46 protein-coding genes, 2 tRNA genes and 1 pseudogene are annotated in these 57,528 nt (G+C 72.2%); 21 read left to right on the top strand and 28 right to left on the bottom strand.

Annotated elements, in window-relative coordinates:
• Positions 1-279 precede the first annotated feature (279 nt).
• The gene (locus AB0C36_RS04960) at positions 280-882 is read right to left on the bottom strand and encodes a CGNR zinc finger domain-containing protein (protein ID WP_358349450.1); all 603 of its coding nucleotides are present in this window, start codon (positions 880-882) and stop codon (positions 280-282) included.
• A 109-nt stretch (positions 883-991) separates the two neighbouring features.
• Here AB0C36_RS04960 and AB0C36_RS04955 point away from each other — a divergent pair, with 109 nt between their 5' ends.
• Positions 992-1,450 carry a VOC family protein gene (locus tag AB0C36_RS04955; RefSeq protein ID WP_358349325.1) on the top strand — a complete coding sequence of 153 codons (459 nt, stop codon included), beginning with the start codon at positions 992-994 and terminating at the stop codon, positions 1,448-1,450.
• Between the two features lie 83 nt (positions 1,451-1,533).
• Positions 1,534-2,451 (top strand): pyridoxamine 5'-phosphate oxidase family protein, encoded by a 918-nt coding sequence (locus tag AB0C36_RS04950; protein WP_358349322.1) that lies wholly within the window; start codon positions 1,534-1,536, stop codon positions 2,449-2,451.
• A 670-nt stretch (positions 2,452-3,121) separates the two neighbouring features.
• On the opposite strand, the gene AB0C36_RS04945 is transcribed toward AB0C36_RS04950, so the two are convergent.
• The 3 genes from AB0C36_RS04945 to AB0C36_RS04935 all read right to left on the bottom strand — a co-directional run bounded on the left by AB0C36_RS04945 (position 3,122) and on the right by AB0C36_RS04935 (position 5,696).
• Positions 3,122-3,745 carry an NADPH-dependent F420 reductase gene (locus AB0C36_RS04945; protein ID WP_358349319.1) on the bottom strand — a complete coding sequence of 208 codons (624 nt, stop codon included), beginning with the start codon at positions 3,743-3,745 and terminating at the stop codon, positions 3,122-3,124.
• Between the two features lie 226 nt (positions 3,746-3,971).
• Positions 3,972-4,709: a hypothetical protein gene (locus AB0C36_RS04940; RefSeq protein WP_358349316.1), complete on the bottom strand. Its 738-nt coding sequence runs from the start codon at positions 4,707-4,709 to the stop codon at positions 3,972-3,974.
• 57 nt (positions 4,710-4,766) lie between these two features.
• Positions 4,767-5,696, bottom strand: a complete 930-nt coding sequence (locus tag AB0C36_RS04935; RefSeq protein WP_358349313.1) for a TIGR03564 family F420-dependent LLM class oxidoreductase — start codon at positions 5,694-5,696, stop codon at positions 4,767-4,769.
• 79 nt (positions 5,697-5,775) lie between these two features.
• Here AB0C36_RS04935 and AB0C36_RS04930 point away from each other — a divergent pair, with 79 nt between their 5' ends.
• On the top strand, positions 5,776-6,345 hold the full coding sequence (locus AB0C36_RS04930) for a 3'-5' exonuclease (protein ID WP_358349311.1): 570 nt from the start codon (positions 5,776-5,778) through the stop codon (positions 6,343-6,345).
• A gap of 57 nt (positions 6,346-6,402) precedes the next feature.
• Positions 6,403-8,055, top strand: a complete 1,653-nt coding sequence (locus AB0C36_RS04925) for an amidohydrolase (RefSeq protein ID WP_358349309.1) — start codon at positions 6,403-6,405, stop codon at positions 8,053-8,055.
• A gap of 37 nt (positions 8,056-8,092) precedes the next feature.
• Here the strand turns inward: AB0C36_RS04925 and ppgK are convergent, their stop codons facing one another.
• The 4 genes from ppgK to AB0C36_RS04905 form a co-directional block, all read right to left on the bottom strand.
• Entirely contained in the window at positions 8,093-8,869 is a 777-nt protein-coding gene (gene ppgK / locus AB0C36_RS04920) for a polyphosphate--glucose phosphotransferase (RefSeq protein WP_358349447.1), read from the bottom strand.
• Between the two features lie 151 nt (positions 8,870-9,020).
• Entirely contained in the window at positions 9,021-11,669 is a 2,649-nt protein-coding gene (locus AB0C36_RS04915) for a right-handed parallel beta-helix repeat-containing protein (protein WP_358349306.1), read from the bottom strand.
• Positions 11,670-11,970: 301 nt separating this feature from the next.
• Positions 11,971-13,140: an LCP family protein gene (locus AB0C36_RS04910; protein ID WP_358349304.1), complete on the bottom strand. Its 1,170-nt coding sequence runs from the start codon at positions 13,138-13,140 to the stop codon at positions 11,971-11,973.
• A gap of 359 nt (positions 13,141-13,499) precedes the next feature.
• Complete coding sequence (locus tag AB0C36_RS04905) at positions 13,500-14,168, bottom strand: ACT domain-containing protein (protein ID WP_358349301.1); 669 nt, start codon at positions 14,166-14,168, stop codon at positions 13,500-13,502.
• 332 nt (positions 14,169-14,500) lie between these two features.
• Between AB0C36_RS04905 and AB0C36_RS04900 the strand changes: the two genes are divergently transcribed.
• Together AB0C36_RS04900 and AB0C36_RS04895 are read left to right on the top strand one after the other, a co-directional pair.
• Positions 14,501-16,114, top strand: a complete 1,614-nt coding sequence (locus AB0C36_RS04900) for a flavin monoamine oxidase family protein (protein WP_358349299.1) — start codon at positions 14,501-14,503, stop codon at positions 16,112-16,114.
• 89 nt (positions 16,115-16,203) lie between these two features.
• Positions 16,204-16,851 (top strand): Rid family hydrolase, encoded by a 648-nt coding sequence (locus AB0C36_RS04895; protein ID WP_358349296.1) that lies wholly within the window; start codon positions 16,204-16,206, stop codon positions 16,849-16,851.
• Between the two features lie 311 nt (positions 16,852-17,162).
• On the opposite strand, the gene AB0C36_RS04890 is transcribed toward AB0C36_RS04895, so the two are convergent.
• From AB0C36_RS04890 to AB0C36_RS04870, 5 genes are all read right to left on the bottom strand, one after another.
• Complete coding sequence (locus AB0C36_RS04890) at positions 17,163-18,185, bottom strand: tetratricopeptide repeat protein (RefSeq protein WP_358349294.1); 1,023 nt, start codon at positions 18,183-18,185, stop codon at positions 17,163-17,165.
• Between the two features lie 97 nt (positions 18,186-18,282).
• Positions 18,283-19,641, bottom strand: coding sequence for a YhgE/Pip domain-containing protein (locus AB0C36_RS04885; protein ID WP_358349291.1), 1,359 nt, complete (start codon positions 19,639-19,641; stop codon positions 18,283-18,285).
• Positions 19,638-20,321: an ATP-binding cassette domain-containing protein gene (locus AB0C36_RS04880; RefSeq protein ID WP_358349288.1), complete on the bottom strand. Its 684-nt coding sequence runs from the start codon at positions 20,319-20,321 to the stop codon at positions 19,638-19,640. Before AB0C36_RS04880 ends, AB0C36_RS04885 begins: the two co-directional genes overlap by 4 nt.
• A gap of 154 nt (positions 20,322-20,475) precedes the next feature.
• Positions 20,476-20,754 carry a DUF397 domain-containing protein gene (locus AB0C36_RS04875; protein WP_358349285.1) on the bottom strand — a complete coding sequence of 93 codons (279 nt, stop codon included), beginning with the start codon at positions 20,752-20,754 and terminating at the stop codon, positions 20,476-20,478.
• Between the two features lie 244 nt (positions 20,755-20,998).
• Positions 20,999-23,476 (bottom strand): glycoside hydrolase family 3 C-terminal domain-containing protein, encoded by a 2,478-nt coding sequence (locus AB0C36_RS04870; RefSeq protein ID WP_358349283.1) that lies wholly within the window; start codon positions 23,474-23,476, stop codon positions 20,999-21,001.
• 206 nt (positions 23,477-23,682) lie between these two features.
• On the opposite strand from AB0C36_RS04870, the gene AB0C36_RS04865 reads away from it, so the two are divergent.
• The gene (locus tag AB0C36_RS04865) at positions 23,683-24,366 is read left to right on the top strand and encodes a TetR/AcrR family transcriptional regulator (protein WP_358349281.1); all 684 of its coding nucleotides are present in this window, start codon (positions 23,683-23,685) and stop codon (positions 24,364-24,366) included.
• Positions 24,367-24,396: 30 nt separating this feature from the next.
• Here the strand turns inward: AB0C36_RS04865 and AB0C36_RS04860 are convergent, their stop codons facing one another.
• Entirely contained in the window at positions 24,397-25,623 is a 1,227-nt protein-coding gene (locus AB0C36_RS04860; protein WP_358349278.1) for a MerR family transcriptional regulator, read from the bottom strand.
• 268 nt (positions 25,624-25,891) lie between these two features.
• Entirely contained in the window at positions 25,892-26,389 is a 498-nt protein-coding gene (locus AB0C36_RS04855; RefSeq protein WP_358349276.1) for a universal stress protein, read from the bottom strand.
• A 727-nt stretch (positions 26,390-27,116) separates the two neighbouring features.
• Here AB0C36_RS04855 and AB0C36_RS04850 point away from each other — a divergent pair.
• The 6 genes from AB0C36_RS04850 (at position 27,117) to AB0C36_RS04825 (ending at position 31,731) form a co-directional block, all read left to right on the top strand.
• Positions 27,117-27,425 (top strand): hypothetical protein, encoded by a 309-nt coding sequence (locus AB0C36_RS04850; protein WP_358349274.1) that lies wholly within the window; start codon positions 27,117-27,119, stop codon positions 27,423-27,425.
• Between the two features lie 637 nt (positions 27,426-28,062).
• Complete coding sequence (locus AB0C36_RS04845; protein ID WP_358349444.1) at positions 28,063-29,130, top strand: GlxA family transcriptional regulator; 1,068 nt, start codon at positions 28,063-28,065, stop codon at positions 29,128-29,130.
• Between the two features lie 54 nt (positions 29,131-29,184).
• Positions 29,185-29,796: an oligoribonuclease gene (gene orn, locus AB0C36_RS04840; protein ID WP_358349272.1), complete on the top strand. Its 612-nt coding sequence runs from the start codon at positions 29,185-29,187 to the stop codon at positions 29,794-29,796.
• 118 nt (positions 29,797-29,914) lie between these two features.
• Positions 29,915-29,990, top strand: a tRNA-His gene (locus AB0C36_RS04835).
• Positions 29,991-30,170: 180 nt separating this feature from the next.
• Complete coding sequence (gene hemC / locus AB0C36_RS04830; RefSeq protein WP_358349269.1) at positions 30,171-31,106, top strand: hydroxymethylbilane synthase; 936 nt, start codon at positions 30,171-30,173, stop codon at positions 31,104-31,106.
• Between the two features lie 34 nt (positions 31,107-31,140).
• Positions 31,141-31,731, top strand: coding sequence for a VanZ family protein (locus tag AB0C36_RS04825; protein ID WP_358349266.1), 591 nt, complete (start codon positions 31,141-31,143; stop codon positions 31,729-31,731).
• Here the strand turns inward: AB0C36_RS04825 and AB0C36_RS04820 are convergent.
• Positions 31,702-31,950, bottom strand: coding sequence for a hypothetical protein (locus AB0C36_RS04820; protein ID WP_358349264.1), 249 nt, complete (start codon positions 31,948-31,950; stop codon positions 31,702-31,704). The two genes, AB0C36_RS04825 and AB0C36_RS04820, sit on opposite strands and share 30 nt — an antisense overlap.
• A gap of 179 nt (positions 31,951-32,129) precedes the next feature.
• Between AB0C36_RS04820 and AB0C36_RS04815 the strand changes: the two genes are divergently transcribed.
• Positions 32,130-32,342 (top strand): hypothetical protein, encoded by a 213-nt coding sequence (locus AB0C36_RS04815; protein WP_358349262.1) that lies wholly within the window; start codon positions 32,130-32,132, stop codon positions 32,340-32,342.
• Here AB0C36_RS04815 and AB0C36_RS04810 read toward each other — a convergent pair.
• Both AB0C36_RS04810 and AB0C36_RS04805 read right to left on the bottom strand, forming a co-directional pair.
• A complete protein-coding gene (locus AB0C36_RS04810) occupies positions 32,336-33,547 on the bottom strand; it encodes an NUDIX hydrolase (RefSeq protein ID WP_358349260.1) in 1,212 nt (403 codons plus the stop codon). The two genes, AB0C36_RS04815 and AB0C36_RS04810, sit on opposite strands and share 7 nt — an antisense overlap.
• Before the next feature lie 69 nt (positions 33,548-33,616).
• Entirely contained in the window at positions 33,617-35,653 is a 2,037-nt protein-coding gene (locus AB0C36_RS04805; RefSeq protein ID WP_358349257.1) for an FUSC family protein, read from the bottom strand.
• Between the two features lie 201 nt (positions 35,654-35,854).
• On the opposite strand from AB0C36_RS04805, the gene AB0C36_RS04800 reads away from it, so the two are divergent.
• Positions 35,855-37,378 (top strand): serine/threonine-protein kinase, encoded by a 1,524-nt coding sequence (locus AB0C36_RS04800; RefSeq protein ID WP_358349254.1) that lies wholly within the window; start codon positions 35,855-35,857, stop codon positions 37,376-37,378.
• 204 nt (positions 37,379-37,582) lie between these two features.
• Here AB0C36_RS04800 and AB0C36_RS04795 read toward each other — a convergent pair whose 3' ends face one another.
• Complete coding sequence (locus tag AB0C36_RS04795) at positions 37,583-39,349, bottom strand: class I adenylate-forming enzyme family protein (protein WP_358349252.1); 1,767 nt, start codon at positions 39,347-39,349, stop codon at positions 37,583-37,585.
• 210 nt (positions 39,350-39,559) lie between these two features.
• On the opposite strand from AB0C36_RS04795, the gene AB0C36_RS04790 reads away from it, so the two are divergent.
• Both AB0C36_RS04790 and AB0C36_RS04785 read left to right on the top strand, forming a co-directional pair.
• Complete coding sequence (locus AB0C36_RS04790) at positions 39,560-40,426, top strand: enoyl-CoA hydratase-related protein (protein ID WP_358349250.1); 867 nt, start codon at positions 39,560-39,562, stop codon at positions 40,424-40,426.
• Positions 40,427-40,669: 243 nt separating this feature from the next.
• Positions 40,670-41,092: a MarR family winged helix-turn-helix transcriptional regulator gene (locus AB0C36_RS04785; protein WP_358349247.1), complete on the top strand. Its 423-nt coding sequence runs from the start codon at positions 40,670-40,672 to the stop codon at positions 41,090-41,092.
• Between the two features lie 88 nt (positions 41,093-41,180).
• On the opposite strand, the gene AB0C36_RS04780 is transcribed toward AB0C36_RS04785, so the two are convergent.
• The 3 genes from AB0C36_RS04780 to AB0C36_RS04770 all read right to left on the bottom strand — a co-directional run bounded on the left by AB0C36_RS04780 (position 41,181) and on the right by AB0C36_RS04770 (position 46,050).
• The gene (locus AB0C36_RS04780) at positions 41,181-43,481 is read right to left on the bottom strand and encodes a RelA/SpoT family protein (RefSeq protein WP_358349244.1); all 2,301 of its coding nucleotides are present in this window, start codon (positions 43,479-43,481) and stop codon (positions 41,181-41,183) included.
• A gap of 242 nt (positions 43,482-43,723) precedes the next feature.
• Positions 43,724-44,878: an Rv3169 family protein gene (locus AB0C36_RS04775; RefSeq protein ID WP_358349241.1), complete on the bottom strand. Its 1,155-nt coding sequence runs from the start codon at positions 44,876-44,878 to the stop codon at positions 43,724-43,726.
• A complete protein-coding gene (locus AB0C36_RS04770; protein ID WP_358349238.1) occupies positions 44,875-46,050 on the bottom strand; it encodes a phosphotransferase family protein in 1,176 nt (391 codons plus the stop codon). The genes AB0C36_RS04775 and AB0C36_RS04770 overlap by 4 nt, the downstream gene beginning before the upstream one ends.
• 380 nt (positions 46,051-46,430) lie before the next feature.
• Between AB0C36_RS04770 and AB0C36_RS04765 the strand changes: the two are divergent.
• Positions 46,431-47,072, top strand: a pseudogene (locus AB0C36_RS04765) (HAD family hydrolase); the annotation flags it as partial.
• A gap of 379 nt (positions 47,073-47,451) precedes the next feature.
• Here the strand turns inward: AB0C36_RS04765 and AB0C36_RS04760 are convergent.
• On the bottom strand, positions 47,452-48,621 hold the full coding sequence (locus AB0C36_RS04760) for an NsdA family TPR-like regulatory protein (RefSeq protein ID WP_358349235.1): 1,170 nt from the start codon (positions 48,619-48,621) through the stop codon (positions 47,452-47,454).
• 521 nt (positions 48,622-49,142) lie between these two features.
• Between AB0C36_RS04760 and AB0C36_RS04755 the strand changes: the two genes are divergently transcribed.
• Both AB0C36_RS04755 and AB0C36_RS04750 read left to right on the top strand, forming a co-directional pair.
• Complete coding sequence (locus AB0C36_RS04755) at positions 49,143-49,586, top strand: hypothetical protein (protein ID WP_358349232.1); 444 nt, start codon at positions 49,143-49,145, stop codon at positions 49,584-49,586.
• Positions 49,587-50,533: 947 nt separating this feature from the next.
• Positions 50,534-50,869, top strand: a complete 336-nt coding sequence (locus tag AB0C36_RS04750; protein WP_358349229.1) for a DUF8844 domain-containing protein — start codon at positions 50,534-50,536, stop codon at positions 50,867-50,869.
• A 6-nt stretch (positions 50,870-50,875) separates the two neighbouring features.
• Here the strand turns inward: AB0C36_RS04750 and AB0C36_RS04745 are convergent, their stop codons facing one another.
• The 5 genes from AB0C36_RS04745 to AB0C36_RS04725 form a co-directional block, all read right to left on the bottom strand.
• Complete coding sequence (locus AB0C36_RS04745) at positions 50,876-52,207, bottom strand: AAA family ATPase (RefSeq protein WP_358349226.1); 1,332 nt, start codon at positions 52,205-52,207, stop codon at positions 50,876-50,878.
• On the bottom strand, positions 52,204-52,398 hold the full coding sequence (locus AB0C36_RS04740; RefSeq protein ID WP_358349224.1) for a hypothetical protein: 195 nt from the start codon (positions 52,396-52,398) through the stop codon (positions 52,204-52,206). Before AB0C36_RS04740 ends, AB0C36_RS04745 begins: the two co-directional genes overlap by 4 nt.
• Positions 52,395-53,936 carry a hypothetical protein gene (locus AB0C36_RS04735; RefSeq protein WP_358349221.1) on the bottom strand — a complete coding sequence of 514 codons (1,542 nt, stop codon included), beginning with the start codon at positions 53,934-53,936 and terminating at the stop codon, positions 52,395-52,397. Before AB0C36_RS04735 ends, AB0C36_RS04740 begins: the two co-directional genes overlap by 4 nt.
• Positions 53,933-55,324: a hypothetical protein gene (locus AB0C36_RS04730; protein WP_358349218.1), complete on the bottom strand. Its 1,392-nt coding sequence runs from the start codon at positions 55,322-55,324 to the stop codon at positions 53,933-53,935. The genes AB0C36_RS04735 and AB0C36_RS04730 overlap by 4 nt, the downstream gene beginning before the upstream one ends.
• A 108-nt stretch (positions 55,325-55,432) precedes the next feature.
• Positions 55,433-57,175, bottom strand: coding sequence for an NsdA family TPR-like regulatory protein (locus AB0C36_RS04725; RefSeq protein ID WP_358349215.1), 1,743 nt, complete (start codon positions 57,173-57,175; stop codon positions 55,433-55,435).
• 268 nt (positions 57,176-57,443) lie between these two features.
• Between AB0C36_RS04725 and AB0C36_RS04720 the strand changes: the two genes are divergently transcribed.
• Positions 57,444-57,520 (top strand) — tRNA-Lys (locus AB0C36_RS04720).
• Positions 57,521-57,528 lie beyond the last annotated feature (8 nt).

Genomic DNA, 57,528 nt, shown 5'->3' with positions numbered 1-57,528 from the left:
CGCGGCGTAGAGGTGGTCCCAACACGCGTGGGCGCGGGGACGCCGGGAGCGCCTCAGATCGGCGCGCGTGCTCTTCCGGATCGCGGGGGCGATGCCCCGCCCGCTCGCCGTCACGCGGACGAGGAGGCGGACCCCCTCGCGCGGCCGGTGCGGCCGTGGCCGCACTCCAGGGCTGACAAGTCGTCACTTCTTCTCATGCACAGGGCACTTCGCGGTGTGCCCGGACCTTCGCCGAGTGATACGGGACGTCCAGGATAGGCGATCGCGGACGCGGCGCGGTCAGCCTTTGTGCCGCTCGTGGTAGCGCGCGACGCGGGCGCGGTTGCCGCAGCCGGCCGAACACCAGCCCCGGCGCGGGTGGTTCTTGACATAGAAGAGCACGCAGCCGGGGCCCGCACAGGAACGCAGCGACTCGCGGTCGCCGCCGCCGAACAGGTCGATCGCGGACGCGGCGAGCGCGGACAGCGCGGCGAGCGGGTGGGGGTCCGCAACGTCGACGGCGATGAGTATGCCGTCGGCACCCATGGACAGGCGGGGTACGCGCGGAGCCGCGGCGGCCGATTCGTTGATGCTCGCGATCGCCGCCGCGTCGGGCGTCGCGCCGTCGACGAGCGCGCGGGAGACCGTACGGATCGCGTCCCGCAGCGCGGCGTACCGGGGGAGGTCGGCGGGTCGCAGCCCGGCGAGTGCGGCGTCCGCGACGCCGTCCGGGAACGCGTCGGCGTGCTCGGTGAGCCAGGCCGCGAGCGATTCGGGGGCGGCCAGGGCGTCGTGCACCCCGCCGCGCGTCCCGCGCACCGCGAAGCGCGTGTTGCCGAACTCGACCGCCAGCGGCTCCCCGAGTGCGGGGGCCCCGCTGCCCTCGGCCTTCGGGATGATCATCCTGTCCACCCCCTAATGGTAGTACGGCCTTGCATCCATGTGTGATTCCTGCCAGAGTATCTAATGTCAAGATCCAAGGTGAGACATTAGAAGATCTCGGAGGACCAGCATGTCGACGACCACCACCCCCGCCGGCCTGACGACCGGCCACATCGGGCTCAACGTGACCGACCTCGACCGGTCCGCGGACTTCTACACGAAGGTCTTCGGGCTCGACGTCGTCAGCCGCGACGACGAACAGGGCTGGGTGTTCCTCGGGGCCGGCGGCCGACTGGTGCTCACCCTGTGGCGGCAGAGCGAGGGCGCCTTCCGCACCGACGCCCCCGGGCTGCACCACCTGTCGTTCCAGGTGGCCGACGTCGCGGCGGTACGCGCCGCCGAGTCCGTCCTCAAGGAACTGGGCGCGGTGTTCGCCCACGACGGCGTCGTGCCGCACGGTGAGGGCGCCGCATCCGGCGGCATCTTCTTCACCGACCCGGACGGCATCCGGCTGGAGATCTACGCCCCCACCGGCGTCGAGGGCGTGGCCGCTCCGTCGGGCGAGGCTCCGACCTGCGGCTTCTTCTAGACCGCCGCAACCTGCGGCTGCCACATCCCGGGGCGGCCGCAACCTGGACCGCCGCAACACGGCCCGCATCCGGAGGAAGACCGATGGACCGCAGATACCACCGCGGCGAGATCGCGGTGCAGGAGCGCGCGGGGGTCGCCGACCGCGCGGCCCACGCCGAACGTGCGATCGGGACGACCGTCCCGGCCGTCGCGGCCGACTTCCTGGCCGCCCAACCGATGATCGTCGTGGGTGCGGCGGACGGCGACGGCCGCGTGTGGGCGACCGTACTGACCGGCCGGCCCGGGTTCGTCCGGGCTGTCGGCGACACGGCGGTGACCGTGGCCGCCCGGCCCCGGCCCGACGACCCGCTGGCCGACGTACTCGCCGACGCGTCCGGGACGGGAGTGCGTGTCGGCATGATCGCCATCGAACCCGGCACCCGGCGGCGCATGCGCATGAACGGGACGGCCCGTCCGACCGGCGGAGGCCTGCACGTGGACCTCGACCAGGTCTACGCCAACTGCCCGAAATACATCAGCAAGCGCACGCCGGGCCCCGCCGCCGTGGCCGGAAGAGACGCGGCGGCCGTACGCGGCACCGAACTCACCGCCCCGCAAAGGGCGGCCGTCACGTCCGCCGACGCGTTCTTCATCGCGACCGCCGACACGGAGGGCAACACCGACGCCTCGCACCGGGGTGGAAACCCGGGCTTCGTGCACGTGCCCGCGCCCGACCGCATCGTCTGGCCGGACTACCCCGGCAACTCGATGTTCATGACGGCGGGGAACCTCGCGGTCAACCCGGCGGCGGGCCTGGTGTTCCCGGACTGGCGTACCGGCGGCCTGCTGCACGTCACCGGCACCGCCCGCACGATCTGGGACGCGGACCGGGCCGCCGCGTACCCGGGGGCGCAGCGGCTGACGGAGTTCGCGGTGACCAGGGTCGTCGAGGTGCCGGGCTCCACCGGGCTGGTCTGGTCCGCGCCGGAGTACTCCCGGCACAGCCCCGAACTGTCCTGACGGGCACCGCCCGACGTACGGTCCGCGCCAACCGTCCGGCGCCCGTCGGGCACCGGGAATGCGCCAACCGCACGTCATGAAGGCCGGCCACCATTGCGGTGGCCGGCCTTCACGGCGCCCGCTCGCGGCAGTCCGCAAGGCCCCCGCTCCTCCGCCAGGACGAGACCCGCCTCCGCGAATACTCCATGCGCGGGATGCCCCGAGCGCCCGGCATCTGCCACTCTTGGAGGTGTGCTGCGGCGCGGTCCCGACGGACCGCGACTGCCCGGGGGGAGATCCATCGTGATCGTTGCTTTTGTACGCCGTGGGACCGGCGCCGCCGCGAAACCCGTCGGCGCCCGGTCGGAGGGTTGGCGGGAACCATCCCCCACGCGCGATACGTTGTGGGGGAAACGGGGGACGACCGAAACCTTCACGACTGCCACCACCGTGGTCCATCGCCGCAACGCGACTTGACCACGCCTCGCGCCCCGGGCGCACCGCACGCCTAACTCCCCCCTTGGCGTGCCGAGTGCCTGGCCGTTACGCCCTTCGCGGGCAGTACCGGGTCCCGGGCGGCGGCCACCCCCCCTGCCGCCGCCCGGGATGTGCACTTCGCGTAGTTGGTGGCGCGTACGCTGCCGTTGCCCCCGCGGGCCGGGTCCTCAGCTTCCGGACCAGGCCTCGCCGGTCAGCCGGCTGAGGCCGGCGGCACCACCTTGACGTTGAACTCGTGCGTGCCCAGCGCGCCGGCGATGCCGAGGAAGAGGAGCGCGAAGTGCTCCTGACCGCGCGCGGTCGCGATGCCGCCGAGGTCGAGCACACTCTCGCGCGGCCAGCCCAGGTCGACGAGGAGGCCCGTCACCTCGGCCTTGGCCGCGGCGTCGTCGCCGGACAGGAAAAGGGTGCCGGGCTCGCCCAGGCGGCCGGGATCGTCCATGACCGACGACGTGACGGTGGCAAGCGTCTTGACGACGGGGACACCGGGGAACGCCCGCTGGATCTCCTCGCCCAGCGACTCGCGCGGATGGGACAACCCCTCGGCGGTGAAGCCCACCGCGATGTCGAGGATCGTCCTGCCGGTGAACGCCTCGGCCCCGATGCCGGTCAGCAGCGCGACCGACTCCGTGCCCGGGGTCGCGTTGACGACGATGCGGCCGTGCACCACGGCTTCCTCGACGGTCACCACGGGAGCGGGCAGCCCGACACGGCCCTCCGGCACCCGCGAGCCCAGCACGACGTTGTGTCCGGCGGCGACCCAGCCGCGAGCGACCGCCTGCGCGACGTTTCCGGTTCCTACGATTCCAATGTCCATGATCGGGTCAACGGTCTCCCTCGCAGGAACATTTCTCCAACGGGCGCTTGTCCGGAAAGCGCGGCCGTGACGAGGTGACCGTAGCGCGCGGCTTCACCCGAACATGGGCTTCCCTGGTTCACCCGGTCCGGCCTGCCTGTCCGACCTGTCCTGCCTGTCCTGCCTGTCCGGCCGGTTCGTCCTGTCCGGCCCGTCCTGGGTTTTTCGGCTTGTTCGTCCTGTTCGCTCAGTCCCGGCTGTCCGCCTCGCCGGCTTCGGCCGTCTCGTGCACCTCGCGCGCCCCATGTACGGCGGCGCCGAGGCCGAAGTGTGCGGCCAGCTCGTCGGCGAGATCGTCGAGCGGGCGCGTGCCGTCCGTGACGATCGTGTGCAGCCCGAGGCGCGCCGCCTGGCGGCGGACCTTGCGGTCCCACAAGGCGTCGCGCATCAGGCGCTTGGCCAGCACCTCCGGGCACCCCGTGTCCACGTGCCGCTCGAACATGACCAGGGCACGGAACTCCGGTGTGGGCAGCAGGAAGACCGCCTGCCGGGGCGAGGTGAGCAGCGGCGCCAGGTGCTCGGGCAGGATGCCGAAGTAGTCGACCAGGAGCGGGCCTTCGTCCGGCCGGGCGAGCAGGTCCTCGGTCAGGTGCGCGAGCGTTTCGCCGTGCACGCTGGGCGTGGCCTTGAACGCCTGCTTGGGGGTCCGACCCGCCCAGAAGCTGCCCGGCGGCAGGCGGGACAGCGCGAACAGGTTCGGGTGGCCGGGACCCGAGCGGGCTATCCAGCCGAGTTCGGCGTCGTCTCCATGGCAGACCGGGAGGCCGTACCGCGCTCCCAGCAGGCGTGCCAGAGTGCTCTTTCCCGCTCCGGTGCCGCCCGCGATCCAGCGGATGCGGGACAGGCGGGCGGCGACCGTCGTGACCGGCGCGGCGGGGAGGGACTCCCGGGGCACCGGCTCAAGGCGTTCCGGCGTCAACGTCATAGCGGTGATTTTCCCGCTATGTCATGCCCTGTACCTCGGACCTTCCCCCGGCATTCGTCAAGTCAGCGAGGCGAGGAACTCCTCGGTGCGCAGCAGCGATTCGGCCCGGTCCGGGCCGAGGCCGAGCGGGGCCGCCATGAGGTCGGTGCCGCCCGCGTCGGCGTACGCGCGCACGCGCTCCGCGACCGCCTTCTCGTCGCCGATGAGCGCCACACTCGCCGGCGCACCGGCATCGCCGATCGCCAAAACCCGCTGGTACGCCGGGATTCCCTCGTACATCGCGAACATTCGCGCGGCCTTTTCGCGCCCCGCGTCGGCGTCGTCCACGATCGCGACGGGCAGCCCCACGATCACACGCGGCGCCGTACGGCCCGCCGCCTCCGCCGCCGCGTTGATGCGCGGGGCGATGTGCTCCCCCACCGCGCGCTCGTCGGCCCAATACGTGATCGTGCCGTCGCCGACCTCGCCGGCGAGCTTGAGCATGAGCGGGGCGAGCGCCGCGACCAGCACCGGGTAGGGCGAGCCGTCGGGCACGTCGAGCAGCGCGTCCACGCGGTACACCTCGCCCTCGTATGCGATGCGGTCCATGCCGCCCGCCTGGGCCGCCTTCAGCACCTCCACGTACTCGCGGACGTGGCGCGCCGGCCGGTCGTAGGACAGGCCGTGCATCCCCTCGATCACCCCGGGGTGCGACGGCCCGATCCCCAGCGCCAGGCGTCCCCCCGTCGCGGCCTGCGTCGACATGGCCTGCTGCGCCATGGCCAGCGGGTGCCTCGGGTACGTCGGCACGACCGCGGTGCCCAGCTCGATCCGCGACGTGACCGTGCCCGCCAGCGCGAGTCCGGTCAGCGCGTCCAGGCTCCACGGCATGTGCGGCAGCCAGGCGGACGCGAAGCCCGACTCCTCCGCCCGGCGGGCCCGTTCCAGCACTCCGTCGATACTCGTGCGCCCGCCGCTGACGTCGCCGATGAAAACGCCGATCCGCATGCCCGCCTCCGATGTGCGACCGCTGCCGCGGTGCGAAAACCTGTTCCGTACGTGGTACCAGGGCTGCTTGGATCACGCCATGGCGAAGCGACTGCTCGACCGGATCCTCGTGGTGGACATCGAGGCCACCTGCTGGGACGGCACCGTCCCGCCCGGCGAGACCAACGACATCATCGAGATCGGCGTGACCGAGTTGGACGTGGCGACCACCGAGCGCTCCGGCCGGCGCGGCATCCTGGTACGCCCCGAGCGCTCGACCGTCGGCGCGTTCTGCACCGAGCTGACCACGCTCACCCAGGCCGACGTCGAGGGCGGCGCCACGTTCGCCGAGGCGTGCGCGACCCTGCGCACGGAGTACCGCTCGCACGAACGGGTGTGGGCCAGTTGGGGCGACTACGACCGGCAGCAGTTCGAGCGCCAGTGCCGCGACCTGGGTGTGCCGTACCCCTTCGGAACCCGGCATGTGAACGTCAAGACGCTGTTCTCCCTCGTGCACGCACTGCCCCGGGAACTCGGCATGGCCGGCGCCCTGGCACACCTCGGCCGACCGCTGGAAGGCACCCACCACCGGGGCGTCGACGACGCCTGGAACATCGCCGGAATGCTGGCGGACCTGCTCGGAGCCGGCCGGAGCACCGACCGGAAATGACCGGGTGGGCGCGTTTTGGCCTGCTTCAGTGATCAACCCCCGGGGTATCGGGCGGGGGTGAGCACCGTCGCACCCGATCCGGGACGCCCCGCCGACCACGACGCCGACCTGCTCTTCCTGGGCCGGGTCGTGACGATGGACCACCAGAGACCGCGCGCCGAAGCGGTCGCGGTCCGGGACGGCCGCATCACCGGCGTCGGCACGCGCGACGAGGCCCGGGACTGGACAGGACCGGTCACCCGCGTCGTCGAGTTGGGCGGCGGCTGCCTGCTGCCGGGCTTCGTGGAGGCGCACGGGCACGCGATCGCGGAGGCCAGGCTCTTCGGGACGGATCTGGTAGACATCCGGCCCATGACCGTGGCGACCCCGGACGGCGTCGTCGACACGATCCGCAAGACACTGGCCGCGCGCGGCTCCGAGGGTGCGTCGTTCATCGGCTGGGACCCGATCGGGCACGGTCCCGGCCTCCCCGACCCGACCCTCGCGTGGCTCGACGAAATCGCCCCGGACGCACCGCTGGTCATCATCACCCAGTCGGCGCACCTGGGGTTCTTCAACACCCGGGCGGCCGAACGCGCGGGTGTCCACAGCGGCGTGCCCGATCCGCCCGGCGCGCGCTTCGGGCGGGACGCGCGGGGCCGGCTGACCGGCGCCGCGTACGAAGCGGGGGCGATCCGCCGCCTCTTCCCCGACCGGCCCGGCCCGCGTGAGCAGCTCACCCGCGCACTCGCGCGCGAGGTACGGCGCCTCAACCAGGTCGGCGTCACCACCATCAGCGAGATGGCGTGCCTGCCCGAGTGGCGTCGGGCCCTCCTCGACCCCGCGCGCGACCTCGACCAGCTGACTGTGCGGCTGCGCCTGTACGCGCCGGTCGAGGACGCCCCGCCGCAGGGCCACAAGCCCGGTGCCGGCGACGACATGATCCGCGAAGTGGGCGTCAAGATCTGGGTGGACGGCTCGCCGTGGGTCGGCACCATCGCGGTGTCGTTCCCCTACCTGGACACGGAGTTGACCCGCAGCCTGGGCCTGGGGCGTCGGCCGCGGGCCAGCACGAACTACTCGTGGGACACGCTCGCGGCGCTGGTGGAGGCGTACTTCCCGCTGGGCTGGCAGATCGCCTGCCACGCGCACGGCGACCTCGCGATCGACATGGTGCTCGACGCGTACGAGAGCGTTCTGTCGCGCTACCCGAGCCGCGACCACCGGCTGCGCCTGGAGCACGTCGGGGCGATGCGCCAGGACCAGTTCGTGCGGGCGGCCGGACTCGGCGTCACGGCAAGCGTGTTCATCGACCACGTCTACTACTGGGGCGAGGTCCTGACCGACCAGCTGTTCGGGGAGACGTACGGCGCACGCTGGGCCGCGGCCCGCTCCGCGGTCGACGCCGGGCTGCGCATCTCGCTGCACAACGACCCGCCCGCGACGCCCGAGAACCCGCTGCACAACATCACGGTGGCGACCACGCGGCGGTCGCGGGAGGGGCGCGTGCTGGCCCCCGAGGAGTGCCTGACGGTCGATCAGGCACTGCGCGCGGAGACGATCGACGCCGCGTACCAGCTGTTCTGCGACGACATCACCGGGTCGATCACGCCGGGGAAGTACGCGGACCTGATCGTACTCGGCGCCGACCCGCACGACGTCGCGCCCGAGGAGATCAAGGACATCGAGGTGCTGGCGACGTACCTGGCCGGGCGCCGGGTGCACGGCTGACCTCTCGCCCCGGATGGGGCCCGGACGGTCAGGACTGTCAGGACTTGGGCAACAGGGCGTCCCCACAGCCCTCTTGGGCCGCGAGCGCGGCGCCGACGATGCCCGCGTCGTTGTGCAGCGACGCGGGCACGATCTCGGCGCGCACGTGCTTGATGTGCGGCAGGAACTTGTCGGCCTTCTTGCTGACCCCGCCGCCGATGACGAACAGCGACGGCGAGAAGAGCATCTCCAGGTGCAGCAGGTACTTCTGCACGCGGTGCGCCCAGTGCTCCCAGCTCAGGTCGTGCTCCTCGCGCACATTGCCCGCGGCGTGGTGCTCCGCCTCGTGGCCGTGCAGTTCGAGATGCCCGAACTCGGTGTTGGGGACGAGCACTCCGTCGTGGAAGAGCGCACTGCCGATGCCGGTGCCGAACGTCAGAACCAGGACGGTCCCCCCGCGGCCCTGCCCGGCACCGAAGCGCATCTCGGCGATCCCGGCCGCGTCCGCGTCGTTCACCACCGTCACCGGCAGACGCAGCGCCTCGGCGAAGACCTTGCGGGCGTCGAGGTCGACCCAGCCCTTGTCGACGTTGGCCGCGGTGCGCGTCGTCCCGTCGACGACGACACCGGGGAACGTGACGCCCACCGGTCCGCGCCACGAGAAGCGCGCGACGATGTCCCGGACCACCTCCACCACGGGGTCCGGGGCCGACGGCTGCGGCGTCAGGATCCGCACGCGCTCGTGCAGCAGGCGTCCGGCCGCGGTGTCCACGGGAGCGCCTTTGATCCCCGTGCCGCCGATATCGATGCCCAGACAGGTGTCCACGATGCCCATCTTCACCTGTTGTCCATCTTCGGGCCACGTACGCCACGATGTCGCGACCGGTTCGTTGTTGCACGGGTCGCCATACGGCCCAGCACACCACCCGGGCGGCGTACCGGGGCCCGGAGGGAGCCGACGGGAGCCGTCCGCCGGGCGGGAACCGTCAGCCGGGCAGGTCCGGCAGATCGGCGGCGTGCAGGGTGCGCAGATCCTCCATACCGGCCTCGGGCATGCGGGCCAGGCGCGACGCGTGGTTCTCGATCATCGTCTCGAACGTGCGGCGCGCCTCGCGGGCGTTACCGAAGCCCGTGCCGCGCGGCAGCCTGCGGAAGTAGGTGAGCAGTGAGCCGCGGGCCGCGTCGGTCAGCACGTACTCGTGCTCGGCCACCTGCTTGCCGGTGATCTCGACCAGTTCCTCCGCGGCATAGTCCTCGAACGTGATGGTGCGTGAGAAGCGGGACCCGAAGCCGGGGTTGGAGGACAGGAAGCGCTCCATCTCGTCGGTGTATCCCGCGACGATCACCACCACGTCGTCGCGATGGTCCTCCATGAGCTTGACGAGCGTGTCGATCGCCTCGCGCCCGAAGTCTCGGGACGGGTCCGGCGGTGCGAGGGAGTACGCCTCGTCGACGAACAGCACGCCGCCCCTGGCCCGGTCGAAGACCTCCTTGGTACGCGGCGCCGTCGAGCCGATGTGCTCGCCGACCAGGTCGACGCGCGAGACCTCGACGAGGTGTCCGCGGCGCAATACGCCGAGTGCGGCGGCAATTTCGCCGTACAGCCGGGCAACTGTCGTCTTGCCGGTGCCCGGTGAACCGGTGAAGACCAGGTGGCGCCGGAGGGTGGGCGCCTTGAGCCCCGCCTCCTCGCGGCGCCTGCCGACCGAGATCAGGTCGATGAGATTGCGCACCTCGCGCTTGACGGACTCCAGGCCCACCAACGCGTCCAGCTCGCCGAGGAGTTCCTCGGGACTGCGGGACGCGGCGTCGCCTGCGTCGTCGTCGCCTCCCGGGCTGCCGCCCTCGCGGGCGCCGGGCACCGTCAGGCGCTCGGTGAGGGTCGCGACGCCGGCCTGCTTCGACTCGGGCCGCAGCGTCGCCGGGACCGCGCCGCCGTCCCCGCCGCCGGAGCCGGGTCCGTCGCCCTGCGACGTGCACTCGGCGGCGATCGGACCGGAGTCGGCGAACTCGAAGCCGCCCTTGGCGTTTCCGCGCGTACGGCAGCGGGTGAACGACGGCTGGCAGCCCTCGCGCACGTGGATCGCGAAGCCGCGGCCGTTGGCGACCTCGCAGTCCTCGAAGTCGCCGCGGCCGCCGCCGGAGACCCGGATGCCCTCGCCGGAGGCGCGCTCGACGGAGACGCGGCGTACCGTCGGACCGGCCGCGCCGGTGACCGAGACGCCGTCGGTGACGTCCTCGATCACGCAGTCGGCGACGATGCCGCCGCAGTCCGCCTCGGTGAACCACACCCCGGTGGTGCCCTTGCGGATGCGGCAGCCGTTGACCGACACGATCGCGCCTTGGCCGACCGAGACCGCGGTCTCCTCCACGTCGTGGATCTCGCAGCCCTGCATGGACAGCCCGGTGCCCACCCCGCCGACCTTGACCGCGTCGAGCACGTCGTGGATGCGGCAGTCGCCGAGGGCGGCGTCCGCGCCGTCGCCGACCCAGACCGCGGGGTGCCCGCCGGTGGAGTCGTGGAACTCGCAGTCGATGACGGACGCGCGGGCGCCCCGGTCCGCGATGGACAGGCCGTTGCGTCCGAAACTGCGCAACGTGCAGTTGGTGAGCGTGACTTCGCTGTGCCCGTGGACGTCGACGCCGCTGCGGCCGGTGTCCCGCAGGCGGCAGCCGACGAGCGTCGCGGTGGCGCCGCGGTCGACGGACACGCCGTTGGCCTCGGCATCCCGGATCCGGCAGTCCTCCAGCGTGAACTCCGCGAGGTCGTCGACCTGCACACCGGTGCCCTTGACCGCGGTGATCTCGGTACGGACGGCCGTGCCGCCGCTGGACTGCCCGCCGACCGAGATGCCGGCCCATCCGACGCGTTCGATCCGGCATTCGGTGACGGTCGGCGCCGCGCCGCCCGCGACGCACACGCCCCCGCCGCCGACATCGTGGATGTGGCACGAGATCAGTTCGGGCATCGCCTGGTCGCCCGCGAAGACCGCCGGCTCGGTGTCGGAGCCGTCGTGGATCTCGCAGTTGGAAACCGTGCCTCCGGTTCCGGGGCCGCTGAAGCGCAGGCCGTGGCCGGAGATGTCGCTCAGGCGGCAGTCGACCACCTCGGGCCGCGCGCCGTCGCGTACGTCCATGCCCTCGCGGCCTGTGCCGGAGATCTCGCAGTCCTCGAACCGGCCGCGAGCCAGGCCGGTGACGCCGACGCCTATCCCTTGCGGGTTGCCGATGCGGCAGCGGCGCAGCACGGGGTCGGCTCCGCCGCGGACCTCCACGGCCACGACCGAGACGGCGCGTACCGTCAGTTCCTCCAGTATCGGCGAGCACGCGTCCACCACGATCGCGGACGACAGCACCCCGGCGCCGCCGGTGACGGTGAGGCCGTGCACGGCCGCATCGGCGAGCACGGTGAGGGCGACGCCGTCCTCGGCCTCCAGGAATACGGTGCCGGGTCCGTCCGCGCAGGTGACGGTCACCGGGACGCCGATGACGACGTCCTCCTGATAGGTCCCGGAGGCGACGGTCACCGAGTCACCCGGCGCCGCGGCCGCGAGCGCCGAGCCGATCGAGGAGTACTCCCCCGAACGGCGCCGCCAGCGGGTGCCCTGCACGACCTGAAGAACCCGACCCGCCATGGCGCGCCTGCCACCAACCCCTCGGTATCCCGTAGTTCGACCGGTGAATCACCGTAGCCAGGCCCGGCGCACGCACAGCGCGGGACATGGTCACCTGCACCGTACAGTCCAACGACGGGGGGTCACGCCGAGGTCACGGGTAAGCGCCCACGAAACGCCACATAGTGCTAGGTCGTGTCTTCAAATTCTCGCCGGGCCCGCGAACCGACGCGAATTTGAAGACACTCCCTAGTGCGGTGGCCGCTCTGGGCACTTTTTCGAAGCGCCGGGCGGGGCGGGCGGAAAGCGCGGGCGGGCGGCGCTACGGGTCGGTGGTCGTGAGGGTCCCCGGGCTGGTCGCGGCGCCGGAGGTGCCGGTGCTTCCGGCGTTCGGCCCGGCGTCGTCGGGTACGACCGCCGCCGACTCGTCGCGCAGGCGGGCGAACTGCACGTCCGCCTCGGGGCGCACGAGGGCGAGCCGGTTCGGGTCGGGTGCGTAGGTGGTGATCGGGACCGTCTCGAACTTCACCGCGTTCTGCGGGATGTTCTTGAGGCTGTTCAGCAGGTCGTACAGGTCCCTGAGGGTCCCGAGCGCCGGGTCGGTGGTGATGGCCTTGGTGGCGGCGTCGAGGATGCCGTACAGGCGTGTCGGGCTGGTCAGCAGGCTCTCGTTCTTGACCTTGGCGACCATCGCGGTCATGAACAGCTGCTGCCGTTCGATGCGCTGGAGGTCGCTGCCGTCGCCGATGCTCTTGCGGGCCCGGACGAAGCCGAGGGCCTGCTCGCCGTTGAGCGTCACGTCGCCCGCCGGGAGCTGGAGCTTGGCCGCCTTGTCGTCGATCGGCTGGTCGAGGTGGATCGGGACCCCGCCCATCGCGTCGACGAGCTTCTTGAAGCCGGTGAAGTCCACGGTGATCTGGTGGTCGACGCGGACCCCGGTCAACTGTTCGACCGTCTTGATGGTGCAGGCGGTGCCGCCCACCTCCATCGCGCTGTTGAACATGCCGAAGTAGGCGCGCGACATCGTGCCATCGCCCTTCTGGCAGGACGGGACGGCGACCATGAGGTCGCGCGGGAAGCTGACGCCCAGTGCGCTCTTCCGGCCCTCGGGGACGTGCAGCAGGACCGTGGTGTCGGACCGCTGCGTGTCGCCGGGGTCGCTGCCGTACTGCGCGTTCTCACCCGCCCGGGTGTCCGTGCCGACGAGCAGGATGTTGAGCGCGTTGGTGGCGACCGGCCGGTTCTTGTCGTCGCCCAGCTTGGCGGCGAAGTCCTCGGTCTTGATGTTGCCGTTGAGGCGCTCGTACGCCCACCACGCGAGGCCGCCCGCGGCCAGCAGCAGCACCGCCAGCCCGGCGGCTATGCCGATCAGGATGCGCCTGCGACGCCGGCGGCGGCCCGTGCGCCGCCGCCCGACCCGGCTGTTCCGCTCCGGATCGGGACCGTTTCCCGTGCCATCGGCCGTGGCCGGGGGCTGATGCTCTTCCTGCACAGATGTCGCTTTCTGCTGGCCCCCGGACTGCCCAACCGCCAGATCTCGCGCATCGTGCGCTCGGCACACCCGGAACATGGCCGCGCCGGGCCCCCTGTGCACCCCGAAGCGACGGAGTGGCGGCCCCCGCGGTTCCGGTTTTCTACAACTGTGCCACCTAGCACATAAGCCTGCGATATAGGTATTAATCGCCATAGAAGCTTAAAGCATCCGAATGACCGCCACTCGGCCACGGCACCCGACCGGGCCCGACCGGCCGTGCCGGGCGGGCGGCCCGCGGACGTCGGGCCGAGGTGCGCGGGTCGGGGTATGCCGTGCCGAGGTACGTCGGACCGAGGTGCGTCGGGGTCGCCCGGCGGTCAGGTGGGTTGGGCGGTGCGGGTGGGACGCGGGGCGGCCCGGCTGCCCAGCACGCCCAGCACCACGTCGACCAGGCGGCCGAGGCGCTCCAGCTCGCTGCGGTGGAAGGCCGGACCGTCGGTGCGCACCACGAAGAGCGTCAGCCAGGACAACCCAATGGGCGCGGCCGCGCCGTACACGCCGGGGCCGTGCAGGTCCTTGTCGAACTCCAGGGCGAGCGGGCGCAGCGGCGACACGGAAGGCAGTTGCGGGGAAGCGGGTGCCTGCCAACTGGAGTGCACGACGGAACGGGACTTGCTGCCGCGCGTGGCCACCGCCCATTCGGCGTGGAAGAGCGCGGGCGAGGCGTCGACGAGTGTGGCGACCGCGCGGCCGGGGTCGCGGGCGACCTGGCCGAGGACGTCGAGTTCGGGGGACGCCCCCGGCACCTCGCCCGCGGCCCAGCAGCCGTCGACGCGCACCCCCGCCAGGCTCTGCAGGCTCTCGACCAGGCGGCCGATCGGCCGCTCCCCCGGCCACGAGACGGTGAACTCGTCGACGGCCCGGCCGGTTTCCCGTTCCAGGACGCTCATCTGCAGCACGTCGGCGCCGGCAGTGCCGAACGCCTGGGTGACCCGGGCGAGCGAGCCGGGCCGGTCGGGCAGGGAGACACGCAGGCGGAACAGCATGCGGAGACCGCCTCCTTCGGCTGTGCGCATCCGCGTGGTGCGGACGGCGGTTCGGTGCCCCGGGTGCCGGGCCCGGTCCGGACGCGGCCGTCCGGTCGGCCTTGCACCCGTACCCGATTTCGGTACCCCTGGGATGACGAGTATGGGGCTGTTCCGATCATCTGTTCAGTCCATTTCGCGCATGTTGCGAAGTGGTGACACGCGTGTGCGCGTCACCCGCGGGCCGGAACCGCGTTCACTCCCATGAGTTTTTGACAACCCCCCGGAAACCGTTGCGCCATCCGGGCGCAACAGCGCTCCCGCAGGATCCATCGCGATCACTAGGAGGTCGCATGGAAGTTCCGCTGAATGCCGAAACGTCACGCCGCAGCCTGCTGCGCTCCATCGGGGTAGCCGGCGGAGCCGGTGTCCTGTACTCGACGATGGGGGCGATGGGACTCGCTCCCGTCCCGACCGCGGAGGCCGCCCCCTACAAGCCCCCGTCGCAGTCCGACTTCACCCTCACCGGTCGCGGGCGCAAGAAGGTCGTCGTCCTCGGGGCGGGCATCGCGGGGCTCGCCGCCGCGTACGAGCTGGGCAAGGCGGGGTACGACTGCCGCATCCTCGAGGCCAAGAACCGCCCCGGCGGCCGCAACTGGACGGCCCGCGGCGGCACCTCCGAGACCGACCTCGACGGACGCACCCAGCGGGGACGCTTCAGCGAGGGCCAGTACATGAACTGCGGCCCCGGCCGCCTCCCCCAGTCGCACGTCACTTTGGACTACTGCCGTGAACTCGGCGTCGAGCTGGAGGCGTTCGTGAACGCCAACGCCGACGCGTACATCTACCACGACGCGGCACCGGCACTCGCCGGGAAGCCGATGCGCTGGCGTACCGCCAAGGCGGACGTCTACGGCTACATATCCGAGCTGCTCGCCAAGGCCACCGACCAGGGCGCTCTGGACGCCGCCCTGTCGCAGGCCGACAAGGACCGGCTGATCTCCTTCCTGCAGAGCTTCGGCGCGATCAAGGGCAAGGCGGACGGCTTCAAGTACACCGGTTCCAGCCGCCGCGGCTACTCGGTCGAGCCCGGCGCGGCGCACGAGCGCGGCACCGTCCTCGGTCCGGTCCCGTCGCTGTCGGACGTGCTCGCCAGCGGCGTCGGTCAGCGGTTCTCCTTCGAGTTCGGCTACGACCAGGCGATGATGATGTTCCAGCCGGTCGGCGGCATGGACGCCATCCCGAAGGCGCTGGAGCGCGCGGTGGGCCGCCACCGCATCACGTACGAGGCATGGGCCACCGGTGTCGCGAACGTGCCGGGCGGCGTCGAGGTCTCCTGGAAGGACCGCAGCGGCCGCGAGCGCGTGGAGCGCGCCGACTTCTGCGTCGTCGCCACGCCGCCGCACATCGCCGCCCGGCTGCGCCACAACCTGGGCGCGAACGTCACCTCCGCGCTCAAGACCCCGACCCCGCTCGCGGTCGGCAAGATCGGGCTGGAGTACCGGCGCCGTTGGTGGGAGGCCGACGACCACATGTACGGCGGCGTCGTGCCGACGGACCTGGACCTCGCCACGCTGTGGTTCCCCTCGACCGGCTACCAGGGCCGGCGCGGCACCGTCATCGGCTACTACCACTTCGGGGCCCAGGCGGAGACGTACGGCAAGCTCACGCCCGAGGAGCGCACCAAGCGGGCCGTCGACCAGGGCGTCAAGATCTTCGGCGAGCGCTACCGCAAGGAGCTGGACACGTCGTTCAGCGTCGCATGGCACCGTACGCCGGGCTTCGAGGGCGGCTGGGTCGGCTGGCCCAACCAGGACGGCCCCGAGTACAAGCTGCTCAACGAGCCGCAGGGCAACGTCTACTTCTCCGGCGACTGGCTCAGCCACACCATCGCGTGGCAGCACGGCGCCTTCACCTCGGCGCGCAAGGTCGTGACCGAGATCCACCAGCGGGTGATGGCGGCATGAGCGAGGGGGGTCTTGTGGAGAACACTGCCGCGCAGGCGGTCTTGGACACGGGGGCGGCGGACGGCACATCCGCGGGCCGCGGAACCGGAATGTCGCGTCGCAAAAAGGCCGTCGTCGCGGTCGGTTCGGCGATCGTGATGTTCGGCGCCGGCATCGCGGTCGCCGAGGCGCACAACAACCGCATCGGCGACAAGGAAGTCCGGGTCATGCTGCCCACGGGGCAGAGCAACCCGGCCATCGCGCAGGGCGTGGGCACCGGGCACGAGGTCGCGATCTACACCAGCAGCGGGCTCGGCCCGGGTGCGCTGAACCCGAGCGCGCCGGCCAACAGCCCCGAGCGCTTCACCGACCCGACGATGACCGCCGGCGCGGAGGGGGTCAGCGTCACCGAGGCGCAGGCGCTGGTCGTGCTCAAGGCGATCCAGGACAACCTGAAGGCGGCCGGGCTCACGCCCGCGGACGTCATCACGATGAAGTGCTACCTGATGAAGCCGCCGGGCGCGGCGTCGGCCGACTACGCGGGCTGGAACCGGGCGTACCGGCAGTTCTTCGCGAACATCGACCTGCAGACGCGCAAGCCGGTGCCGGTGCCGATGGGCACGTCGCCCGCGAAGGCACCCATCCTGGCGAACAACGCGCGGCCGGCCCGCGCCACGATGGAAGTGGTGACCCTCGCGGTGCCGGGGTGGCTCGTCGAGGTCGAGGTGACGGCGGCGTACCCGAAGAGCCGCCGGTAGCGGCTCCGCCGTCCGGGTGACCGGTCGGACACCTGGACGCCGGGACGCGCAAGGCGGAGCGGGGGCGAGGCAGTGGATACACCAGTGGACTTACCGGCGACCGCGCTGCTGTCGACGGCGTCGGCGGCGCAGTCGTCCGGACGGTTGCCAACGCAGTTACCCCTGGTGTTTCGGGCGGCGGCGGTACGACACAGGCAGGAGTACGACAGTCGGGCCGCAAAGCGGCGAGAGGCGGGACCCGTCGGGGTCCCGCCTCTCGTTGCGTCCGGGCGGTCGCCGCCGCGGTGTACGGCCGGTCCGGCGCCGCGGCCTCAGGCCGCCTGCGACTTGGCGCCCGTCTGCGGCTTGGCCCCCGCCTTCGGTCCCCATGTCCACCAGTCGAGCGCGCGGCGGGCGTTCTCGGTGTCGGCATGGTCGTTGCCGAGGATGCGCGTGCAGTCGGCGCCCAGCGATTCGAGCAGCGCGCGGGCGGTGCCGGGGTCGCCGGACTCGCCGGTCCAGTGCGCGAGGTTGTGGCGCATCACGAGCGTGTCGGGGTGTCCGGCGCCGAGGGCGCGTACCGCGTCGGTCACCAGCGATCTCAACAGGTCGCGGGCCCGGACCTGGTCGCCCGCCTCGCCCGTCCACACCGCCTGGTCGTGCCGCGCCAGCAGGGTGTCGCGGGCCTCCGCCCCCAGGACCTGCTCGCGTTCGCCCGCGATGTCGGTCATGAGGCGGGCGGCTTCGGCGGCGTCGCCCGATCGGCCGATCCAGTGCGCGTGCTGGTGGCGGTTCGTCAGCGTGTCGGCGTGGACCGGGCCGAGCACGTCGGTGCAGCTGTCGACGACCGGGCGCAGTATGCGCGCGGCGGCCCCGGCGTCGCCGCCCTCGCCGATCCAGCGCGCCCACGCGGCACGCGCGTTGAGCGTCTCCGGGTCGTCCTCGCCGAGCAGTTGCACGTAGTCGGCGGCGACGTTGCGGGCCAGCGCCTCGGCGGTGACCGCGTTGCCGGACACTCCGAGGCAGAAGGCCTGGTTGTGCCGTGCGAGCAGGGTGTCGGGGTGCTGCGCGCCCAACAGCTGCGCGTACTCGTCCACCAGCTCGCCGAACGCCGTGGCGGCCTCGGCGACACGCCCCTCCTCGCCGAGCGCCCGCGCCCATTCGGCGCGCGCGTCCAGCGTGCCGGGGTGGTCCGGCCCGAGCTCCTTCAAGGCGGCCTCCGCTTTCTCGTGCAGCGCCTCTATTCGGCTCACGTCCCGCGCGGCACCTGCCGCGTCGTGGCCCGCGACCCGCGCGCTTTGCGTCGCGTCGTTGTCGACACCCATCGCCGTACGCCCTCCCTCGGCCTTCTCCACACCTCTCTCCCCGGTCCGATTCTGCGCGAGATCGGACCCCGAAGCGTGTATATGACGACGGTACGCGCCGCCGCGGCCAGCCGATGCAGGGCTGTCCCTAGACTTGGATGGCCGGTTTCATACGGGCCATCGTCCACAACCTGCGTCGCGACAGGACCAGGGCCGACACGGCCAGTGCGACGAGCAGGTACGCGCCCAGCACCAGGACCGCACGGGTGAGGATCCAGCCCTCGCCGCCGGAGATCGTCACCCTCAGGCCCTCCACCAGGTACGTCATGGGCAGCACCTGGTGCAGCCACTGGAACGGCGCCGGGGTCGTCTCGATCGGGTAGAGACCGCCGCACGAGGTGAGCTGGAGCATCAGCAGCACGAGCGACAGCGCGTCGCCGACGGCTCCGAATGCGACGTTCAGCAGATGGTCGATGGCGACGAACGCCGCCGCGGCAAGGGCCAGGAGCCCGAGGGTCTGCCCGACCTGGCGGGGGTCGAGGCCGAGTCCGAGGTCGACGACGGCGTACAGGACGTACGCGCCGACCACGCCGAGGAAGGCCGCGGGCAGCCACCCGGCCAGGGTGACCGTCAGCGCGCCGGAGCGGCCCGCGAGCGCGCGGGCGTTGAACGGCTTGAGCACCAGGTAGGCGGTCAGGCCGAACACCCACAGCGCGATGCTGAAGAAGAACGGCGCCATGCCGCGCCCGTACAGCTTCGCGGGGTGCAGGTTGTCGACGTCGATCACCACGGGGGCGGTGAGCACGCCCGCGCTGCCCTGGGCCTGCTGCGGTCCGGCCGGGACGGGCACCGCCGCGGCGGTCTGGTCGAGGCCCGCCGCGAGGTCGCCCGCGCCCTGTTGCAGTTGCGGGGCCGGGGCGGTGCCGATGCCGGCCTGCAACTGGCGGGCGGCGGAGGCCGCCTGCCCGAGTTGCTGCCGTAGGTCGCCCAGTTGGGTGAACGCCTGTTGTGCGTACGTCTGTTGCACGGCCTGCGTGATGGCGCTCTGCAGCGCCGCTTTCGCGCTCTCCGCGGCGGTGCCGATGATGAAGCCGTTGGCGTCGTTCAGCGTCATCGTCAGGCGGGCCTGCTGCGGCTGCGTGGTCGGGCCGCTGGCGAGCTTGGCGCTGAAGTCCGGCGGGATGGTGACGGTGAAGTAGTAGTCGCCGTCCCGGAGGCCGTCGGAGGCCTTCGCGGCGTCGACCTGGTGCCACTCGAAGTTGTTCTGCTCGACGACGGTCTGCGTCAGCTGCGCGCCGGCGGCGAGCGTCTGGCCCGAGGCGGCGACCGGCTGGTCCTGGTTGACGATGGCGACGGGAACCTCGTGGAAGTGCCCGTACGGGTCCCAGTTGGACCACAGGTAGAGGGAGCCGTACAGGAGCGGCACCAGCGAGATCGCGACGGGGACGACCATCAGCGGGCCGCGGAAGCGGCGGAGTTCGAGCCAGGCGAGGCGCAGGACGTTCACCGGCGGCCCCCGCTCTTTGCCCGCAGGTGCGTCTGGTGGCCCGGGAGCACCACCACCAGGTCGGCGGCGGAGGCGCCCGGCGGGGGCGGCGCGGTCGCGGTGGCCACCACGGTCGGCCCGGAGTGTGCGAGGGCGCGTACGGCGTGCCAGGCGCGGTCCAGGTCGGTTCCGGCGATGCCGGAGTCGACGTCGTCGACGAGCACGCCGCCCGGCTGCTCGGCGGCGGCGAGCGCGAGGAGGAGCAGGAGTTGCTCGACGCGGGAGAGGTCGCCCGCGAGGGTGTGCGGGGTGAACGGCAGGTCCATGAGGTCGAACGCGTCCGCGAGGGACTCGTCGGAGACGCGCGGGCCGCCGATCGCGCGGCGCTCGGCGGCCAGTTCGCCGACCGTGAGGCGTTCCTCCAGGTCCACGGCCGGGGCCGCGCGGGCCACCGTGATGCGGCGCCGGGCGTGCGCGGCACCGCGCGGCAGCGGAGTGCCGTCGACGGTGATCGTGCCCCGGGAGGTCCGGAACCGGGCGCCGAGTGCGAGCAGCAGCGACGTGCGCCCCGAACCTCCGGGGCCCACGAGCACGCTCACGGACCCGGGGCGCGCGTCGAGGGCGACGTCCTGCACGACGGTCCCCGACGGCCCTCGGACGGCGATGCCGTCGGCGACGATCTCCACTCCACGCGCTGACATGCGCCTCCTCGGACATTTCGTATTCCGAAGGAGATAACCGGGCGGACGCCATCCAAACAGGTGAAATGGGTGAAATGTCGCGAGTGACGCTCACATCACGAGGGGAGGAGCTTGGGTCGGCGCAACTCGGGTCGGCGCCCGCACCGGCGGACCGTCAGGCGGTCTCCGCCGGGGGCTCCGCGAGGCGTTCGAGGTCGAACTCGCCGTCCTTGACCCCCAGTACGAACGCGTCCCACTCACCCTTGGTGAACCGCAGGATCGGCCCCTCGGGGTGCGCCGAGTTGCGCATCGCCACCGCGCCGCCGCCGATCTCGGCGGTCTGCACGACGCCTTCGCCGGTGGTGTCCTCGCCGTAGCTGATCCACTCGACGCCGCTGATGTCGCGTGCGTACAGCTCGGCCTTCTCGGCCTCCATCTCCGCCTGCGTCGCCATCGCGAGTTCCCCTCTCGTGTGCGGCCGTTCGCGGCGCCCCGCGGCTGCCGGGGGTGCCCGAGAGGTCAAGGTACGGCACCACGCGACGGCGCGGACACCGTACGTGCGTAAACGTCCCGGGAACGCATCGCGCGCGGACGGGGTCCGTCCGCGCGCGAAGGTGCGCGCGGCGGGACGGGGCCACCGGTAAGTGCCGTCCCGCCGCACGTGGTTCCCCTCGGTCAGAGGGTGTTCGGAGGGGTCGTCAGAGCACGACTTCGACGCTGCCGCGCAGGTCCCCCGCATTGCGGCCGACGCCGATGCGGTACGTGCCGGGTGCCACCGTCCACGCGCCCGCCGCGACGTCCCAGCGGGCCGGCGCGGCCGGGTCGACGCTGACGCGCGCGGTCACGGTGCTCCCGGCGGGGGCGTCGACCGCGGCGAAGCCGACCAGGCGCAGCGGCTCGGCGGACCCGACCGGTTCCAGGTACGCCTGGACGATCTCGCGGCCTGCCCGGGCACCGGTGTTGGTGAGGGTGACCTCGACGGTCAGCCCCTCGGACGCGTCGCCGACGACGGTGACGCGGTCGTACGACCATTCCGTGTAGCCGAGGCCGTACCCGAACGGGTACGCGGGCTTGGTGCCCCGCTGCGCCCACAGGCGGTAGCCGATGGTGCCGGACTCGGCGTAGTCGATGCGGCCGTCGACGACCGCGGTGGACAGCACCGGGGTGTCGGCCTCGGCCGCCGGATGCGTGGTGGGCAGCCGCCCGCCGGGCTCGACCGCGCCGGTGAGGACGTCGGCGAGTGCGGCGCCGCCCGCCTGGCCGGGGAGCCAGGCCCACAGCAGCGCGGCCACCTGGTGGCGCCAGGGCGTCAGCACCGGGGAGCCGGCGTTGACGACCACGATGGTGTTCGGGTTGGCGGCGGCGACGCGCGTGACGAGTTCGTCGGTGCGGCCGGGCAGGTTGAGGTCGGTGCGGTCGAAGCCCTCGGACTCGATGTCGTCGGTGGTGCCCACGACCACGATGGCCACGTCCGCGGCGGCGGCGTCGGCGACCGCGGCGTCGAGCTCGTCGTCCTCCGGGACGCGCGGGCCCTCCCAACCCAGCCCCATCGCGGCGAACCCGACCGTGGGGTCGATCGTGTAGTGCGCCTCGATCTCGACGGCGACGCCTGTTTTCGCCGCCACCTCGACGCGCCTGAGCGGCGGCTTGAGCAGCGCCTCGATGATGTCGCCGCTGTCCGAGTCGAGTTGGAAGGTCCGCCGCTCGCCGTCCACGGTCAGGACGAAGGCGCCGGCGCCACGCACGTCGAGCAGGTGCGTGCCGTCGACCTGCGGGGCGAGGCGCACGCGCGCGGCGATCGCGGTGGTACCGGCCGGGAGCGTGCCGGGCCAGAACACCAGGTTCGAGCCGATGCGGTGGTCGGTGCCCAGCGAGTTGCCGTCGGCGTCGAAGAACTCCAGGCCGAGGCCCGGCTCGCCGGTGGCCGGGTCGACGGCGGTGTCAAGTGACAGGTCGGCGAGCGCTCGGTGGGTGAACGCGCCCTGTCGTACCGTGAGTTCGACGTCCGGGCCGAGCGCGGCGCGCAGGCCTTCGGGGACGCTCACGACGTGGTCGGGGTTCACGTGCGCGGAGCCGCCGCCCTGTGCGGACAGGCGTACCGCGTTGGGGCCGATCAGGGCGACGCGGCGCAGTGCGGACGGGTCGAGCGGGAGCGCGGCGTCCTTGTTCTCCAGCAGGACCATCACCCTGGCGGCGATCTCCCGCACCTGTGCGTCGGCGTCGGCCGGGGTGGTCACGTCGCCGCGCGGGGCGGTGTCGCCCAGTACGCCGACGCGGGCGGCGAGGCGAAGGATGCGCAGCACCTTGTCGTCCAGGACGGACTGGTCGACGCGGCCCTCCCGGACGGCCTCGACCAGCGGCTCGCCCCACTCCGCGACCGGTCCGGGCATCGCGATGTCGGTGCCGCCGAGGGCTGCCCCCTCGGTCGAACGCACCGCGCCCCAATCGGATATGACAACCCCGTCGAAGCCCCACTCGTCCTTGAGGACGTCGTTCTGGAGATGCGAATTCTCCGTCATGGTACGGCCGTTGGTCGCGTTGTACGCCGACATCACGAGCCACACCCGGGCTTCGCGGACGGCGGCCTCGAACGGCGCGAGGTAGACCTCGCGCAGCGCCCGCTCGTCCACTCGCGAGTCGTACGTCATGCGCTCGTTCTCGGAGTCGTTCGCCACGAAGTGCTTGATCGTCGCGCCCACCCCGGCCGACTGCACGCCCTTCACGAAGCCGACCGCGACGCGCGACGTCAGCAGCGGGTCCTCCGAGTAGCACTCGAAGTGGCGTCCGCCCAGCGGCGTCCGGTGCATGTTCACCGTCGGCGCCAGCAGCACGTGGATGTCCTTGTCGCGCGCCTGAGCCCCCATCAGGAAGCCGACTCGGTGCGCCACTTCGGGGTCCCAGGCGGCGGCCTGCGCGGACGGGCTCGGGAAGAGCAGCGAGGTGTCGCGCTCGTCCCACAGGACTCCGCGTACGCCCACGGGGCCGTCGGAAACGCGCAGCTTGCGCAGCCCGATCTGCGGCATTTCCGGCAGGGACCAGAAGTCCTCGCCGACGATCAGCCGCACCTTGTCCTCGAGGGAGAGGCGGCCCACCAGAGCGCGCAGCTCGTCCTCACCGATCCCCGGGTCCGTCGCAGGGGTGCCCGCAGGAGTGCTCGCAGGGGTGTTCGTCGTCATCGCTGGCCTACCGTCGCTTCCTGTCCGCTGAGGGAACGTGCGCCTGTACCGACCGGGTCCCGCCGCGGCGCGGCCGTGGCTCCGCGCGGCCGTGGCTCGGGTTGCATCCGAACGGTAACGCCAAAAACCTTGCGCTCGGTAGTTTTGTTACGCCTACGTGATGTTCCCCATGTTCAGGGGAAACCGCCGCACGGCAGGATGGGTCCATGGACGTATCAGGGACGGCCTCATCCGAGACGGCGAAGCAGGTCGCAGGCGGCGCGGAGCCGGCGGCCGCGACCCGGGCCCGGGGGCGGCGGCAGGGCTACGCGACCGGCGACGCGCGGCGCGCCCGCATCCTCAACATCGCGCTCCAGGAGTTCGGCGAGAACGGCTACCGCGGCACCTCGCTCGCCCGCATCGCGGAGCGCGCCGAACTCACCCAGGCCGGCCTGCTGCACCACTTCCGCAGCAAGCAGGAGCTGCTGACCGCGGTCCTGGACCTGCGCGACAGCATGGACGCCGAGCGCCTCGACCTCTCCAATCTGCCCGACGGCGGCGAACCCGCGCTGCGCGCCCTGGTCGCCCTCGTCGAACACAACGCCCGCAAGCCGGGCATCGTGCAGTTGTTCACGGTCCTGACCGGCGAAGCGGTGACGACCGACCACCCGGCGCACGCGTGGGCCCGGGAGCGCTACCGGCTCCTGTCCACGTCGATCACCACCGCGCTGCGGCACGGCACCGAGTCCGGGGAGTTGCGCGCCGACCTCGACCCGGAGGCCTGCGGGCGGCAGGTCATCGCGATGATGGACGGACTGCAACTGCAGTGGCTGCTCGACCCCGAGCAGATGGACATGGCGGCGGTGTTCCGCACGTACATCGAAGGGCTGCTCGGCCAGATCCGGGCCTGAGCCCGCGCGCGACCTCGTCGGCGGCCCGCTCTACTCGGCCGCCTCGTCGGCGCCCTTCTCGGCCGCCGTCAGCTCGGTCAGCACCCCCGCGAGGTCCCAGCCGGACAAGCTGGCTATCGCCTCGCGGAACGTGGTGAGCGCGAACAGGTCGCCGCGCGCCGTCATCCGCCCGTCGACCAGCGCCTTGCGCGGCAGCGACCGGTCGTTGTCGAGCAGCAGGCTGCGCGCTGTCGGGTAGTCCATGTGGATCATGAGGTCCGGCCCCGGCAGCAGCCCCGGGCGGACCAGCACGCGTCCGTGGAAAACGTCCAAGTGCAGTTCGGCCGGGTCGTCGCGGCCGGGTACGTCGCTGACCACGATGTCGACGACCGCCGGATGCGGCGTGCGCTTCTCCGGGTCCGGCGTGATCAGGCGGCTGAGCCGGGAGACCGCGGCGATCCATTCGTCCGACATGAAGGGGTAGCGCTCCAGCGCCGGCGCGTCGGGCTCCTCGGCCGGCTGCGCGGCCGGCTCGGGACTCTCCGCCTCCAGTACCCTGCCCAGCGTCTCACCGAGCTGACGGGTCGCCAGACGCCGCATCGCGCGGGCGAGTTCGCTGTCGACGGCACGCTGCGCCAGCGGGCGGAGCCGCCGGATCAGCTCGGCCATCTCCGGCGCCTCCTCCTCGAGCGAGGAGTCCTTGAGGTAGTGCTGCCACAGATAGGTCTCGGTCAGCTGCATGAACGAGCCCGCCACCCGCTCCATGTCCGCGCGGAGCGCGCGCAGATGATCGAGCACCGCGTGCACGGGCACACCCGCCGCGTGCAGTTCGGCGCACACCGCCAGCTCGCGCGGGCTGGGCACCCGGAACAACGTCAGCGAGTCGTCCTCCGGCTCGAGCAGCCCGAACTGCACGGCGCCCGCGATGACCACCGGGTCCGAGAGGCCGCCGAACATGGCGGTCAACTCGGCACGTGTCATCCTGCCGGGTTCCTCGTCGCTCCACGGCCCGGTGACCTCCGCGACCAGGCCGAGCACACCGCCGAGGCTGCGCCCGTTGTCCCACGCGTCGAGCAGCTCCTTGATGCTGACCAGGCTGTAGCCGCGCTCCAGGAGTTGGCCGATCAGACGCAGGCGCGCCAGATGACCGCCGTCGTACAGCGACACCCGGCCGGCCCGGCGCGGCCGGGGCAGCAGCCCGCGGTCCTGGTACGCGCGTACGTTGCGCACGGTCGTACCGCCCTCGCGGGCGAGGTCTTCGATCCGATACTCCGCCAACCTCGTGCCTCGCGATCCTTGTGTGCCACCCTCACCCGGCCACGCGCTCCCCCGCCACGGCACGTCGACCGGCAGCGCGACGGACCGCGGTTTCGTGGCTGGGCAGCAACGTAATGCAGGAGGGCTGGAACCTCGATCACGAGGAGGGGAGAGACCGGGGATTAATCCGGGCAGAACACGACATACGCTGAACTAATTCCGGCTTTGTGTCCGGTACGACCGGCGAATCGGCAGATCGACCGGTCGGGTCGATCGGCGCGGGCGCCGGTCAGGGGATCACGACGACGGGCCGCTTCGCGTGCTTCACGAGGCGGCACGACACCGAGCCGAACAAGCGGCTCACAAAACCCGAGGACCCGCCGACGACGATCGCGTCGGCGGCGAACTCCTTGGCGACGTCCTCGATCTCGTGGCAGATGTCGCCGCCGCGTTCGACGAGGATCCAGGGCACGTCGCTGAGATGGTCGGCACAGGCGAGTTCGAGGCCGAGGGCCTCGGAACGGTTGTCGGGCACGTCGATGAAGACCGGGGGCTCACAACCGGCCCACACAGTGGCCGGAATGCGGTTCGCGACGTGCACGATGACGAGCCCGCCGCCGAGACGGCGGGCCATGCCGGCCGCGTACGCCAGTGCGCGTTCACTCGCCCCCGAGCCGTCGAAACCGACGACGACCGGGTGCTGGAACGCGGGGTCGCGGGGGCGCTGGGATTCGGGACGGAGCAACGGGGTGCCGTCCGGCAGGTCACTGAAGTCGAAAGCAGCCATGGCAATCGGGCGTCTTTGCTGAGGAGGAGCGCTGCGCGGCCCCTCAGAGATCAAATAAAGAGCCTATGCATACAGATTACGTATTGCGGTCGGAATCGGACAGGCCGTGCGGTGTCGAGCACGCACGATATCTGCCCACGCCGCCGTACGGGAGCCCCCGGCAGCCGCGAAACCCCCATCCGGGTGAAGTCATCGCCGAAGGACACCCCAACAGGCCCGGAACCGCCCGGATTCGCGCCCCGTGCGGCCTTGGTGCGGGGCCCCGCCGGACCGCTCCGCGGGCGGTGCCGACCTCCTGCGGACCGGTCGGCGGGCGTGGCCGGATCACCTCCGGTGGCGACGGCGCCACGGCGTACGGCAGCGGTGGGGTGCGCGCCTGCGTACGGGACTGTCGGCACCGGAGTCCTCATGTCGGTCTCCGCGGGTGGCGAATCGGGGCCCGAGGCATGGCGAAGGGTTGCGCGGGGGCGGGAAACCCCCGGGGGCCGTTACCCGCGGGGCCGGGTCGGCGTTGCACACGACGACACCGCGTGTCCGGGCGGCCCACGTCGGCCGGGGCGGCGATCCCGAGTGCGCGGCACCGTCGCGGACGCCGACCCCGGGCCGACGGGGCCCAGCCCGAGCAGGGCCCGACGTACGTCCGACTTCCGTCCGACGTCCGCCCCAACCGAGGAACGGCATGCCCCCGCGAGCCACACCCCGCGGCACCGCAGGACCCCCGCGGCCCGTGCGGCCGCGTACGGCCCCCGATCGGCCATCCGGACGCCGCGCCCGCACCGCCACCCCGGACGCCCCGCAGGCGCCCTCCCAGGCACGCTCCCGAGCGCTCCTGCCGGACACCGGAGACCCGGACCAACCCACCGATCGGTCGCCGGTCGGGCTGGGCGAGATCGCGCCTTGGTACGCCGCGGGCGCGCTCTTCACCGCCCTGGGGCTACTCGCCGGCCGTGTCGATCTGTTGCCCGCGCTCGCCACCGGAGCCGGAGTTCTGGCCGCTGGCGCCGCCGCGTGGCTGGTGATCTTCCGAAATTCGTAACACACCGTGAGCAAGCAGACATAGATTTCATTCACGAAATTCGCTTTGCAACCCGGGCATTGCTCATCGAAGAGTCGCCAGGGGTGGTGTGACCGCCATCACAAACAGGCATATCTACATAACGTCACGTGGAGAACACCATGCATAGACAAGCCCAGAAAGAGTAAGTTCCGATCTTGGGTGACTTGAGTGGCGTGTGTGAACTACTGAGACTCGCCATCAACGACCCCTCCCGCCTCGCCGGTGCTCGACCGGAGGGTGTCGTGGAGGGCTGAAGGGGGCGATCGGAGCCATGAGCAGGACCGACGGTCGACAGGCGGGTCGGCGCGAGTCCACGGCCGCGGAGGACACCGCGGCCTCGCCGGCGTCCGCGGACGTGTCGATACCCGCGGCGCGTACCGGCGAACGACAGGCTCCGGTCCCCGCGCCGAGAAACGAATACGGCGCGAACGGGGGCACGGGGGAAGCAGATTCGGACACCTCGCCGGGCACAGCGGCGGACACCGCGGCGGACGGCGACATGGTCGGCTTCGACCCCGGCGTCGGCGCCGTACCGGACGACGACTACGGGGAGAGCGACGTGGCGGTCGTGGGGACCGACGCGGAACCGGGCCGGACGGCGAACTCGGTCGACGGCCTGTCCGACGACGAAGTCCCGGACGAGGCCGAGTCGTACGCGGAATGGCCCGCGCGGCTGATCGGCAGGCGCCGGGCCGAGACCATCGCGGTCCTGCTGTTCTCGAACTCGCCGATTCTGGAGAGCTCGATCCCCATCTCGGTCTTCGGCGTGGACCGCAGGGACGCCGGAGTCCCGAACTACCGATTACTGGTATGTGCCGCCGAGCCCGGGCCGCTGCGCACCACCGGCGGCGTCGAACTCATCGCGCCGCACGGCCTCGACGGCCTGCACCGCGCGGGCACGGTGATCGTGCCGGCATGGCACTCGCCGTCGCGCACGCCGCCCGCTCCGGTGCTCGACGCGCTCCGTCGCGCGCACCGCGAGGGCGCGCGCGTGGTCGGCCTGTGCGGCGGGGCGTTCGTGCTCGCGGCGGCCGGGTTGCTCGACGACCGGCCGGCGACGACGCACTGGATGTACGCGCCCGCGCTCGCCAAGTCGTTCCCGAAGGTCCGCGTGGACCCGCGCGAACTGTACGTGGACGACGGCGACGTGCTGACCAGCGCCGGCACCGCGGCGGGCATCGACCTGTGCCTCCACCTGGTGCGCATCGACCACGGCTCGGACGCGGCGAACGCGCTCGCGCGGCGGCTGGTGGTGCCGGCCCACCGGGTCGGCGGGCAGGCCGCGTACATGGACCTGTCGCTGCCGGAGGAGATCAGCGGCGATCCGCTGGCCACGGTGATCTCGTGGGCACTGGAGAACCTGTCCGAGAAGTTCGACATAGAGGTGCTGGCGACGCGGGCGTACATGAGCCGCCGTACGTTCGACCGCCGCTTCCGGTCGCTGACCGGCAGCGCCCCGCTGCAGTGGCTCCTGACCCAGCGCGTCCTCCAGGCGCAGCGGATGCTGGAGACCACCGAGTTGCAGGTGGAGGAGATAGCCAGACGCTGCGGCTTCCGGTCCCCGGTCGCGCTGCGCGGGCACTTCCGCAAGCAGCTCGGGATCCCGCCCGCCGCGTACCGGGACGCCTTCCGGACCCGGGAGCCGGACGCGGTGGCCGTCGAGGTGGAGGTGGGCCGGCCGTAGGCCGCGAGGCCGCTGAGGCCCTGGCGACGGTCGCAGGGCCTAGGCTGATCCACTATGAATGACCGCTTGGTCTGGATCGACTGCGAGATGACCGGACTCGACCTCAACCGGGACGCCCTTGTCGAGGTGGCCGCACTCGTCACCGACTCGGAGCTCAACGTCCTCGGCGACGGGGTCGACGTCGTGATCCGCCCGCCCGCCGAGGCGCTGGACGGCATGCCCGACGTGGTGCGCGCGATGCACACCGCGTCGGGTCTGCTCGACGTCCTCGACGACGGGGTGACGCTGGCGGAGGCCGAGGCGATGGTCCTCGGGTACGTCCGCGAACACGTCAGCGAGGGGCGCAAGGCCCCCTTGTGCGGCAACTCCGTCGCCACCGACCGCGGCTTCCTGGCCCGCGACATGGCCGCGCTGGAGGGCTACCTCCACTACCGCATCGTGGACGTCTCCTCCATCAAGGAGCTGGCCCGCCGCTGGTACCCGCGCGTCTATTTCCAGTCGCCGCCGAAGACCGGCAACCACCGCGCGCTGGCCGACATCAAGGACAGCATCACCGAACTGAAGTACTACCGGGAGGCGATCTTCGTGCCGCAGCCGGGCCCGGACACCGACACCGCCAAACAGATCGCCGCCCGCTTCACGGCCCCTCAGGTCCCGCTCAGCTGACCTCGGGCCGACCTCCGGCTGAGCTCGGCGTCTCCCCGGAACAACCCGGGAGCGAGCACCCCTCGATCCCCTGTACACTCTTTCTCGCTGCTCCGGTCGTACGGCCGGAAGACGCGTGGTGGGTGTAGCTCAGTTGGTAGAGCACCTGGTTGTGGTCCAGGACGTCGCGGGTTCGAGTCCCGTCACTCACCCCACCTTGCCAAGGCCCCGATCTGCACCCGCAGATCGGGGCCTTGAGCGTTTCCCGTCCGCTCTCGTGCGCTGCCGCCCGCTGCCGCCCGCGCTTCGGTGCGGCTTCACGCTTTCGGGTGGTGGGGCGGGCGGGTGGGGGATTGCGGCGGGGCGGGGGCGTGGGCGGCGCCTAGCCTGGGGGGATGGGTGGTGGTGGCGTCCTCCGGATCGGTACGCGGTCCTCGCCGATGGCGATGGCGCAGGCGGAGCATGTGGCCGGGCTGATGCGCGCGCAGTGGTTCGTGCGCGAGGTCGAGATCGTGCCGTACACCACGTCCGGCGACCGGTGGGCCGGGAGCCTGGCGGAGTTGGGCGGCAAGGGGGTCTTCGTCAAGGAGATCGACCGGGCGCAACTCGCGGGCGAGGTGGACATGGTGGTGCACTGCCTCAAGGACATGCCGGGGGACGAACCGGTGCCCGAGGGGCTGGAGATCACCGCGTACCTGCCGCGCGACGACGTGCACGATGCGGTGGTGACCGCGGACGGGACCAAGCTGCGGGATCTGCCCGCGGGTTCGCGCGTCGGTACGAGTTCGGTCCGGCGCACCGCGCAACTCAAGTCGCTGCGCCGGGATCTGACGGTGGTTCCGGTCCGCGGCAACGCCAACTCCCGGCTGGCCAAGCTGGACGCGGGCGAGTACGACGCGCTGCTGCTCGCCGTGGCGGGCCTGCGCCGGATCGGGCTGCACGAGCGGATCACCGAGGCGCTGCCCACGACGTCGATGATCCCGGCGGTGGGCGCGGGCGTGCTCGCGTTGCAGTGCCGGTCCGACGACGCCGAGTCGGTCGAGGCGGTGTCCGGGCTCGACCACGCGCTGACGCGCGCGTGCGCGACGGCGGAGCGGACCATGCTGCGGGTACTGCGCGGGCACTGCGCGAGTCCGATCGCCGGCTACTGCGCGCCGAAGGAGGACGGACTCGCGCTGCATGCCGCGGTGTTCAGTCCGGCGGGTGACGTGGTGATCGAGGCGTTCGAGAACGGCCTCATGCACACGCCGGAGTGGGTCGGCGAGGCGGCCGCCAACACGCTGCTCGACCAGGGGGCGCGGGCGTTGATCGACGCCATCCCGCACCCGTGAGCGCGGCGGCGGCCGTGGCGGTAGGTTCGAGCGCGTGCGTCAGGTGTGGGAGTCGTGGGGCGGGGTCCTGCTGGTGTGGGGGGCGGTCATTCCGCTCGTTGCGGGGGCCTGCGTGCTGGGTGTCCGGCTGAGGGTCCGTCAGGGACGGGATCCCGCCGAGGCGTTGCGCTTCACCGCGGCGGAGGCGGGGATCGCGGCGGGCACGCTGCCGTGGGTGTGGATGATCCTGACCCCCGCGTACGGCGAACGCGCGGTGAGCGCGGTGCCGTTGCGCGACCTGGCGGCGACGCTCACGAGCACGCCGGTGGACGCCTTCGTGCAAGTCGGCGCGAACCTGGTGGTGTTCGTGCCGCTCGGCTTCTTCCTGCCGATGCGGTGGCCCGGGTTCGCGGGTGTGCCGCGCATGGCGCTGCTCGGCGCGGTGGTCTCGGGACTGCTTGAGACCGGGCAGTACGTGCTCGACATGGGCCGCGTCTCGTCGGTCGACGACGTGCTGATGAACACCGCCGGCGCCGCCGTCGGTGCGTATCTCGCGCGCGTACACGTGGCGCGGCGCGAATCCGATCGTTCGTACGGCGACCGGATCGCGGCGCGGCTACTTCTTCGGCTTGGCGTCGTCGGCTGACGGACCGGAGCCGTCGGCCCCGCCGCCTTTGCGGAGTCTGCGCAGGTACTCGCGCGTCCAGCCGGTCGTCTTGACCACTTCGGACTGTTTGACGCCCGCCTTGACCGCGGCGACCGCGGCCTGCTTGAGGGCCTGGCGGGCTTCCTCGTGCGCCTTCTCGGTGCGCCGGTACGTCCTGGCCGCCTTGGCGAGGTCTTCGGCGGCTTCGCTCTGATCCACAACGTCAGGATGCCATATCGATCGGCCCACCGCGTAGGCCAACCGAGTTGACATTTCTGCCGGGAACATGGAGTATGGCAGTCGACATCAAGATGAACACAAGGTGAACAAGACCTGGCCGACGCGGAACGTCACCGGATTCCGCAGTCGCGCCGAGCGCACCCGGAGGGGGTAACGCCATGAAGAGGACGCACTCGAACCGTACGATTCCCGCGCAATGCCGACTGTGCGGCGAGCCGTACCTCGCGGCACTGCACCCGCGCACACTCGTCGAGGTCCCGGCGGGAGGCGACCCGATGGGCGGCCGCCTGACGGTGTTCGACGGCGTGACCTACATGGTCGAGCGCCACACGCCGTGCAGCGCCGCGCACCGCGACGGCCTGCCCTACTGACCCGCGCCGTCTTCCGGCGCCGACGGGCCGCCCAGGTCCGCGAGAATCTGGGCGACCATTCCGACGGTGGTCCAGTCGACCCCGTCGGAGCCGAGGAGTTCGCCGTACGTCGTGACCTCGACGTACGTGCGCTCCTCCCCGCCCGCCCCGCCCTCGCCGTGCGCTGATCCGTCGGCGCCCAGCAACTCCATTTCCCGGTCGGTCAGTTCGGCCGAGTAGAGCCAGGCGCGATGAGCGGACGACGATGCCGCGACCTGGCGGACCCCGTGCCCGCGCAGGCGTTCGGCGGCCAGGCCGAGCCCGGTCTCCTCGCGCACCTCGGCCAGTGCGCGGTCCTGCGGCGCGACGTCGTACGACGCCGAACCGCCCGGCAGTTCGCGCACGTAGCCGTCCCGCGCCAGGCCGGGCGCGCGGAACTCGCGAACCAGCACCAGCCGGGTGTCCCGCACGTCCGGGGCACGCCGATAGAGCAGCACGGCACTGATGTCGGGCCGCGACAGGACCACTTCATTGGCCTTCACGCGCCCGCCCTCCGCCGCGATCGCGACGGAGACGTGCACGGCCGAGTACACGACGGTCCGCCCCTCGTCGGCCCGGAAGGTCCACACGAGTCGGGCCCCCAGCAGGGTGTTGCCGGCCTTGCGCAGGCCCGCGTACCAGGCCCGGAAGACCGGCGTCGTCCACACCAGCAGCGGTACGTCGCGCTCCCCCGCGGACCGGCGCTCCCCCGCCCCGATCCGGTCCAGCGCGATGCGCAGCGTCTCCGCCAGGCTGTCGGCCGTCGGCACGCCGTGGTCGCGCGCGTACTCGCGCTGATAGCGAACCTTCGCCGCACCCGGCGGCGAACCGAACACGGCGCGCCCGCCGTCCTTGGTCCAGCCCCACTCGTCGTTGGTGGTGAGCCCGGGCAGCGTCGCGAGGTCGCGCGGCACCCAGAAGACCACCTGGTCCGCGACGCCCAGCCAACGCAGCTCCCACAGGCGCTGATCGTCGTAGTCGGCCCACGGCCGCCCGTCGGCGGGTTCGGGGACGAAGACCACCAACTCGCCGGGCCCCACCCACTGACGCCGGATCAGCTCGACCGCGGCCGGCCGCCAGGAGGCGACGTCGGCACTGCGCGGGCTCGGTCCGGCGAGGAACACGCTTGCGTCCCACGAGGCGGGCGGCTCGTCGCTCGCGTGGACGACGGTGACGGGACCGGGCAAGGCGACCTCCACGCGCACGGACACCAACGCCCTTGCGGCGAAAGGACCGCGGCGGCGTTCTCGCGCCGATCATCGCATCCGGGCGCCGGGGAGCGCCTGGTCGTACAGCGTGCAGGCGGTCTCCACATCCATGCGCACGCCGTTGAGCAGCGCGGAGCCCTCGGTGGTGACGTGGTCCGCCGACGCGCCGTGCCGCGGGGCCCTGCTGTCCGCGGAGACTGCCGACGGCGGGTCAACTTGCGTGTCCGGCACTGCCTCCACCGGTCGTCCCTGACCAACTGCCCGGGCAAAAGCGTCGATCCGCTCCGCGACCGCGTCCACGGTGTCCTGGTCCGGCACCGGGGCGCCGCCGTCGACGTACGCCGACGAGGCCGAGATCGAATCGGTCATGCGCTCCACCGCGACCAGGACCGGCCAGAAGGCCGCCGCCCGGCGCGACGTCGGCGGCGGTTCCGCCAACGCCTGCTGGAACGCGGTGCGCGCACCCGTCAGCGTGTTGTACGCCCGCCGCCTTGCCCGCGACCGCCCGGCCCGGCCCCCTTCCCCCTCCGCGAGCAGCAGCCGCAGGTAGGCGCCGTTCGCCTCCGCGGCCCCCGCCACCATCTCCCGCAGCCGCGTCCGCCGCCCGTCCGGCCACAACAGGTAGCCGAACACCAGCACGATCGCGCAGCCCAGCAACGTGTCGAGCGTGCGCGCCGGAACCAGCCCGCCGACACCCCCGTGCCCGAGTTGGTCGGTGAACAGCAGCATCAGCGGGGTGATCGCCGCCGTCTGCATCCCGTAGCTGCGCGACGTCGCGATCGGCAGCAGGAATCCGAGCACCGCGACGACCGGGACATCCGGCCAGCCGCGCGGGACGTATGTGAGCAGCGCGGCCGCGACCGCGACGCCGACCAGCGTGCCGGCCGCCCGCAGCACTCCGCGTACGAACACCGAACCGAAGTCCGGCTTCAGCACGAACGTGATGGTCAGCGCCACCCAGTACGAGCGCGGCAGATCGGCGACCTGGACGAGCACCGACGCGATCCCGATGCACAGCGCCAGCCGCGCGCCGTACGTCCACGCCGCCCGACTGGCCACCACCGTCGCCATGTTCCGCAGCCCCGCGCGCGGCCCCCATGCCATGTGCGGCACCCCGAGGGAGTCGGGGTCGTGCGCGAACACACCCGTCGCGTCCGGGGGCGGCGGGGCCAGCCGTCCGGCCGCGTGCCGGAGCGCGGCCCGCATCGCCGTCTCGGCGGGCGTCCTGGGCACGAACCCCGGCTCCACCGCGACGTCCCGTCCCGTCGCGACGGCATCGCCCAGACGCGTGATGGCCTCCGCGAACTTCGGGTCCACCGGCGCCTCGCGCACCAGCGCGGCGATCGCCTCCAGGATCGGATTGACCGCGTTGAGCTGGATCATCAGGTGCTGCGTCGCCGGATCCCGCCCGGGTGAGCCGGCCCGGTGGCGCACCAGGACGTCGTACGCCTGGTCGATCGCCGCCCCGATGTCGTGCCCCGCGCCCGGCAGCGGCCGACCGGGACGCCCGGCGGCGCGCAAGCGGTCGGCGGCCGCGTAGTACACCTCGGCGACCGCGGCGCGCTCCGGGCGCCCGCGCCGCCACGGCCACGCCACCAACGCGAGCAGGAGGACCCCCGCGCCGCCGGTCACCAGCAGCACCGGCGGCAGCCACCATGGGTCCGGCATCGGCACCCCGGTGCCGACCACCGTCATGAGCAGCAGCATGAGCCCGCACGACGACGCGATGCCGCCGACGGGGCTGATGACACCGGAGACGAACGCGGTCGCGACCAGCACGAGCACCGTCGTCCAGCCCCGGTCCGCCGTCTGATGACCCATCACGATGCCGAGCGCTCCGGCGAGTTGCGGGGGCACCATGCGGATGATCCGGAGCCGGTACGCCTCGTCGCGGTCGAGCACGACCATGTTGAGGGCGCCGAGCGAGGCCAGCACGCCGTACGCCACCTCGTCGGCGGCCACGCCGATCGCCAGCGGCCCGGCCAGCGCGAGTGCCGCGCGCCCGGCCGCGGCCCAGGGAATCGGTGCCCGGCGCGGGGCGAGCGCGCGCAGGAACCAGTGGGCGTCACCTGCCGCGTGGCCCACCGGGTTGCCTCCGTACCGTGGTGCGGGTCGATCCGTGATCACCCTATATCCGATCAAAATGCGCGCTTCGCATGCACTCTGCATAACGTTTGGGAATTCACCCTCGCTGTCTGCCCGCTGTCATCCCGCTGTCCTCCCCCCACGCCCCCCGCTGCGGGACAATCACGACGGGAAACAACAAGACGGGGAGGCGAGCGGCGCGTGGGTGAGTGGTGGCTCGCCGGCCGGTACCGGCTGATCGAGGAGCTCGGCTCCGGCGGTATGGCCGTGGTCTGGCGTGCCCGCGACACCCATATGCACCGGTATGTGGCGGTCAAGTTGCTGCGCGACATGTACGGCATCCCCGGCGCGGCCGACCGCTTCGCCCGCGAGGCGCGTACCGCGGGCACCCTGTCGAGCCCCCACATCGTCACCGTGTACGACTTCGGCACCGGACTGCTGCAGGCCGCCGATCCCGACGACCCGCACACGCCGCCGACCGCCCCGGCGCGTCCCCTCTCGCACCACGGGCCCGCCACCCCCGACGAGCCGGTACGCGAAGCCGTGTACGTCACGATGGAACTGGTCCCCGGCCGCTCGCTCGCCAAGGTCGTCGCCGACGAGTCCCCCCTCCCGCTGGCGCGCGTCCTCGACCTGGCGCGTCAGTTGTGCGACGCGCTGGAGGTCGCGCACGACGCCGAGGTGCTGCACCGCGACATCAAGCCCGCGAACATCATGGCCAGCGACAAAGGCGTGCTGAAGGTCCTCGACTTCGGCATCGCCCGCTCCATGAAGGCCCTGGCCGCCGGCGCCACGCTCACCCGGCCGGGCGCGGTGCTCGGCACCGCGGCCTACATGTCGCCGGAACAGGCCAACGGCCAGCCGGCCGACGCCCGCTCCGACCTCTACTCGACCGGCTGCCTGCTCTACGAACTCCTCACCGGCCTCCCGCCGTTCGGATTCGGCGACGTACCGAGCCTGCTCTTCCGGCACGTGCACGTAGCCGCCGAGTCCCCCGCCCGGGTCCGCGACGACCTCCCCGACGAGGTGTGCGAGATGGTGTTGGCGCTGCTCGCGAAGCATCCCGACGACCGCCCGCAGAGCGCCGCCGAGGTACGCCGCCTGATCGAGGCCGTGCCGCCGCTCCCTCCGATACGCGTGCCCTCCGTGCCCGTGCAGGCCGAGGAACTGGCCCGCCGCATGGCCGAGGTTCCCGGTCGCGCACCGAAGGAGGCGGTCGCCCTGCTGCGCGAGCTACTGCCGGAGCACAACCGGGTGTTCGGCCACGACCACCCACGCACGCTCGGTGTGCGCGACGACCTCGCCTACCACCTGGGGCGGTCCGGCGAGCATCACACCGCGGTGAAAGTGCTGCGCCAACTCGTCGCGGACTACACGCGCGTACGTGGCCGCGAGCACCCGGACACCCTGGGCGTACGCCGCAACCTCGCGCACTGGACGGCCAAGGCCGGGGACCCCACCGCCGCGGCCCTGCTGCTGCGCGAACTGGTGCCCGCGTACGTGCGCGTCCACGGGCCCACCGACATCGACACGTTCAAGGTACGGCGCGAACTGGCCCTGCACACCGGGCGGTCGGGCGACGCCGACGAAGCGGTCCGGCTGCTCCGGGAACTGGTCCTGGACATGACCGAGGCCCTTGACGGCGACCACCGCTATGTCATCGAGGCGCTCGAGGAACTGGCCTTCTGGGAACGCCGCATGACGCGCCCGCAGCGGACCGGCTGAACCGACCCGCTCGCCGCCGGGTGCAGTCGGCTCGCCTCGCGTGGACTCAGCTCGGCTCGGGTCGACTCAGCTCGGCCCCAGTGGACTCACTTCGGCCCGAGTGGACTCAGCTCGGGTCGACTCGGGTCGGGTCGGGGCGGGTCGACTCGGGTCGGGTCGGGGCGGTCTGCTCAGGTCGCTCAGGCAGCGCCCGCCCGGCCCGGCTCACAACGTGAGCATCTCCCGCAGCTCGCGCTTCAGCACCTTGCCCACCGCGTTGCGCGGCAGCGGCCGTTCGCTGAACCGCACGATCGTCGGGACCTTGAACGCCGCCAGCCGCCGCGCCACGTGCCCGCGCAACTCCGCCGCGGACACCACCGCTCCCGGCTGCGTCTCGACGACCGCCGCGACCTCCTCGCCCAGTTCGCGGTGCGGTACGCCCACCACCGCGACGTCCGCGACCGCCGGGTGCTCGAAGAGCACCGCCTCGACCTCCGCCGAGTAGACGTTCTCGCCGCCCCGGATGATGACGTCCTTGAGCCGGTCGACCACGTAGACCAGCCCGTCGCCGTCGACGTACCCGAGGTCACCGGTGCGGAACCATCCGTCGGGGAAGCAACTCGCGCTCTCCTCCGGCCTGTTCCAGTATCCGCGAGCGATGTGCGGCCCCCGGAAGCGGAGTTCACCGGTCTCGCCCCGCGCCACCTCGCGCCCGGTCGCCGGGTCGACGACCGCGACGTCGACCACCGGGACCGGGCGGCCCACGCTGTCCGGGTGCGCGTAGTACTCCTCGCCCGAGTTGGCCACCACGGCGCTGGTCGTCTCGGTCGTGCCGTAGCCGTTGAGCGGCGACACCGCGCGGCCGGACATCCGGCCCACGCCGTCCACCAGGTCCGGGGGCACCGGCGCGCCGCCGGCGCCGAGGCTGAGCAGGGACGACAGGTCGTACTTTCCGCGCGCCGGGGACTCCAGCAGGCGGCGCAGCAGCGTGGGGACCATCGTCGCGCTCGTGACGTGCTCCGATTCGATGAGCTGGAGGGCGCGTTCGGTGTCCCAGCGGCGCATCAGGGAGAGCTTCGCGCCCTGGCCGGCGGCGGCGTACATGCCGACGAGTCCGGCGATGTGGAAGAAGGGGTAGACCTGGAGCGCGCTCGGCCGGGGCATGTCGGGCGCCGCGGCGTAGAACGCGGGCATGCCCTTGGTCAGCATCTCCGGTGGTACGCCCGCGCGGGCCAACTGCACGGCCTGGAGCAGTTGGATGGTGTGCAGGTTGGTGGTGTGGTTGCGCTGCGTACCGACAGCGCCCTTGGAACGGCCAGTCGTGCCCGACGTGTAGATGATCGTCGCGTCGTCGTCCGGTGCGATCTCGGCCGCGGGCAGCGGGCAGGGGTCGGACCATCGGGTCAACGCCGCCGACAGGTCGGTCATGCCCGGCCGCATCGGGCCTTCCGGGTGCGCGACGAGGACGGCACGCACACTCGTCGGGACCACGTCCTCCTCCGCCGCCGCGAGCAGTTCGGCGCGCTCGCCGTCGGCGACCAGCACACACGTGCCGGAGTCGGCCAGCGCGTACCCGAGTTCGTCGGCTGTCCACCACGCGTTGAGCGGTACGGCGACGGCGCCCAGGACCTGCGTGGCCCAGAACGCGAGGACCCACTCGGGGTGGTTGCGCATCGCGATGGCGACCCGGTCGCCCTTGCGCACGCCCAACTCCTCGGCGAGGTGGCGCGCCAAATGGGCGACCAGCCGCAGCTGTTCGTCGTAGCTGATGCGGCCTGTCTCGTGGACGAGCGCGTCGGCGGTCCCGAAGGCGGCCGTCCCCTCGAAGACCGTGCGGAGCGTCGCGGGCGCGGAGGCGTACTCCCGCCACCGGCCGCTGCCGTGGTTGCTGCTCCGATCGCCGGACGGACCGCCGCCACGATCACTGTCGACGATGGCGAACACCGAGTCCGGGGCGGTCAGTTCCGCCAATGCCTGCGTGCGGTCGAGCATTCGCCTGCACCTCCTGGCCATACGCCATGCCTGTTCACGCGTTGCGGGGACCCGGGGTGGAGCGGCACCACAGTAGTCCGGCAGGCGGCGTACCAGAACAGTTTTCCCGGCAACCGCCTGTTTCGCTCCAAGGGCTGGCGTGCCACGACGGGACACGGCAGGGTGTTGAGCGAGCGTTCGTCAGGTCGCCTGCGTCGGAGGAGCCGCCCCATGGAGTACGAGCAGATCGCCACGGAAGCCAAGGACGGGATCCTCACCGTCCGGCTGGACCGTCCGGACCGGATGAACGCCTACACGTTCCGGATGCGCGCGGAGATCTCCGACGCCCTGGACCGGGCGGACGCCGACGACGACATCCGCGTGGTGGTCTTCACCGGCAGCGGCCGGGCGTACTGCGCGGGCGCCGACCTCGAACAGGGCGCGCAGACCTTCGACGCGACCGCGCATGCCGCGGTGACGGGCGAACCGGAACCCGCCCCCGAGGACTTCCGCGACGACGGCGGCAAACTCGTGATGCGGCTCTTCCGTTCCACCAAGCCGCTCATCGCCGCCGTCAACGGCCCGGCGGTCGGCGTAGGCGCGACCATGACACTGCCGATGGACATCCGGATCGCCTCCTCCGACGCGCGTTTCGGCTTCGTCTTCGCGCGCCGGGGCATCACCCCCGACGGCTGCTCGACGTGGTTCCTGCCCAAGGTCGTCGGCATCGACCGCGCGCTCGAATGGTGCTTCACGGGACGCGTGTTCGACGCCGCCGAGGCCCACGAGGCCCGGCTCGTACGCGAGATCGTCGCTCCGGAGGACCTGCTCGACCGCGCGTACGAGATCGCCCACGGCATCGCGGAGCGCACACCCGCGGTGGCCGTCGCGGTCACCCGCGCGCTGTTGTGGGGCATGCAGTCCGAACCCGACCCCTGGACCGCGCACCGGCTCGAGTCGCGCGCGCTGCACTGGGCCGGCCAGTCGGAGGACGCCCGGGAAGGCGTCCTGGCGTTCCTGGAGAAGCGCCCGCCGAACTTCGGGCTCACCGTCAGCCGCGACCTCCCCGACCACCTCCGCAGCTGGCCCGCCGAGTAGCGCCGGGCGCGACCGGAACTCCGGTCGCCGCATACGTCCCGTCCGCTCCTCCGCCTGGCCCCGGACACGCCCGAGCCGGGGCCAGGCGGGGCCGCGGCGTATGTTCACCCACACGTTCGACCCTCGCAGTTGTGTTCAGCAACCGTTGTAAGGCACGCTGTGTTCGGCAGCGTTGTCGGTGGTGAGGGTGTCGGCGTGGGCGAGCAAATGCAGACGGCCGTGAGAGACAGTGCGGGGCGTCGCGTGGTGCGTGAGGTCGGTGCCGCCACGCGGCTGCTGCGCGGGCTGATGGCTCCCCCGCTGCACGCGGCGGGCATCACCCAGGCGGAGTTCCACCTGCTGGCGATCCTGGAGGAGCGCGGGACGTCGACCGGCAAGGAACTGTCCTGCAAGCTCAGCCTCGACAAAACGACCGTCAGTCGGCAGCTGACCGCGCTCGAGGAAGCCGGCGCGATCGCCCGTACGACCGACCCGGCCAACCGGCGCTCGCACCTGATCACGCTCACCGAGGACGGCCGCGACCGCCTCGCCGACGCGCGCCGACGTACCATCGCCGTCCTGGAGGACCGTTTCTCCACCTGGCCGCCCGAGGAACTGGACGTTCTCGCGGACCACCTCGCGCGCTTCAACGACCAACTGCGCGGCGTCGGCGTCACCGAGGCATAAGAGCCCCGGCCCGCGAGCGGCGAACACCAATGCGCTTTCAGGCCGCCGCCCAGGGCGGTGCCTCGCCTGGGGCCGTCCCTCGTCGGCGCTACACCTCGCCCGGGGACTCCGCGACCCTCGGGTGGATTCTCGGCCGCGCGCGATAGACGTCGTACACACCCTGCACGCGCCGCAGTGCCTTCAGCAGGCGCGGGAGGCTGGCCAGGTCCGCCAGACGGATCGTGTACGTCTGCCGCACCCGCATCTGCTGCGGCGGCGCGATCGACGCCGACGTGATGTCCGCCCCCGCCGCGTCGATCGCGGCGGTGACGTCGGCCAGGAGCCTGGGCCGGTCGAGCGCTTCGAGTTGCACCGTGACGCGGTAACCGCGCTCGGCCTGATGCGGCAGCCACGCCGCCGTCACGATGTCGCGCCCGGCCCGGATCATCTGCTGCACGTTCGCGCAGTCGCGCTGGTGCACGGCGACCGTACCGCCCCGGATCACGAAGCCGGCGAGCTCGTCGGGCGGTACCGGGGTGCAACAGCGGGCGAGGCGCACCGGCGCACCGGGCGAGCCGGGCACCGACACCAGGGTCTCGCCCGCGTCCTGTTCGGCGAGGACCGCCGGGGCCGCCTCGCTCGACGCGGCCAGGTTGCCGAAGGACTGGTCGGTCGGCGCCTCGTGCCGCCCCGGCATCCCGGGGATCATCTCCGCGGGGATCCCCGGCGGCATCCTTGCCGGCATCGCGGCGGCGTCCGGCGCCGGGTCGGGGTGCTCGGCCAGCCAGCCCTGGATGGCCACGCGCGCGAGCGGACTGCGGACGAAACCGAGCCACTCACGAGAAGGGCCCGCGCCGGAAGGCGGGGCCGTGATGATCGATACCGTCTCGCCGTCCGCGAGCACCGAGGAGAGGGCTACAAGACGGCCGTTGACCTGTGCGCCGATACAGCGGTGGCCGGTCTGCTCGCCGATCGCATACGCGGCGTCGACGCACGTCGATCCGGCCGGCAGCGTAAGCGGGCGGCCTCCAGGTGTGAACACCAGCAGCTCGCGGTCGGCCGACAGGTCGGCGGTGAGCTGCGACCAGAAGGCCGTCGCGTCGGGGATGCCGCCCTGCCAGGTCAACAGCCGGTGCAGCCACTCCAGCTGACCCCGGCCGTCGGAACCGTCGGTGTCCTCCGCGGTATGCGCGACGACGCCGAACTCGGCGAGGCGGTGCATGCGCCGGGTGCGGATCAGGACCTCGACGACCTCGCCGCCGGGCAGCGAGATGGCGGTGTGCAGCGACTGGTACAGGTTGAACTTGGGGGTCGCGATGAAGTCCTTGAACTCCCCCGCGAGCGGCGTCCAACAGGTGTGCATGACCCCGAGCGCGCCGTAGCAGTCGGTGTCCGCGTCGACGACGACCATGAGCCGCGACAGGTCGAACGGCCCGAGCGGCGCGTCGCCGCGACGCACCTGGACGCGGCGGGCCGAGACGTGGTGCCGGGAGCGCGGGGTGACCTGCGCGTCGATGCCAGCGTCGCGCAGCGCGCGGCGTACCGACCCGGCGAGGGCCGCGGCGGCCTCGTCTCGCTTGGCGGCCTGCTCGGCCAGCACCCGCACGATGCCGGCGTGCTCGTCGGGTTTCAGCGTCGCGAAGACGATGTCTTCCAGCTCGGTCTTGACGACGTGGATGCCCAGGCGCTCGGCGAGCGGGATGAAGACGTCGCGGGTGACCTCGGCGATGCGGATCTGACTGGCCCGGCGCATGTGCCGGATGGTCCGCATGTTGTGCAGCCGGTCGGCGAGTTTGATGACCGTCACGCGCAAGTCGCGGCCGGTGGCCACGAGGATCTTGCGCATGGTCTCGGCCTCGGCCTCCTGCCGGTTGTTGAAGTCGACCTTCTCCAGCTTGGTGACGCCGTCGACGAGGTGCGCGACGTCGTCGCCGAAGGACTCCCGGACGGTGTCCAGCGTCAGGTCGGTGTCTTCGACGGTGTCGTGCAGGAGGGCGGCGACCAGCGTGGTGGTGTCCGCGCCCAGCTCGGCGAGGATGGTCGCGACGGCGAGCGGGTGCGTGATGTACGCCTCGCCGCTCTTGCGCATCTGGCCACGGTGCGACAACTCCGCGACCACGAAGGCGCGTTGCAGCAGTGCGAGGTCCGCCTTCGGGTGGTGCGAACGGTGCACCTGGACCAGCGGGATCAGCGTTTCGAGTGCCTCGGGGCTGCGTCTGCGGTTGCCGCCGATGAGGAACGTCGCGGCGGCGAGGCTCAGCCGCTGCACGGGGCGGCGGGCGGCACGGCTCGCCCGGTCGGGATTCGTGGCCGAGGCTTCCCCGCGCTTGTCGGGGCGCGCATCGACCGGACGGGGCGTCACATCTCGCGCGCCCGCGCCTACGGGCGGGTCGATCCCCCCGATCGTCATGGCGCACCTCCGGCACTGGAACACCGGAGCATCGCCCCGGTGGTTCATGCTACCGGCAAGTCAGGGGGGCATGTCCGGCGGATGTCGCCGATCACACACCACCACCCGTGCGGGTGAACTTCCCAGGGCCGCAAGAGCGGAGGCGGCCCGCGCGCGTCGAACCGATGCCCGATCGGACGCGCGCGGGCCGTCTGAACAGCGCCGATGCCCTGCCGTGGCATGGGGCTCGGACACCCGCCGGACTACATGAAGGACGTCTCCTCGGTCAGGCCGAGCGACGCGTCCGCGCCCGTGATGATCGGCTGGCAGTTGCCCCATCCGACACCTCCGCCGACCGGGTCGGTGACGCGGATCACCGTGTCGCGGATCTGGTGCAGCCGCCGCGCCTGCTCCGGCGTCGAGCAGTCCGCGACCCGGTCGCCCTCGACGTGGAGCTCGCCGCGCCACTCGCCGTGGTGGTGTCCGTCGAGCCCGAAGTACAGCCCGCCGCCGAGGTGGAAGCCGGTGTCCGAGACCACCTCGATCTGCAGCGGACGCGCCGAGCCGTCGGCCATAGTGGCGTGCACCTTGCCGCCCCGCAGCCGCCGGTTGACCGGGTCGTACGACAGCTCGGGCACCAGGTCGGCCCACTCCTCCACGCGTCCGTCCGGGTGCTCGACCCCGCCGGTGACGCGCTTCTGGGAGAACCCGGGTGCGGTGGTGATCTGGTAGTGCAGGAACAGCGCGTACCGGCTGCCGTCCGGGCGCTCCATCAGCACCGGGGACCAGATCATGCGGAACGACGCCGAGGGGGGCATGCCGGCCGGCTCCAGGTCGGAGGCCGGCGTACCGACGTCGTAGCGGGTGCCCCACGAGTGGTCGCGCGTGGAGACCCAGGTGTCCGGGGTGATCTCGGTGCGCTCGCCGTCGACCTCGACCCAGCCGTGCGCCACCCCGGTCTGGTGGTAGCGCACCAGGTCGGCGGCGACGCGGTAGGCGCGCCGGTTGTGCGTGCGCTCCTCGCACACCGGCGGCACGACGGCCTCGAAGGTCCAGTCGAAGGCGATCGGCTGCGCGTCGTTCGGCTCCAGCACGAAGCGGACGACCTTGAGCGGTTCGAGGACCTCGTACTTGACCGGGCCGATCTCGGTGCGCGTCGGCTCGGGCGACAGGCGGCGGGACGCGCGTACGGTCACCTGCTCGACGCCGCGCGACACACCCGCGTAGCCGTCCATGACGTTGCGGTTCGTGTACTTGCCCAGGCCGAACCCGAGTTGGAGGCTGCCGTCGCGGGCCGCCGCCATCGCGCAGACCTTCTCGGTCCACGAGGGGTCGGTGGTGCCGACCGAGCCGAAGGTCTCGGTGACCTGGTGGGTGAAGCCCTCGTCCGCGGCGATCAACTGGCCTATCGGGTTCACTGGGCGGTCTCCTCCGTGGTGCCGGCGGACTCGGTTGCGGCCGAGAGCGAGTCCCAGTACGTGCCTTCGAGCATCTTCTCGATGAGCGCCCGGTGCAGGACGGTCTCGTCCAGGTCCTCCGGCATGACGCGCTCGCCGAAGAACTCCTGGCGGTGCGCGATGCGGGCCATGACGACGCCGTGCCGGACCGCCGAGTACACCTCGAAGTAGTGCGTGTTGACGGGGGTGTGGCCGGTGAGCCGCTCGTACTGGGCGTAGACGTCCTCGCGGCGCAGCAGGTCGGGGATGCCCGGCAGGCCGCCGTACCGCGTGGCGATGTCCTGGAAGAAGTCGTGGATGAACACCATCCACGCGAGGTCGAGTTCGCGCGGGCCGACCGCGGCCATCTCCCAGTCGAGGACGGCGGTGGGCGCGAAGTCGACGTACAGGATGTTGCCGATGCGCGCGTCGCCCCAGCTGATGACGTCGGCGCCCGGGTCCTCCGGGAAGTTGTCCTCCAGCCAGGTGAAGGCCCGGTCCAGCAGCGGTACGCGGCGCCCCTCGATGCCCCACTCGTAGAACGCCTTGAGGTCGTTCAGGTGGCGGCGCAGCGCGGAGTCGCCGGGCTGCTCCAGCTGCAGGAACGCGATCTCCTCGGGGGTCGCCTCGATACCGTGGATCTCCGCGACGATCGCGACGGACGCCTCCTGCAGGCGGCGGCGGTCGGCCGGGTCCGCCTTGAGCAGCCAGCTGTCGATCGTGTACGGCATGACATCCGGCGGTGCGGCGCCGTCCGCCCGCCCCATCACGAAGAAGGGAGCGCCGAGCGGTGCCTCGTCCGGCTCGTTCCACAGCAGCTTCGGCACCGGGATGCCGCAGCGCTCGCCCACGAGGGTCATGACGCGGTACTGCTTGTCGAGGTCGTACGTCGGGAAGACGGGCTTGGCCTCCAGCGCCGGGCGCATGCGGACCACGCAGCGCTCGGCGCGCGTCGCGCCGTCCTCGGTCCAGGTCGCGTCGAACAGCAGTGTCTCGCTGGACATGCCGTTGGTCGCGGGGATGCTGAGCTCCGAGACGTGGGGGTCGGCCCCGTCCGGCAGACGTCCCGCGAGCCACGAGACGAGCCGGTCGTGCACCTCGTTCAGGTCGCGGTTGCTGACCTGCGGGCGGGCGACCTCATCGGAGTCGGCCACGACAACCTCCGGTATCCGTGCCGCGTTTGCGACGGGTGCTTCGGGTTTGCCCGGGGCCCGGTACGGTCCGTGAGGCCCGGGAGCGAGCCCCAAAAGTGAAACCGGTTCTATCACGTGCGACACGTGTCATCAATGGTCGGCGGGCTGTCGGGCCGGTTCCGGAACGGCGCGCTCCGGCGTACGCGGCCCCCGGACTCCCCCGCCGCGCGGGCGCGCGCCGTCACCCGTCCGCCACGTGCCCCCCAACCGGACGCACGGTAAGCCGGTCCCCCACGGCCCGTACCGCGATACCGTCTGGGTGGTCCCGCGCCACCCGGGTCGCCCGAGTCGCCCGAATCGCGTCCGCCAAAGGGGCCGGAGACGGGAGCAGGAGCAGTCGCATGAGGATCAACGCGGTGGTGTTCGACGTGGGTGAGACCCTGGTCGACGAGAGCCGTGAGTACGGCACCTGGGCCGATTGGCTGGGGGTGCCCAGACACACCTTCTCCGCGGTCTTCGGCATGGTGCTGGCCCAGGGCCTCGATTACCGCGAAACCTTCCAACGGTTTCGACCCGGCTTCGACCTGGAGTCCGAACGCGCCGCCCGGGCCGCCGCGGGGCGCCCGGAATGGTTCGGGGAGGACGACCTCTACCAGGACGTCCGGCCCTGCCTCAAAGCCCTGCAGGGCATGGGCCTGTGGCTCGGGGTCGCCGGAAACCAGACCGTCAATGCCGGATCGATCCTGCGGGGCCTCGACCTGGGCGTCGACCTCGTCGCGACCTCCGACGACTGGGGCGTGGTCAAGCCCGACGCGGAGTTCTTCGAGCGGCTGGTCGAGGATTGCCCGTACCCGGCCGACGAGATCCTGTACGTCGGCGACCGCCTCGACAACGACGTGCGCCCGGCGCACCGCGCGGGCCTGCGTACCGCGCACGTCAAGCGCGGCCCGTGGGGCATGCTCGTCGCGGCCGACACCGAGCTGCGCGAGGTGGCCGACGTCCTTCTCACGTCGCTCGACGAACTCCCGGGCGAGATGGGCCGCTTGACCGGCAGGGGCACCGGTGCCGGTGCTGGTGCCAACGGCAATGGCAGTGGCAAGGGCAAGGGCAGTGGCAACGGCCGGAAGAGCGCGGACGGCGCGAAGGACACCCCGGGGACGCCGACGGCGCGATCAATCGCGCAGTGAGCCGTGCGGACGTGCGGTGAGACGCGCAGCGAGACGCAGTGAAACGTGCAGTGAGAAGTGCAAGGCGGCCGGTCCGGGATCGGGGGTCCCGGGCCGGCGGCGACGGCGGATCGTGGGGAGGCAGCGTGCCGTGTCCGCCACGCGAGGGGCCCGCCGCAAAGGTGTCCGGCCCCGTGGAAGCAGGCGGGATCGAGGGTTCCGCGAAGCCCTGACCGTGCGCGCCTCGGAACGGCCGTCAGGCGGCCGGATCCGGGGGGCCGGGGAGATCGGCGACGTCGGAAAGGTCCGGGAGGTCCGGGAGGTCCGGGACCGGCTCGGGACGAGGGCGCGGACGCGCGGAGGACTCGGCGTGGCCGGCCGCCAGGCGGTCGTCCAGTTCCGCGACGAAGGGCTCCCCGGCCCACGGGGAGAGGGCGGCGCGTACCGTGCGCACCCGGTCCACCGCGGTCGCATAGCCCTGGCGCTCCACGAGCCCCAGGACGCGGTGCAGGAGCCCGCACGCGTCCTCGGGCTCCCGGGCCGCCGCGGACGCCGCCGCCAGGTCCGCCAGCGTGACCGCGCGCTGCTTGTCCGCGTCGGGGGCGAGCCCCGCGAGCGTACGGTGCAGCGTGGCCTTCGCATGGTCGGTACGCCCGGCCGCGAGTTCCGCGGCGCCCCGGAATCCGTCGAGGCGCGGCCCCGAGAACCAGTCCAGCCACGCGGGCGGTCCCGACGCGGACCACGAACCGGTCGCGGTCCGGGCCGGGTGCAGGGCGTCCGCGGCCCGGTCGAGCAGCGGGAACGCGCCACCGGGATTGCCGAGGCGTACCTCCGCCTCGGACGCGACGGCATCGAGCCACGCGTGGATGACCGGCCCCGCGTCGCCGCGCGTCGCACAGTCGCGGGCGGCGTCGAGACGACCGCGCGCCTCGCTGCCGCGCCCCGACCAGGCCGGGGCGAAGGCCATGTGGCCCAGCACGGCGGCGCCGAGCGCCCCGTCGCCGGCCGTGTCGGCCGCCGCGAGGGCGAGGTCCTGCCAGGATTCGACCTGCTTTTCGCCCAGTTGCAGGTCGAAGAAGGCTATGCGGGAGACCAGCAGCGCCGATTCGGCCACCGCGGCGGCAAGCCGCGGGTCCGGTCGGCCGGCCATGAGACCGGCACCCGTGCGGACGTGCCGCGCCACCTTGGGCAGCAGGTGGGCCGGCTCCTGGGTCCAGTACTCCTCGCGCAGGCGGGCGGTGGTCCGGGCGTACGCCGCGGGGTCGGCGGCCCCCGAACCGTGGACGGATTTGCGGCCGGGATCGCGGGTGCCGGCCGCAGCGCGGCCCTGCGTGCCCGCACTTACTCCTGCGGCCACGCCGGCGGCACCGGCAAGAAAGCTTCGTCGTTGCACCGCGTCCTCCACGCGCATCGTGATGAAGGGCATGCCCGCACCGCACCGACACCCGCGACGTCGCCGTCGCCGGGGCCGGACTGCGGAAGGAGAAGGAGGGGGAGGGCTGCTGGTTCACGATCCTGGCCGCCCGAGGACCGGTGCCGCTATTGGTTGAGGCCCCTTAGGGGCCAAGAGTCCTCCACGAGTCCTCCAGGAGTCCCCGGCGGCGACCTCGTCACACACGGTGCCGACCTGATTGCATCGATGTCAGGACGACGGGAGGACGCACAGGAGGACGTCCTGACACAACGTCAGGCCTGGTGCCGGACACGGCACACCCGCACCGTCCGGCGAACGAACTGCCCGACAAGCTCACGATGAACCCGGAACCATCGCACCGCGGAACACGAACTTCCCGAACAATTCGGCAGGTTCGGTCGGTTCGAAAGCTCCGACAGAAACGACGAACACGACAGGCACCAGCACGACGGGGACCCGCACGACAGGAACGACAGGAACGACACCCACGGCTCGGACCACGGCCCACGCACCGACGAGAGAGGACGCCTCCGTTGAACGCCGACGTCAACCGCAGCAGGACGGCCGTGGTGCCGCAGGACATGATCCGGAACCCGCACGCTCCGCGCCTTGTCGCGGCCGGCGAGACCTTCGATGTCATCGAGGTCGAGGACCGGCTCGGATTCGAGGCCCTGGGAGCCCTGTACGCCCACCGCGTCGCGGTGGGACCGGTGATCTCCGACCGGCGCTACCGCCGCATCGGGTTCCTGGTCCCTCCTGCGACCGCCGCCCCTGCGGCCCGGCAGCGCGCGGTAGGCCCGCGCCACCACGGCCGCGGGGCGTGGATCACCGTGCCCCCCGCGGACTGCGAGGACGGGCCGCTGGTGTGGCTGGTCCCGCCCAGCCCCGAAGGGCGGCTCACCGCGCTGCACCACGTACGGGCCGCCATAGCGGAGGCGGCGAGAACGCTCGCCGACTCCCGGCCACGGGTCTCCTGAGAGACCCCCACATTCGTACCGGCCGAGGTTCCTGACTGAGCGGCTCCCCCTTGTCCGACTCGCCTCGGCCGGTACTGCACCACTTGCGCCACCGGAAGCATGCGCACTGCCTGAACCACTTGATCGACCGGAACCGCGCGGATCGTGTGGACCGCGCGGATCCCGTGGACCGTCCGGCCCGCGTGGACCGCCAGGACAGCAGCGCATTTGAACGCGGCTGAACCCGGCCGCAGTTGCCGCACCCGCACAGCCTGTCGCACGTACTTCGGTCGCTTGTCCGCTCGATTCGCTCCAACCGCCGCCCCCGCCGGCCAGGCCGTGAACCACGCGCCGACGTCGGCAAAACCTTCGTACCGCAAGGACCTTCGACCGACGCATACCGAACTTCCGACGCACACCGAACTTCCCTGGGGCTTCCCGGCGCCGCCACGCCACACGCCCCGCTCCCGCGGCATCCCTGTGCCGGTCCCACCCCCCAGTGGTCGGCAGCCGCGATCCGGGAAGCGCGACCTCCGTAGCGCGATCCCCGGCGACAGGACCCGGCCCGGCAGGCCGGGCTCTGTCACGTCGCGGGCAGGCGAACGCGACGCGGGCGAACGTCCGCGCCCCACAACCCGAGCCGGTTCCCCGACCACCGTCAGGTCGGGGAACCGTCGCATGTGCGCGGCCGCTCCGTCGCCGCGGGTACGTCGCCTGCTCGGTCCGCTACGTCGCCTGCTCCGGCGCGTCGACGCCGCGGGTGCATCGCCGACACGACGCGTCACCCCGGCAATCGATCACCGCAAGCGGCGATTTGCCCCTCTCGTGCATGATTGACGTGAGCGTTCGGGACGTACGGCCCCCGCAAGATCGCGGTTACCGGCCGGTCGTGTGCGTAGTCGCAACGCCAGTGGGCATGCCCACATCGTTGTGACGGGGGGCCCGCGAACACGCAGGAGGAGTAAGTCATGCCGCCAGAGCCGTCGAAGCCACGCATTCGTCCCGCGCGGCTGCTGTTCGAACCCGCCGTGTTCGAGCGCGAGGAAGAGCGGTTCTTCGACCTGGACGACCTCACCGACCCCGAGGTCATGCTCGACCGCGCCACGCAGCTCACGGAGGCCTTCCGGGCCGCCGCGGACCGTGCCGTCGACTACCAGGCGATAGCGGTGGCGCGGCTGGCCGACCGGCGGCGGTTCGACCGGCTCGAACCGGCGCAGATCGCGGGTCGGACGGGGTGGAGCGAGGCGTACACGGTCAAGATGATCGAGTACGGCGAGCGGCTGATCGCCAAGCGCGGCGACTGACGCGCGTCACAACTCCACGCGGTTGTCCGCGAGAGTGCCCAGGACCGCCTGGTTCGCCTCCCAGCCGTCCGGGAACGACACCGGCAGGCCGAGGTGCACCGGCTCGGACGACGGGTGGGCGTCCAGCAGTTCGGGGATTCCGGCGCGGGCGACCACGAGGCACGCGTGGCGGTGCCGGGACGCGAGCACGCACAGGCGCCCGGTCTCCAGGTGGAACGCGGTGGCGTCGCGCCGCCCGGACAACGGGTGGAGGAAGACCGTGACGTCGAACTCCCGTCCCTGGAGCCGGTTTGCGGTGTCGACCACGATGTTGCGCGCGCCCGGGACCTCCGCCTCCAGGCGTACCAGCGCCGCCTCGACGCGCGACCGCTGCTCGCGGTGACTGACGCCGACCGCGATCCGGCCCGCGTCCAGGGGGTTTTCGCCGCGTTCCGACACGGCGGTCCCGTGGCGGGCGAGTACGCGGGCGGCGAGGGTGGCCACGGTGCGTACGGTCTCGTCGTCCGACGGGAGGGTGAACCCGGGCGGCAGTTCCAGCAGGCCCCAGCCGGAGTCCGCGGCGATGTCGACGACTTCGTCGTACGCGTCCTTGCGGTGGCCGGCCTCGAAGTGCAGCCTGCGCTCCCCGCGTTCGGTGCCGGAGCGGAACGGCGTGAACGGGTAGAACGCCTCCGAAACGAGGGGCGCGGCGGTCGCCGGCAGCCGCCATGACACCGGCAGCCGGTGCACCGGAAGGTCGGGGTTGTGGCGGCGGAGGACGGCCACGGCGCTCTGCGAGGGGTCGTACGTCAGCCCGTGCCACTGCCCCGCGTCGACGGTCGCGAACGGGTCCAACTGGCCCGGGTCGCCCACGAACAGCGCCTTGTCGAACAACCGCGCGACAAGGAGCAGCGCGTCCGACCGCATCTGGTACGCCTCGTCCACGATCGCCCAGGCCCAGCGCCGGTCGTCCACCAGCGCCCACTTGGCGGCCGTCGACACCACGATCTCGCAGCCGTCGAGGTCGCCGGCCTTGCCCGCGATCTGCACGGGCGTGGCCGCGAGGTCCTCGCCGGGGCGGTAGTCGGCGGCCGACAGGCGGCCGAGCACGAGGTTCGGGTGCTCCTCGGCCAGGCGCAGCAGCAGGTCGTCGACCTGGTTGTTGGTCTGCGCGACGATCATGAGCCGGTCGCCGCGCCCGGCGATCTCCGCCGCGGCCCGCACCACCAGCGTGGACTTCCCGGCGCCGGGCGGGGAGTCCACGACCACGCCGCGGTGGCGGCCGGACGCGAGGTCGGCGAGCACGGCGGCGGTGACGCGTCCCGCTGCCTTGCCGGGGTCCTGGGAGATGTCGTTCACGCCGCCGCCTCGTTCGCCTTGCCTGTGCCCGTCTTGCTGCCGGTGTTCGCGTTGCCCGCGTTCGTGTCGCCCGGGTGCGTGTCGTCCGGGTTCGCGTTGCGCGCGTTCGTGTCGCCCGGGTTCGCGCCGTCCGCGTTCGCGCCGTCCGGGTTCGTGTTGCCCGCGTTCGTGTCGCCCGCCCGTGCGGTCATGCCCACTCCTCCTGCGCGGCGGCCAGTTCCTCCTCGTCCGGCTCCCTCGGCGCGCTCTCGTCGGCAGGCGCCGGACGCGGCTCCGGCGGGCCGCCGTGGGTCCACGGAGTCTCCTCCGCCGACGGCCACTTGGGGCCGCCACGGAAACCGGAGGCGGCCACCGTCCAGCACAGCAGGTCGCCCGGCTCGGGAACGCTCCCATCCTCCGGCGTCTTGCCGCGCCCCATGCCGCCCGTCAGTTCGATGCGTACCTCACGCGTATCCCCCGGCCCTTCCGCGACCGCGATCAACTTGGCTTTGGCCTTGGGGCGTTCGACGCACTCCAGTTCGGTGTCCAGGGGCAGAAGCGGGTCGTCCGACGTCTGCACCACCATGAGCGGTCGCGGCCGGGCCAGCTTCTTCCCCGGTTCGGTCACCATGCGGTCCGCCTCGACCGAGACGATCCGGCCGCGGAAGGCCTGACCGACCAGGCGCGCACCCGCCATCAACAGCGGGTCGTCGCGCAGTTGTTCGGTCTCCAGGCGGGCCTGCGCCTGCTCGCGCCGGTGGAGTTGCTGCGCCGCGGCGACCGCACCGGGCACGCGCGGCTGAGGACGCGAGTCCGGGCTCTGCAGGTCCGCCGCGAAGAGGCTGTACGACATGCGGTCCGTCTCCCAGCGGCCCGCCACCGAGGCGCCGACCGGGAGTTCGCGCAGCAGTTCCAGGCCACGCCACACGCGCCGCCAGGTCGGCATGAGCTCGGCACCGAGCGCGTCGCGGATGCGTTCCTCCGCGCGCGCCGACACGTGCGGGTCCTCGGCACGCTCGGCGGCGTCGTACGTGGCGATCAGCGGCGCGAGCTTCTGGTCGAACTCCGGTGCGGACGCCGGGCCCGCGGGCGGCGCCCCTTCCGCCTCCCGGGCCGTCACGGCCCCGGAACGCCCGGGGTCGGGGTCGATCCACCCCATCAGCGCCGCGAGTTCGCCGTTCTCCAGATCGCTCTGGCCGGTCGCCCAGGTCTGCGTCAGGAGGTCGGTGAGGGCCAAGAGGACGCAGGAGCCCGGCGTACGCGCGCGGTCGGCCAGCCAGGTGGCCCAGCGGCCGAGCAGCGGGACGTCGGGGTGCACCGCGTACTCGCCCTCGCTGCGCCGGAAACGCGTCGAACGCCCGAGCAGGCGCATGTACTCGATGCCGCCGCTCGACGGGACGATGATCTGCGGTGCGTCGAGCGCGCGTTCGTACGCGTCGTCGTTGCGCCGCTCGACCGTCTCCGTCGTGTCGATGTACTCGGTGAGGTACGGCAGGAGCACCGTCGCGAGCCCGGCGACGTGCGCGAACCGGCGTTGGCGGTCGCGCGGTTGGGGGACCACGAGCAGGTGCGGCGCGGCCGGGTCGTCGCCGACGAGGGCCGCGAGCGGCGCGAACGCCTCGCCGGACATCGTGTACGGCACGAACACCACGGGCCGGTCGGACAGGTGGCGGTGGCGCACGGTCGCCGCGGGCTGCGCGTACCCGGTGGCGGCGGCCCTGAGGCGGCCGAGCGCCGAGACCGCGCTCACGAGACTCCTCCGACCGCTCCGGCGAGCCCGCCCGCCTTGGCCGTCCCGCCCTGGCCGACCACCCCGGCCGCCCCGGCCGCCCCGCCGGCGCCTGTCGCCCCGGTCATGCCTGCCTCCGCTGAGCCCACTGTCCCTGACACGTTCACGGTGCCTGACGCGCTTCCTGCGTTCCCTGCGCTTCCTGTGTTGCCTGCACTCGCTGCGCCCCCGCCGGCCGCGGCCTCGGCCAGCACCTCACGCCGCAGGGCTTCCGCGCGCCGGAGCAGACGCGCGATCTCCTCCTCGCCGCGCTCCGGCGCACACTTCCCGTCTGCGAGATCCAGTGCGCGCCCGATGTCCTCTATCCCGCCCAGCTCGCCGCGGATCCCGGTGCCGAGGGTGCCCACGAGCCCGCCGGACCCGTGCGCGCCCTCACACGCGCGAGCCTCGGACCTGCAGAAATGCGCAAGCTCGCAGGTCGAGAGGCAGCCCGGGATGTACTCCGCACGGACCGCCCCCACCGCCCGCGCCACGGCCGCCTGCCCCGCCGCGTCGTCCAGATCGAACGTCAGTCCGAGCGGCAGCGTGTCGAGCAGGTCGTCCACCCGGGCGAGGCGGGCGAGGCGGCGGCGGGTCACCGCGAGCTCCTTGCGGATGTCGAGCAGCGCCGCGGTCGGCTGGTTCGAGAAGTCCCGCGGGCAGACCAGCACGACGTCGGTGGACACGACCTCGGGCGGGTGGCCGAGATGGGCCGCGGTCTGCTGGAGGGCCAGCACGTACACCGCCGCCTGCCGGGCCGCCGACGCGAGCTTGGCCGGGTCCGCGACACCGTCGATCACCGAGAAGGACTTGATCTCGACGACGTGCAGCCGCCCGGCCACCAGGCACGCCATGGCGTCCGGCTCCAGGTACGCGCGGGTCCCGGCGACGTCCAGGGGCAGCAGCGGATGGTCGAGGATCGCGCACAGGCCGGGGCGCGCGGTCTCCAGCGCACGCCGGAGCGCGGTCCGGGTGCGCGCGACACGCTCTTCGCGCCCGGGGCGTTGAGCGGCTCCTTCAGGCGCGTCCTCGGCCGGATCGCCCCCCAGCTCGGCGTAGTCGCCCTCGACGACGTCCTCCGGCGTGACGCCGAGGGCCTCGTGGAGCAGCGCGCGCAGACCGGCGCCCGCGTCCTCCTTCACCAGCGCCTCGAACGCGTGTCCGCGCACGATCGCGAAGGGGGACTGGCCGTACGCCACCGGGAACCCCAGGCGGGTGGCCAGCACGGTCTTGTCTATCCCGGCGGCGTCCATCACACCGCGTCGCGCACAGCCGGGGTTGGCGGCGAGTGCCGCCACCGTGCGCGCATTGTGGTTGCGCGTCGGCAACGACCCCCGCAGCAGGTCGAGTCGTGAGTCGGTGGTGCCCATGTCGTGGTCTGCGGCTCCGTACCGTCGTGAGGCTGATGCGGTCCCGCCACAGTGTGTCCCATGTGTGCGACAACGCAGGCCACCCGGGGTGAAGTCCGCGTGGAACTCTCAGAGCAGGCCCGGCGGGAGCCCGTCCTCCTCCACCACCTCGAGAACCGGCGGTCCCCCCTTCTGCCATGCCACAAGCTCTTGGTCGAGGCGCCGGATGCAGTGCGCGTTCTTGAACGGCTCCAGTTCGCGCCGGACGTCCCAAACCCGGTCCATCGCAAGCGAGTACCACTGCTTGCTCAACGCGTCGAGCGCCCGCGACAACATGCCGCTCGCCTCGTCGACGTCGCCGCTGGCGGCGGCGACCCGGGCGAGGTCGGCACACGTCACGGCCTGCTGCTTCGCCGAGTTGGCCGGGAGGTCCCCGAGGGCGTCGGTCAGGGCGTCGCGCGCGGCGTCGTACCGCTTCGCGGCCAGCTCCGCCGCGCCCCGGAAACCCCACAGGCGCGAAGAGTCGAAGAAGTCCAGCCAGGCCGGGACTTCGTGCTCGTCAGGATGGCAGAGCAGATCCTCGGCCCGGTCCATCAGGTGCAGCGCGAGGTCCTTGTCGCCGATCGTGGACTCGATCTCGGCGTTCACCGAACACAACCACGACCGCATCAGCGCGGGAGCACCCGCATCCGCAAGCGCACCAGGGTTGTTCGCCCGCGCGATCATCGCCCGTGCCTCGGCCGCCCGTCCCGCGAAGGCCGGCATGAACGCCTGGTGCGCGAACACCGCCTGGCGCAGCAGCGGTTCCTGCGCCTCGTACGCCGCCTGGTCGGCCAACTGGTAGAACCGCCGCGCTATCTGCTCGCTGCCCAGGTCGAAGAAGGCGATACGCCCCGCGAGCAGCGCCGTCTCGGACACCGAAGCCGCCAGCACACGGCGCGGCCGCGCGGGTCCCGGCGCCTTCAACAGCTTGTCGCCCAGCAGCACATGGCTCACCACCGGGTCGTACGTCATCAGAGCAGGGGCGACCCAGTACATCTGCCGGTACGACGCGGTCAGCCGCGCGTACTGGTCCGCCACCGGCGACCCCAGCCGCCCGGCCCGCCCGGGGCCCGGCACCGACTCGGTGAGGTCCGGCAGACCGCCCACGCGTTCGACCCGGTCGACGGCCCGCAACAACGCCGGCGTCGCGGACCGCAGCCGATCGGGCCGCGCCGACCGCGGCGGCGGATGCTCCACCGGTCCGCCGTGCGGCCCGACCTGCCCCGGCAGGATCAGCCCCGACGAACGGCGGGACCCACCTGGCGAGTTGAAGTCCGCCCTCGGCTCGACATGATGCGCGGGCTCCGGCATGAGCCCCGGCGCGGCCGGTATTCCGCCCGGCAGCGGCGCCGCCGCCCGCGGTAAGACCCGCGGCCCCGGCGGCTCCCGCCCGTCCTCGGGCGTCCGCTGCGCCCGCGGCGTGAACCGGTACCCTCCCGACCGCGGAGGCGGCCTCGGCGTATCCGCCGACCCGTTCACCGGGCCCGACACGTACCCCCGCGGATGCTGCGGCGGCAACCCCGCCCCAGGCGCCGGTCCCGCCGCATCAAGATCGGCCTGCCACGGCGGCGTGAACCCCAGGTCCGCCAACTGGCAGCCGAACAGCTCCTGCAGCACCTTCTGGTAGTCCGGCGTCGGCCACGGTGGGTCCGCACTCTCCCACCGCCGCACCTGGCGCACACTCACGGCGAGCCGCAACCCGCATTCCAGCGCCTTCTTCTCGAAGGCATCCGCGAGCTGCTGCTGTGAGACCCACCCCTTGGCGTGGCGCAGCGCTTTGAGACGCACGTTCCCCGGCATGGAGGAGCCGCCACCCTGCCGCATGGCCATCGGCGTCCTCCCCAGAGATGCGCGGCCCACGGTTTCGGACCGTCAACCTACAACCAAGCAAAGCGTGGCGGCCCGTGATCCCGACGGTACCCGTCGTGAGCTACACGCGGGGACCACTTTGCACATGTCCGGAAAGAGGCGTCCTCCCCGCGTCCTCCAAAGAGTCCTCCCCAAGACCTGGCCCACACCCCCTCCCTACCCCTTCATCCCCCACCTCCCGATTTTTTGATCACCCCATCCGCCTGCTAATGTCTACCCATCGCAACACGCGCCGCTAGCTCAGTTGGTTAGAGCAGCTGACTCTTAATCAGCGGGTCCGGGGTTCGAGTCCCTGGCGGCGCACCAAGTCCAAG

Origin of the sequence: Streptodolium elevatio, from assembly GCF_040649515.1 — a bacterium.
GTDB lineage: Bacteria > Actinomycetota > Actinomycetes > Streptomycetales > Streptomycetaceae > Yinghuangia > Yinghuangia elevatio.
Note: the sequence above shows the minus strand (reverse complement) of the source record. Positions and strands in the feature narration are given on the sequence as shown.

What these genes read in the sequence shown, in the direction of transcription:
- AB0C36_RS04945 (WP_358349319.1), bottom strand. Translation starts at nt 3,745, where the DNA reads ATGGACATTGGAATCGTAGGAACCGGAAACGTCGCGCAGGCGGTCGCT.
- AB0C36_RS04955 (WP_358349325.1), top strand. Translation starts at nt 992, where the DNA reads ATGTCGACGACCACCACCCCCGCCGGCCTGACGACCGGCCACATCGGG.
- AB0C36_RS04935 (WP_358349313.1), bottom strand. Translation starts at nt 5,696, where the DNA reads ATGCGGATCGGCGTTTTCATCGGCGACGTCAGCGGCGGGCGCACGAGT.
- AB0C36_RS04915 (WP_358349306.1), bottom strand. Translation starts at nt 11,669, where the DNA reads ATGGCGGGTCGGGTTCTTCAGGTCGTGCAGGGCACCCGCTGGCGGCGC.
- AB0C36_RS04780 (WP_358349244.1), bottom strand. Translation starts at nt 43,481, where the DNA reads ATGACGATCGGGGGGATCGACCCGCCCGTAGGCGCGGGCGCGCGAGAT.
- AB0C36_RS04855 (WP_358349276.1), bottom strand. Translation starts at nt 26,389, where the DNA reads ATGGCTGCTTTCGACTTCAGTGACCTGCCGGACGGCACCCCGTTGCTC.
- AB0C36_RS04940 (WP_358349316.1), bottom strand. Translation starts at nt 4,709, where the DNA reads ATGACGTTGACGCCGGAACGCCTTGAGCCGGTGCCCCGGGAGTCCCTC.
- AB0C36_RS04960 (WP_358349450.1), bottom strand. Translation starts at nt 882, where the DNA reads ATGATCATCCCGAAGGCCGAGGGCAGCGGGGCCCCCGCACTCGGGGAG.
- AB0C36_RS04870 (WP_358349283.1), bottom strand. Translation starts at nt 23,476, where the DNA reads ATGACGACGAACACCCCTGCGAGCACTCCTGCGGGCACCCCTGCGACG.
- AB0C36_RS04760 (WP_358349235.1), bottom strand. Translation starts at nt 48,621, where the DNA reads ATGCCCTTCATCACGATGCGCGTGGAGGACGCGGTGCAACGACGAAGC.
- AB0C36_RS04740 (WP_358349224.1), bottom strand. Translation starts at nt 52,398, where the DNA reads ATGACCGCACGGGCGGGCGACACGAACGCGGGCAACACGAACCCGGAC.
- AB0C36_RS04895 (WP_358349296.1), top strand. Translation starts at nt 16,204, where the DNA reads ATGTCGCGTCGCAAAAAGGCCGTCGTCGCGGTCGGTTCGGCGATCGTG.
- AB0C36_RS04880 (WP_358349288.1), bottom strand. Translation starts at nt 20,321, where the DNA reads ATGTCAGCGCGTGGAGTGGAGATCGTCGCCGACGGCATCGCCGTCCGA.
- ppgK (WP_358349447.1), bottom strand. Translation starts at nt 8,869, where the DNA reads ATGGGCATCGTGGACACCTGTCTGGGCATCGATATCGGCGGCACGGGG.
- orn (WP_358349272.1), top strand. Translation starts at nt 29,185, where the DNA reads ATGAATGACCGCTTGGTCTGGATCGACTGCGAGATGACCGGACTCGAC.
- AB0C36_RS04750 (WP_358349229.1), top strand. Translation starts at nt 50,534, where the DNA reads ATGCCGCCAGAGCCGTCGAAGCCACGCATTCGTCCCGCGCGGCTGCTG.
- AB0C36_RS04905 (WP_358349301.1), bottom strand. Translation starts at nt 14,168, where the DNA reads ATGCTGTTCCGCCTGCGTGTCTCCCTGCCCGACCGGCCCGGCTCGCTC.
- AB0C36_RS04795 (WP_358349252.1), bottom strand. Translation starts at nt 39,349, where the DNA reads ATGCTCGACCGCACGCAGGCATTGGCGGAACTGACCGCCCCGGACTCG.
- AB0C36_RS04900 (WP_358349299.1), top strand. Translation starts at nt 14,501, where the DNA reads ATGGAAGTTCCGCTGAATGCCGAAACGTCACGCCGCAGCCTGCTGCGC.
- AB0C36_RS04725 (WP_358349215.1), bottom strand. Translation starts at nt 57,175, where the DNA reads ATGGCCATGCGGCAGGGTGGCGGCTCCTCCATGCCGGGGAACGTGCGT.
- AB0C36_RS04865 (WP_358349281.1), top strand. Translation starts at nt 23,683, where the DNA reads ATGGACGTATCAGGGACGGCCTCATCCGAGACGGCGAAGCAGGTCGCA.
- AB0C36_RS04790 (WP_358349250.1), top strand. Translation starts at nt 39,560, where the DNA reads ATGGAGTACGAGCAGATCGCCACGGAAGCCAAGGACGGGATCCTCACC.
- AB0C36_RS04950 (WP_358349322.1), top strand. Translation starts at nt 1,534, where the DNA reads ATGGACCGCAGATACCACCGCGGCGAGATCGCGGTGCAGGAGCGCGCG.
- AB0C36_RS04875 (WP_358349285.1), bottom strand. Translation starts at nt 20,754, where the DNA reads ATGGCGACGCAGGCGGAGATGGAGGCCGAGAAGGCCGAGCTGTACGCA.
- AB0C36_RS04730 (WP_358349218.1), bottom strand. Translation starts at nt 55,324, where the DNA reads ATGGGCACCACCGACTCACGACTCGACCTGCTGCGGGGGTCGTTGCCG.
- AB0C36_RS04815 (WP_358349262.1), top strand. Translation starts at nt 32,130, where the DNA reads ATGAAGAGGACGCACTCGAACCGTACGATTCCCGCGCAATGCCGACTG.
- AB0C36_RS04930 (WP_358349311.1), top strand. Translation starts at nt 5,776, where the DNA reads ATGGCGAAGCGACTGCTCGACCGGATCCTCGTGGTGGACATCGAGGCC.
- hemC (WP_358349269.1), top strand. Translation starts at nt 30,171, where the DNA reads ATGGGTGGTGGTGGCGTCCTCCGGATCGGTACGCGGTCCTCGCCGATG.